At 69.2% G+C, this 55,734-nt stretch carries 50 protein-coding genes and 2 pseudogenes (2 of these 52 only partly in view); 23 read left to right on the top strand and 29 right to left on the bottom strand.

The window, feature by feature from the left end; all coding sequences use genetic code 11:
* Window positions 1-250 carry the end of a TonB-dependent receptor gene (locus KHF85_RS15925; protein WP_284567410.1) on the top strand. 2,636 nt of this gene lie to the left of the window's left edge, so 250 of the gene's 2,886 nt are visible here — the last part of the coding sequence; the start codon falls outside the window, past its left edge; its stop codon occupies window positions 248-250.
* Window positions 251-503: 253 nt separating this feature from the next.
* Window positions 504-1,898, top strand: a complete 1,395-nt coding sequence (locus KHF85_RS15920; RefSeq protein ID WP_284567409.1) for an F-box protein — start codon at window positions 504-506, stop codon at window positions 1,896-1,898.
* A gap of 309 nt (window positions 1,899-2,207) precedes the next feature.
* On the opposite strand, the pseudogene KHF85_RS15915 reads toward KHF85_RS15920, so the two are convergent.
* The 5 genes and pseudogenes from KHF85_RS15915 to KHF85_RS15895 all read right to left on the bottom strand — a co-directional run.
* Window positions 2,208-2,366 (bottom strand): annotated as a pseudogene (locus KHF85_RS15915) (DUF1868 domain-containing protein); the annotation flags it as partial.
* A 106-nt stretch (window positions 2,367-2,472) separates the two neighbouring features.
* Complete coding sequence (locus KHF85_RS15910; RefSeq protein WP_284567408.1) at window positions 2,473-3,240, bottom strand: endonuclease/exonuclease/phosphatase family protein; 768 nt, start codon at window positions 3,238-3,240, stop codon at window positions 2,473-2,475.
* 28 nt (window positions 3,241-3,268) lie between these two features.
* Complete coding sequence (locus tag KHF85_RS15905; protein ID WP_284567407.1) at window positions 3,269-4,099, bottom strand: thiol:disulfide interchange protein DsbA/DsbL; 831 nt, start codon at window positions 4,097-4,099, stop codon at window positions 3,269-3,271.
* Window positions 4,100-4,215: 116 nt separating this feature from the next.
* On the bottom strand, window positions 4,216-4,857 hold the full coding sequence (locus tag KHF85_RS15900) for a thiol:disulfide interchange protein DsbA/DsbL (protein ID WP_284567406.1): 642 nt from the start codon (window positions 4,855-4,857) through the stop codon (window positions 4,216-4,218).
* Window positions 4,858-4,942: 85 nt separating this feature from the next.
* Window positions 4,943-5,764 (bottom strand): c-type cytochrome, encoded by an 822-nt coding sequence (locus KHF85_RS15895; protein ID WP_284567405.1) that lies wholly within the window; start codon window positions 5,762-5,764, stop codon window positions 4,943-4,945.
* Window positions 5,765-5,893: 129 nt separating this feature from the next.
* On the opposite strand from KHF85_RS15895, the gene yihA reads away from it, so the two are divergent.
* Window positions 5,894-6,517 carry a ribosome biogenesis GTP-binding protein YihA/YsxC gene (yihA, locus tag KHF85_RS15890; protein ID WP_284567404.1) on the top strand — a complete coding sequence of 208 codons (624 nt, stop codon included), beginning with the start codon at window positions 5,894-5,896 and terminating at the stop codon, window positions 6,515-6,517.
* A gap of 278 nt (window positions 6,518-6,795) precedes the next feature.
* Here the strand turns inward: yihA and KHF85_RS15885 are convergent, their stop codons facing one another.
* From KHF85_RS15885 to KHF85_RS15875, 3 genes are all read right to left on the bottom strand, one after another.
* Window positions 6,796-7,788: an MBL fold metallo-hydrolase gene (locus KHF85_RS15885; protein ID WP_284567403.1), complete on the bottom strand. Its 993-nt coding sequence runs from the start codon at window positions 7,786-7,788 to the stop codon at window positions 6,796-6,798.
* 92 nt (window positions 7,789-7,880) lie between these two features.
* The gene (locus tag KHF85_RS15880; RefSeq protein ID WP_284567402.1) at window positions 7,881-8,717 is read right to left on the bottom strand and encodes a helix-turn-helix transcriptional regulator; all 837 of its coding nucleotides are present in this window, start codon (window positions 8,715-8,717) and stop codon (window positions 7,881-7,883) included.
* Between the two features lie 226 nt (window positions 8,718-8,943).
* Window positions 8,944-9,639 carry a VIT1/CCC1 transporter family protein gene (locus tag KHF85_RS15875; protein WP_284567401.1) on the bottom strand — a complete coding sequence of 232 codons (696 nt, stop codon included), beginning with the start codon at window positions 9,637-9,639 and terminating at the stop codon, window positions 8,944-8,946.
* A 223-nt stretch (window positions 9,640-9,862) separates the two neighbouring features.
* On the opposite strand from KHF85_RS15875, the gene KHF85_RS15870 reads away from it, so the two are divergent.
* The 3 genes from KHF85_RS15870 to KHF85_RS15860 all read left to right on the top strand — a co-directional run bounded on the left by KHF85_RS15870 (window position 9,863) and on the right by KHF85_RS15860 (window position 12,909).
* Window positions 9,863-11,227, top strand: coding sequence for a glutamate--cysteine ligase (locus KHF85_RS15870; RefSeq protein ID WP_284567400.1), 1,365 nt, complete (start codon window positions 9,863-9,865; stop codon window positions 11,225-11,227).
* Between the two features lie 138 nt (window positions 11,228-11,365).
* Window positions 11,366-11,926: a hypothetical protein gene (locus KHF85_RS15865; protein ID WP_284567399.1), complete on the top strand. Its 561-nt coding sequence runs from the start codon at window positions 11,366-11,368 to the stop codon at window positions 11,924-11,926.
* A complete protein-coding gene (locus tag KHF85_RS15860) occupies window positions 11,926-12,909 on the top strand; it encodes a hypothetical protein (protein ID WP_284567398.1) in 984 nt (327 codons plus the stop codon). Before KHF85_RS15865 ends, KHF85_RS15860 begins: the two co-directional genes overlap by 1 nt.
* Window positions 12,910-12,912: 3 nt before the next feature.
* Here KHF85_RS15860 and KHF85_RS15855 read toward each other — a convergent pair whose 3' ends face one another.
* On the bottom strand, window positions 12,913-14,472 hold the full coding sequence (locus KHF85_RS15855; RefSeq protein ID WP_284567397.1) for an ATP-binding protein: 1,560 nt from the start codon (window positions 14,470-14,472) through the stop codon (window positions 12,913-12,915).
* On the bottom strand, window positions 14,469-15,185 hold the full coding sequence (locus KHF85_RS15850; RefSeq protein ID WP_038237819.1) for a response regulator: 717 nt from the start codon (window positions 15,183-15,185) through the stop codon (window positions 14,469-14,471). The genes KHF85_RS15855 and KHF85_RS15850 overlap by 4 nt, the downstream gene beginning before the upstream one ends.
* A 416-nt stretch (window positions 15,186-15,601) precedes the next feature.
* Between KHF85_RS15850 and KHF85_RS15845 the strand changes: the two genes are divergently transcribed.
* From KHF85_RS15845 to KHF85_RS15825, 5 genes are all read left to right on the top strand, one after another.
* Entirely contained in the window at window positions 15,602-15,877 is a 276-nt protein-coding gene (locus KHF85_RS15845; protein WP_003477649.1) for a metal/formaldehyde-sensitive transcriptional repressor, read from the top strand.
* 42 nt (window positions 15,878-15,919) lie between these two features.
* Window positions 15,920-17,029 (top strand): S-(hydroxymethyl)glutathione dehydrogenase/class III alcohol dehydrogenase, encoded by a 1,110-nt coding sequence (locus KHF85_RS15840; RefSeq protein WP_284567396.1) that lies wholly within the window; start codon window positions 15,920-15,922, stop codon window positions 17,027-17,029.
* Between the two features lie 69 nt (window positions 17,030-17,098).
* Window positions 17,099-17,671 carry an S-(hydroxymethyl)glutathione synthase gene (gene gfa / locus KHF85_RS15835; RefSeq protein ID WP_053836665.1) on the top strand — a complete coding sequence of 191 codons (573 nt, stop codon included), beginning with the start codon at window positions 17,099-17,101 and terminating at the stop codon, window positions 17,669-17,671.
* A 103-nt stretch (window positions 17,672-17,774) separates the two neighbouring features.
* Window positions 17,775-18,605 (top strand): S-formylglutathione hydrolase, encoded by an 831-nt coding sequence (gene fghA, locus KHF85_RS15830; protein WP_284567395.1) that lies wholly within the window; start codon window positions 17,775-17,777, stop codon window positions 18,603-18,605.
* Between the two features lie 474 nt (window positions 18,606-19,079).
* Entirely contained in the window at window positions 19,080-19,214 is a 135-nt protein-coding gene (locus KHF85_RS15825) for a hypothetical protein (RefSeq protein WP_256703573.1), read from the top strand.
* 330 nt (window positions 19,215-19,544) lie between these two features.
* Here the strand turns inward: KHF85_RS15825 and KHF85_RS15820 are convergent, their stop codons facing one another.
* The gene (locus tag KHF85_RS15820; RefSeq protein ID WP_284567394.1) at window positions 19,545-20,954 is read right to left on the bottom strand and encodes an aminotransferase-like domain-containing protein; all 1,410 of its coding nucleotides are present in this window, start codon (window positions 20,952-20,954) and stop codon (window positions 19,545-19,547) included.
* 126 nt (window positions 20,955-21,080) lie between these two features.
* Here KHF85_RS15820 and KHF85_RS15815 point away from each other — a divergent pair, with 126 nt between their 5' ends.
* Window positions 21,081-21,872, top strand: a complete 792-nt coding sequence (locus KHF85_RS15815; RefSeq protein ID WP_284567393.1) for a PhzF family phenazine biosynthesis protein — start codon at window positions 21,081-21,083, stop codon at window positions 21,870-21,872.
* Entirely contained in the window at window positions 21,869-22,798 is a 930-nt protein-coding gene (locus KHF85_RS15810) for a DMT family transporter (RefSeq protein WP_284567392.1), read from the top strand. The genes KHF85_RS15815 and KHF85_RS15810 overlap by 4 nt, the downstream gene beginning before the upstream one ends.
* Before the next feature lie 162 nt (window positions 22,799-22,960).
* Here KHF85_RS15810 and KHF85_RS15805 read toward each other — a convergent pair whose 3' ends face one another.
* The 3 genes from KHF85_RS15805 to KHF85_RS15795 form a co-directional block, all read right to left on the bottom strand.
* Window positions 22,961-23,299, bottom strand: a complete 339-nt coding sequence (locus KHF85_RS15805; protein ID WP_064538668.1) for a hypothetical protein — start codon at window positions 23,297-23,299, stop codon at window positions 22,961-22,963.
* Between the two features lie 94 nt (window positions 23,300-23,393).
* Window positions 23,394-24,320: an IS110 family RNA-guided transposase gene (locus KHF85_RS15800; RefSeq protein ID WP_284566813.1), complete on the bottom strand. Its 927-nt coding sequence runs from the start codon at window positions 24,318-24,320 to the stop codon at window positions 23,394-23,396.
* Between the two features lie 291 nt (window positions 24,321-24,611).
* Window positions 24,612-25,553: a DegV family protein gene (locus KHF85_RS15795; protein ID WP_284567391.1), complete on the bottom strand. Its 942-nt coding sequence runs from the start codon at window positions 25,551-25,553 to the stop codon at window positions 24,612-24,614.
* A gap of 386 nt (window positions 25,554-25,939) precedes the next feature.
* Here KHF85_RS15795 and KHF85_RS15790 point away from each other — a divergent pair, with 386 nt between their 5' ends.
* Window positions 25,940-26,758, top strand: a complete 819-nt coding sequence (locus KHF85_RS15790; RefSeq protein ID WP_284567390.1) for a GH12 family glycosyl hydrolase domain-containing protein — start codon at window positions 25,940-25,942, stop codon at window positions 26,756-26,758.
* 89 nt (window positions 26,759-26,847) lie between these two features.
* On the opposite strand, the gene KHF85_RS15785 is transcribed toward KHF85_RS15790, so the two are convergent.
* From KHF85_RS15785 to KHF85_RS15775, 3 genes are all read right to left on the bottom strand, one after another.
* Window positions 26,848-28,452: a rhamnogalacturonan lyase B N-terminal domain-containing protein gene (locus KHF85_RS15785; protein ID WP_284567389.1), complete on the bottom strand. Its 1,605-nt coding sequence runs from the start codon at window positions 28,450-28,452 to the stop codon at window positions 26,848-26,850.
* Window positions 28,453-28,746: 294 nt separating this feature from the next.
* The gene (locus KHF85_RS15780) at window positions 28,747-30,036 is read right to left on the bottom strand and encodes an amidohydrolase family protein (protein ID WP_284567388.1); all 1,290 of its coding nucleotides are present in this window, start codon (window positions 30,034-30,036) and stop codon (window positions 28,747-28,749) included.
* Window positions 30,033-31,433, bottom strand: a complete 1,401-nt coding sequence (locus KHF85_RS15775) for an amidohydrolase (protein WP_284567387.1) — start codon at window positions 31,431-31,433, stop codon at window positions 30,033-30,035. Before KHF85_RS15775 ends, KHF85_RS15780 begins: the two co-directional genes overlap by 4 nt.
* Window positions 31,434-31,608: 175 nt before the next feature.
* Here KHF85_RS15775 and KHF85_RS15770 point away from each other — a divergent pair, with 175 nt between their 5' ends.
* Entirely contained in the window at window positions 31,609-32,154 is a 546-nt protein-coding gene (locus KHF85_RS15770) for a DUF924 family protein (RefSeq protein WP_284567386.1), read from the top strand.
* A 124-nt stretch (window positions 32,155-32,278) separates the two neighbouring features.
* On the opposite strand, the gene KHF85_RS15765 is transcribed toward KHF85_RS15770, so the two are convergent.
* Both KHF85_RS15765 and grxD read right to left on the bottom strand, forming a co-directional pair.
* Window positions 32,279-32,596, bottom strand: a complete 318-nt coding sequence (locus KHF85_RS15765) for a hypothetical protein (protein WP_284567385.1) — start codon at window positions 32,594-32,596, stop codon at window positions 32,279-32,281.
* A 98-nt stretch (window positions 32,597-32,694) separates the two neighbouring features.
* Window positions 32,695-33,621, bottom strand: coding sequence for a Grx4 family monothiol glutaredoxin (gene grxD / locus KHF85_RS15760; RefSeq protein WP_284567384.1), 927 nt, complete (start codon window positions 33,619-33,621; stop codon window positions 32,695-32,697).
* 45 nt (window positions 33,622-33,666) lie between these two features.
* Between grxD and KHF85_RS15755 the strand changes: the two genes are divergently transcribed.
* Entirely contained in the window at window positions 33,667-34,458 is a 792-nt protein-coding gene (locus tag KHF85_RS15755) for a polysaccharide deacetylase family protein (protein ID WP_186008229.1), read from the top strand.
* Between the two features lie 103 nt (window positions 34,459-34,561).
* On the opposite strand, the gene KHF85_RS15750 is transcribed toward KHF85_RS15755, so the two are convergent.
* The 4 genes from KHF85_RS15750 to KHF85_RS15735 form a co-directional block, all read right to left on the bottom strand.
* Complete coding sequence (locus KHF85_RS15750; protein ID WP_284567383.1) at window positions 34,562-34,903, bottom strand: hypothetical protein; 342 nt, start codon at window positions 34,901-34,903, stop codon at window positions 34,562-34,564.
* Window positions 34,904-35,316: 413 nt separating this feature from the next.
* A complete protein-coding gene (locus KHF85_RS15745) occupies window positions 35,317-35,988 on the bottom strand; it encodes a class I SAM-dependent methyltransferase (RefSeq protein WP_284569574.1) in 672 nt (223 codons plus the stop codon).
* A gap of 60 nt (window positions 35,989-36,048) precedes the next feature.
* Window positions 36,049-36,690 (bottom strand): SGNH/GDSL hydrolase family protein, encoded by a 642-nt coding sequence (locus KHF85_RS15740; protein ID WP_284567382.1) that lies wholly within the window; start codon window positions 36,688-36,690, stop codon window positions 36,049-36,051.
* 90 nt (window positions 36,691-36,780) lie between these two features.
* On the bottom strand, window positions 36,781-38,061 hold the full coding sequence (locus KHF85_RS15735) for a pyridoxal phosphate-dependent aminotransferase (protein WP_284569573.1): 1,281 nt from the start codon (window positions 38,059-38,061) through the stop codon (window positions 36,781-36,783).
* Between the two features lie 90 nt (window positions 38,062-38,151).
* Between KHF85_RS15735 and rsgA the strand changes: the two genes are divergently transcribed.
* The 3 genes from rsgA to KHF85_RS15720 all read left to right on the top strand — a co-directional run bounded on the left by rsgA (window position 38,152) and on the right by KHF85_RS15720 (window position 41,336).
* A complete protein-coding gene (gene rsgA / locus KHF85_RS15730; RefSeq protein WP_047325258.1) occupies window positions 38,152-39,267 on the top strand; it encodes a ribosome small subunit-dependent GTPase A in 1,116 nt (371 codons plus the stop codon).
* A gap of 28 nt (window positions 39,268-39,295) precedes the next feature.
* Window positions 39,296-40,549: a flavohemoglobin expression-modulating QEGLA motif protein gene (locus KHF85_RS15725; RefSeq protein ID WP_284567381.1), complete on the top strand. Its 1,254-nt coding sequence runs from the start codon at window positions 39,296-39,298 to the stop codon at window positions 40,547-40,549.
* A gap of 106 nt (window positions 40,550-40,655) precedes the next feature.
* A complete protein-coding gene (locus KHF85_RS15720) occupies window positions 40,656-41,336 on the top strand; it encodes a type 1 glutamine amidotransferase domain-containing protein (RefSeq protein WP_284569572.1) in 681 nt (226 codons plus the stop codon).
* Window positions 41,337-41,908: 572 nt separating this feature from the next.
* On the opposite strand, the gene KHF85_RS15715 is transcribed toward KHF85_RS15720, so the two are convergent.
* Both KHF85_RS15715 and KHF85_RS15710 read right to left on the bottom strand, forming a co-directional pair.
* Entirely contained in the window at window positions 41,909-43,807 is a 1,899-nt protein-coding gene (locus KHF85_RS15715; RefSeq protein ID WP_409976624.1) for an alpha-amylase family glycosyl hydrolase, read from the bottom strand.
* A 43-nt stretch (window positions 43,808-43,850) separates the two neighbouring features.
* Entirely contained in the window at window positions 43,851-46,292 is a 2,442-nt protein-coding gene (locus tag KHF85_RS15710) for a TonB-dependent receptor domain-containing protein (protein WP_284567380.1), read from the bottom strand.
* 307 nt (window positions 46,293-46,599) lie between these two features.
* Between KHF85_RS15710 and KHF85_RS15705 the strand changes: the two are divergent.
* Window positions 46,600-47,892: pseudogene (locus tag KHF85_RS15705) on the top strand (MFS transporter); the annotation flags it as partial.
* Window positions 47,893-47,999: 107 nt separating this feature from the next.
* Here KHF85_RS15705 and KHF85_RS15700 read toward each other — a convergent pair.
* The 4 genes from KHF85_RS15700 to KHF85_RS15685 form a co-directional block, all read right to left on the bottom strand.
* Entirely contained in the window at window positions 48,000-49,031 is a 1,032-nt protein-coding gene (locus tag KHF85_RS15700) for a LacI family DNA-binding transcriptional regulator (RefSeq protein WP_284567379.1), read from the bottom strand.
* Between the two features lie 87 nt (window positions 49,032-49,118).
* Window positions 49,119-49,859: an acetoacetyl-CoA reductase gene (gene phbB, locus KHF85_RS15695; RefSeq protein ID WP_064540680.1), complete on the bottom strand. Its 741-nt coding sequence runs from the start codon at window positions 49,857-49,859 to the stop codon at window positions 49,119-49,121.
* A 145-nt stretch (window positions 49,860-50,004) separates the two neighbouring features.
* Window positions 50,005-51,330, bottom strand: a complete 1,326-nt coding sequence (locus KHF85_RS15690) for a CitMHS family transporter (protein ID WP_284567378.1) — start codon at window positions 51,328-51,330, stop codon at window positions 50,005-50,007.
* 134 nt (window positions 51,331-51,464) lie between these two features.
* Window positions 51,465-52,661 (bottom strand): OprO/OprP family phosphate-selective porin, encoded by a 1,197-nt coding sequence (locus KHF85_RS15685; protein ID WP_284567377.1) that lies wholly within the window; start codon window positions 52,659-52,661, stop codon window positions 51,465-51,467.
* Window positions 52,662-52,863: 202 nt separating this feature from the next.
* Between KHF85_RS15685 and KHF85_RS15680 the strand changes: the two genes are divergently transcribed.
* The 3 genes in view from KHF85_RS15680 to KHF85_RS15670 are tightly spaced (each overlapping or abutting the next) and all read left to right on the top strand, a layout consistent with a single transcriptional unit that may run on beyond the window.
* Window positions 52,864-53,577 carry a response regulator transcription factor gene (locus KHF85_RS15680; protein ID WP_284567376.1) on the top strand — a complete coding sequence of 238 codons (714 nt, stop codon included), beginning with the start codon at window positions 52,864-52,866 and terminating at the stop codon, window positions 53,575-53,577.
* Complete coding sequence (locus tag KHF85_RS15675; protein ID WP_284567375.1) at window positions 53,570-54,958, top strand: sensor histidine kinase; 1,389 nt, start codon at window positions 53,570-53,572, stop codon at window positions 54,956-54,958. Before KHF85_RS15680 ends, KHF85_RS15675 begins: the two co-directional genes overlap by 8 nt.
* A protein-coding gene (locus KHF85_RS15670) for an ABC transporter substrate-binding protein (RefSeq protein ID WP_284567374.1) crosses the window boundary here: on the top strand, window positions 54,955-55,734 show its 5' portion. It continues 321 nt past the right edge of the window; the window shows 780 of its 1,101 coding nt (coding positions 1-780); its start codon is at window positions 54,955-54,957; the stop codon falls past the right edge of the window. The genes KHF85_RS15675 and KHF85_RS15670 overlap by 4 nt, the downstream gene beginning before the upstream one ends.

Raw genomic sequence — 55,734 nt, 5'->3', positions numbered from 1 at the left:
GGTGGCGTTTCCGGTGTGCAGCAACCAGACCGCCGGTACCAACACGCTGGACGCGATCACCTACCACGACGTGCAACTGGGCTACCGCTTCGACTGGATGAAAGGCCTGACCGTCAGCGGCGGCGTCAACAACGTCTTCGACAAGGATCCGCCGATCTGCCTGTCGTGCTCGCTCAACGGCTACGACGCGTCCACCTACGACATCCCCGGCGGCCGCTACCTGTATGTGCGTGCGGATCTGAAGTTCTAGGCCGTCGCGAGCCGAGCGTACCGTTGCGATCGGACGGCTGTGCCGGCCCGGTCTCCATCCCGGGCCGCACGGTGCGCTTACAGGGGCATCGACGACGGCCCCATGCCGGCCTGCCGAATGGGTATCGGCACCGACCACGTCGCGTTCGCGTACGCCACTTCGGACTGCGCCCGTAAAAGTAATTCCGCATTCGGGAAACTCCGCCTAGGAAACCCAATCGACGCTGTCGCCACGCGGATTTCAAGAGCACAAGATGCCTATCAACCGAACCGGTCTGCCGCCTGCGGCGTCGAGCCGCCAGACGGAGCAGGCGTCGACGTCCCAGGCACCGGCCAGCCAGCCACCGCCCGATCCGCCTGCCGTGCAAACCGGGCGGGCTGAGATCTTCGACGGTCTCTCCCAGTTGCCGCCCGATAGGCTCTCCCAGTTGCCGCGCGATTCGCGTCGCGAGATCGTGCGGTGCTTGGGGCCAAGGAGCCTTGCGCGCCTGGGACGCGTCTCGCGGCAGATGGCGGACGATGCCCGGGAGGGGATGCAGGCCTTCCTGACAGCGCGCCCGCGCTACGACCCGAGCGTGGAGTTCGACGCGGTGACCAGCGCCGAACGCATGGGCGCCGCCTTGCATGCGGCCACGCATTTCCCGTATCCGGACGATGAGGATCGCAGCGAACAGAGATTACGCGCATACGCCATGCTGGCGGCGCGTCTTCCATCGCTGCCGGAGGAGCAGCGCTTCGAGGCGTTCACCGCCGTGTTGGATCACGCCACCCGGTTTTCCGGGCCTCTGGCGTTCTCTGTGTTGGCGCGCTTGATGCATGAGTTGGGAAGCTTGCCCGAGCAGCCCGGGGACCTACGCGCGCTCGCCTTCCATGCGATCTTGCCTAGCTTGATTGCGACCCATCGCCAAGCGCAGGCGGCCGAGGGAGTTGCAGCGCCAGGGGCCGATGTGGGAGCCGCGCCAGTGGCCGATGCGGGCGCAGCCCAAGTGGCTGCTGCATGGGGAGCGCCAGCGCCGGCGGCGGGTCCCGCCCAAGAGGTCGCTGCCGCAGGTGGGCCTCAGGCGCTCCCGTTTGGGTTGCTGGCGCGGGCGATCAGCCAGCTGCCGGAGGCGGCCATCGCGCGCGCGGTGACAGAGGCTGCTGCACTGCAGACGGGCTCGCGTCTGCGAGCGGAGGTGACCCTGCGCTTTTCTCTTGTCAGGTTGGAGCCGATCCACCTGTTCCAGCAGGCGTACGCGCACGTTGCGGGGCAACTGGCGAGTTCCGACAATGGAGCGGAGGCCTTGACCCATCTGGCGGCCTTGTCGAACGGCTTGCCTGATCCGGGGATGCGCCAGGCCGCCTTCAGGGAATTGACGCGCGCCGTCTCTGCATTGGCCAGCACCGAAGATAGTGCTGCTGTGCTGGTGCGGTTGGCCGGTACATTGCACCACCAGCAGGCCGCAGCGCGCTATCTGTGTAGCCTGGATGTGCTTGGAGCGGCACAGAGCCTCTCCCCGGGCGAGCACATACGGGTCATCGTCGCCGTCCGTGCGCAGGCTCCAGCGATCCAGCACCACGCCGCTGAACTCATCGCCAGATGCGACCAGGCGATGGAACTGGTCAGCATGATGCTTGCGACGGCGTCGCGCAGGTATATGGACACGTGAGCACTGCTCGATGGACTGGGCATGCGCAGCGGGGCGGGGCGCGCAATGCCATCGCGCAGACGTACGCCTGTTGGCTGGGTTCAAGCCGAACGATGTGTTGGCCGACGAGGGCGAGGGCAGCCGGGTACGGGGTGCGTTGATCGATTGCAAGGGGCCATGGCGGCGATCCCATCACGCAGTTTCGGCGGCGCGGCGGATGCGCGCGTGGCGGAGACGCGCGCATCGCCCACGTCGCTCCGGTGCGCGTCCGCGGCATCTCACACTTCGCGCAGCGTCCGAAACGCGTACATGTCCATCAGCGTGCAAGACGATGTCCAGCACCCGGTCGAAGCTATGGTACCCGTCGCCCTGTTGCTCGAGATGACCGACGAAGGTGTTGCCGGCCAATGCCAGCGGCCGCCTGGAACGCAGGAACGTGCGGCTCACATCCGGCGGTGGTGGCGTTTCGGCCAGTTTTGTAGGAGCGGCTTCAGCCGCGACGCTTTACCGGTAGAACCCGGTCGCGGCTGAAGCCGCTCCTACAGGGAATGCCGCCGCAGCACAGCGAATGCATGCAGCATAGGAAATGCATTCGCTAGCGCAGCATCGCCTGAGGCACTTCGATCTCGGTCGCCACCGCCAGGTGGTCGGAGAACGCGGCCGGTAGCGCGCGCTGCTCGTTGCAGCGCAGCCCATCGCTGACCAGGATGTGGTCGATCGCGCGCTGCGGGCGCCAGCTGGGGAAGGTCGGCACCACGCAGCCCGGCGGCTGCAGCCGGGTGCGCTTGTACAGGGCCTGCATCTCGGGGCGGTCAGCGACGCAGTTGAAGTCGCCCATCAGCACCGCGTTGGGATGGTCGGACAGCAGTTCGGCGATGAACGCGAGTTGCGAGGTGCGCGAGTTGGCGCCCAGCGACAGGTGCGCCACCGCGATCGCCAATCCTTCCGCACCATCGCCGAACTTGGCCAGCAGCACGCCGCGCCCGCCGAGCCGGCCGGGCAGGGGATGGTCCTGCACTTCGACCGGCTCCAGCCGGCTGAGCAGGCCGTTGGCGCTGGAGGCCACGCCGCCCATGCGCCGGTTCGGCTGGTGGCTCCAGTAGTTGAAGCCGGCGCGCTCGGCCAGGTAGTGGGTCTGGTTGGTGAAGCCCGAGCGCAGGCTGCCCGGATCGCTTTCCTGCAGGCCGACGATGTCGTGCGCGCGGGCCAGCTGCGCGATCGCATCCAGGCTGCTGCGCTTGCTTCCCGCCGGCAGCGCATGCGACCAGCTGCGGGTCACGTAGTCGCTGTAGCGGCGCGTGCTGGAGCCGGCCTGGATATTGGCGGTGAGCACGCGCAGCGTGCGGGTGGCGGGGACGGTCACGGCAGAGCGGCCTGGTGGGGGCGGGAGCTTACTTGGCCAGCGCCGCGCGTTCGCGTGCGATCAGGTGATCGGCGATGCGCAGGATGTCGTCGTAGTTCTTGCCCTTGACCAGGTACTTGCCGTTGATGATCAGCGACGGCGTGCCTTTGACGTCGCTGCGCATGGCGAACTGCTTGGCGCGGTTGGTCTTGGTGCTGACCGCGAAGCTGCCCATGGTGTCGGCGAACTGCTTGGGATCCACGCCGTACTTGGCGTAGAAGCCGGCGATGTCCTGCACCGAGTCGCGGCCGCGCTCGCCCTTCAGCGTCTCGTCGACGTGGATCGCCTTGTACAGGGCTTCGTGGGTCTTTTCCTGCACGCCCATCGCCTCGGCGGCGTAGAACGCGCGGGCGTAGTCGTCCCAGGGGCCGCCGAACATCGCCGGCACATAGACGAAATGCACGTCCGAGGCCAGGCCGGCCTTCCACGGGCCGATCTGCGGCTGGAAGCGCGCGCAGGCCGGGCACACGTAGCCGAACACTTCGGCCACTTCGATCTTGCCATTGGTCGGCTGGAACGGCTGGCCGCCGGGGATGTCGATGTAGTCGGTGCCGGCGACCGGTTCGGCGCCGCTCGGGGTCCGCGCCGCGGACGGTGCGGCCGGTGCGTCGGCAGCAGGCGGTGCGGTGGCGTCGGTCGCGGGAGCGGCGTTCCCGGCAGCCGCAGCCGGAGCGGTGTCGCTGGCGCCGGTGGCGGGCGCCGCCGTGGCGGCAGGCGCGTCGGCGGCCGGGGCGACGGTATCGGTGGTGCCGTCCTGGGCCTTGCATGCGACCAGGATCGGCAACAGGGCCATCAGGGTCAGGGCGAAGCGGGTCTTCATCGGCGGCATCTCCAGCAAAATGGGGGGCGAACGCCAAGCGCGCCGGAAGCGCGGCTGGCAACCCCATCATGATGCCATGGCGTGGATGAAGCGCCGTGGTGCGGGTTCGCGCGGGATTACTTGCCCGCGCGCTCGCGGGCGACCAGCGCATCGGCGATGCGCAGCATGTCCTGGAAATTCTTGCCCTTGACCAGGTACTTGCCGTTGACCACCAGCGCCGGGGTGCCCGGGATCTCGCTGCGCGCGGCGAAGTCGCGCGCGGCCTTGACCTGCGCGGCCACCTGCGGGCTCTCGTAGGCGGCGACGAAGTCCTGCGGCTTGACCCCGTACGCGGCGTAGAACGCGGCCAGTTCCTCCGGCGCCACGTTCTGCACCGGCACGCTGTGCTTGTCGTGGATCGCCTCGAACAGGTCGTGGTGGCTGCGGGTCTGCACGCCCAGCTTCTGCGCGGCATAGAAGGCGCTGGCGAAGCTGTCCCAGAAACCGCCGAACGCAGCCGGCACCAGGGTCACCCGCACGTCCTTGCCCTGCTTGCGCGTCCATTCTTCCAGGAGCGGCTCGAAGTGCGCGCAGTGCGGGCAGGTGTAGCCGAACACCTCCACCACTTCGATCTTGCCGGCCAGCGGCGCGAACGGCTGCGGCTTGGCGATCAGCGCGTAGTCCTCGCCTTCGACCACGGTGGCGGTCTTGGGCTGCGCGCAGGCGCTCAGCGGCAACAGGGTGAGCAGGCACAGCAGCAGGCGGGGCAGACGGTTCATGCGATCTCCATGGCAAAAAACGAACGCCGGTCGTGACGACCGGCGCGAGGGGGAAGCGGTGCGGCGCCGCGGCGGCGGCGCGCGCTCAGGATTGTTGCGCAGGCGCCGCCGGTTGCGGCGCGGCCGGTGCCGGCACGGCCTGCGCCGCGGCCGCATCGTCGGCGCGATCGTGCAGGCCTTGCAGGTAGCTGCCCAGCGCCTTCATCTCCTGCTCGGTCAAGGGCTTGGCCACCTGCGCCATGATCTTGAACAGGGTCGGGTCGCGCTCCTGGGTGGTGCCGGACTGGTATTCCTGCAGGCGCCGCGCCACGTAGTCGGCGTGCTGGCCGCCCAGATGCGGATAGGCCGGACCGGGGTTGCCGGCGCCGGTGGGGCCGTGGCAGGCGATGCACGCCGGAATCCCGCGCGCCGGATCGCCACCGCGGTACAACTGCTGCCCGACCTCGTAGAACTTCATGCCGGCATACGGGCCTTCGCTGACCACCGCGTCGTCGGCGATGCCGGCGCCGGCTTTTTGCGTGGCGAAGTAGGCGCCGATGTCGCGCATGTCCTGTGCGCTCAGCGGCTGCACGAACGGCAGCATCGCCGCGACCGCGCCGGAGGTGCGTTCGCCGTGCGCGATCAAGGCCATCTGCCGCGCGCTGTAGCGCTCGCTCTGGCCGGCGATGCGCGGATACATCGCCAGCGCCGGGTTGCCGTCGGCGCCGTGGCAGGCGGCGCAGGCCGCGGCCTTGGCCTGGCCGGCCTTGGGATCGCCCCAGGCGAGCTTGCCGACGTCGCCTTCCAGCGGCGCGGTGCGCACCGGCGCGTTGTCGGGAATGGGAACCACCGAGGTCTGCGCGAACGCGACGGCGGCGGCGACGGAAACGGCTAGACCGGCAAAGGCAAGAACGCGAGCGTGGCGCATTAGCTGAAGCTCCGTGTGACCCAACCCGCGGCTGCCAGGCCGGCGACCGCACTCGCGCGATTATCCGCGCGTGGCGCCCTGGCGGTCAACGAACCCCGCCCGGGCCGGCGGACGTGCGATCCTAGCGCCATGTCGCTCCTCATCGAACGTGCCCACTACCTGCTTTCCGCCCACAACCCCCGGCAGTTGCCGGAGGACGGGGGCTGGGAGGTGGCCTTCGCCGGCCGCTCCAACGCCGGCAAATCCAGCGCGCTGAACGCGCTCACCCGGCAGAACGCGCTGGCCCGCGTGTCCAAGACCCCCGGCCGCACCCAGCAGCTGGTGTTCTTCCAGATCCAGCCCGAGCGCTATCTGGTGGACCTGCCCGGCTACGGTTACGCCAAGGTGCCGCTGGAGCTGCAGGCGCACTGGCAGTCGTTCATCGACAAGTATTTCCGCACCCGCGAGGCCCTGCGCGGCCTGGTGGTGGTGATGGACATCCGCCATCCGCTGAAGGACTACGACCGGCAGATGCTCGGCTACGCAGTGCAGCGCGGACTGCCGGCGCATGCGCTGCTGACCAAGGCCGACAAGCTCGGCCGCGGCCAGCAGGCGCAGGCGCTGCAGCAGGTGCGCAAGGACCTGTCCAGTTCCTTCGGCGACACGGTCAGCGTGCAGCTGTTTTCCGGCGAGACCCGCCAGGGCGTGGACGAGGCGCGTGCCATCGTCGGCGGCTGGCTGGGCCTGGACACGGAGCCGCCCGCGGCGCAGTGAGCGCGGCCGCGCCGGACCTCCGGCGTCTTCTGCGCAGGCGCAGCTTGCGATCGATCGCACGCTGCGGCCGCGGCCGTGCTGTGTGCGTTGGCTGCATCGCATGCGCGGTGCCGGGCGCCCGCAGCGGCGAATGCGGGTACGGGCGCAGCCTCGTGCACCCAAACTCTGCGAGACGCTTGGCGCCGGCCCCTCACCCCAACCCCTCTCTCCCACGTGACTTCCTTCGGTCGCGGTGGGAGAGGTGCTCAGGCGCGCCGCGGCTTGGGAGAAGGCCGCACTCAAGGCATGACCGGCAACGGCGCGAATTCGGTTGGGACCCAGGCGAACGCGTTGCCGTCGCGGCGCACATGGCCCAGGCCAGGGAACGGCAGGTGCGCGCCGGCCACCCACCAGCCGCCGTCGGCGGCCTGGGCCATGGTCCGCTTGCGCGCGGCGATCGCCGCCGCGCGGTCGCTGTCGGCCTCGTACGACGCCTGCGGCTGCGCGAACTGCACCGCGTGGTAGTGCACCAGATCGCCCCACACCAGCAACTGCTGGCCATCGCCGCCGTCGAAACGATAGGACACGTGGCCGGGCGTATGCCCGTGCGTCTCCAGCGCCACCGCGCCGCCGGGCAAGGCATCGCCGGGACCGAAGCGGCGCAGTCGGTGCTTGGCCTGGTACGGCGCTGCCGCCGCGCGCGCCAGCGGGAACGCGAACGTCAGCATCTGCGGGGCGCTCGCTTCGCTGGCCGGATCCAGCCAGTACGCGGCATCGGCCGCGCTCAGCCATACCGTGGCGTTGGGGTAGGCCGCCTGTCCCTGCGCATCGAGCAGGCCGCACAGGTGGTCCGGGTGGGCGTGGGTCAGCAGCACGTCGTCCACCTGCGCCGGCGCGTAGCCGGCCGCGCGCAGGTTCGCCAGCACCTGGCCCAGGCCGGGGCCGAAGCAGGTGGCGGTGCCGGTATCGACCAGGGTCAGGTGCGTGCCGTCCTGGATCAGGTAGGCGTTGACCGCGGTCTGCAGGCCCTTGGCGGTTTCCGGCACGTAGCGATGGTCGAGCAGGCGCGCGATCGCGTCGCTGTCCAGATTGGACAACTGCGCGCGCGGCAGCGGCACCGTGCCGTCGAACAGCGCGGTGACGCGCAGCCTGCCGATCGCCTGGCGGTACACGCCGGGGACTTGCTGGGTGGGGGCGGCCGGCGCGGCGGCATGGGCGGCCGGCGGCAGCGGCAGGGCGATGGCGGCGGCCAGCGCCAGCAGGGCCAGCGGACGCGAGACGGAAACAGGCATCGAGAGATTCCAGCGGAAGCGGCCTTCGCCGCGGTACCTGCATGCTGCGCGTGCGGCACGGCGCGATTCGCTCATTCGGCTGCGTGCGGCGCTCAATCGTGATTGCCGATGCGCGCCGGATCCAGGCCGTAGCGCTGCTGGAAGCGCTGGCTGAAGCTGCGCGTGGAACGGTAGCCGGCGCGCGCGGCCACCGTCTTCAGCGGCCAGCGCGTGGTGTAGAGCAGTTCCATCGCATGCGCCAGGCGCGCGTCGGTGATCAGTTCGCGCAACGACGTGCGCTCGCCGGCCAGATGCCGGCGCAAGGTCGCGCCGCTCAGGCCGAGGCTGTCTTCGAGATCGCGCGACCGCCATGCGCGTTGCGGCTGGGCCGCGATCAACTCACGCACCTGCGCGGCGATGCTGGGGGCCGGCGGCAGCAGCAAGCCGCCATGGCCGCGACGGCAGAACGCAACCACCAGCGCCGCCAGTGCCAGCCTGGCTTCGGTGTAGTGGCCGTCCTGCAGCGCCTGCCGCCATTGCAGCAAGGCGCTGCCGACCTCGACCGCACGCAGCTGCGCCAGTTCCGCGCCGGCCGCGGGCAGCGGTTCGTTCCACAGCGTGCGCGCGGCGCTCAGCGCTTCCTCGCACAGCGGGATCACCGCGGTCAGGTAGGTGCCGCTGTGCGGGTCGGGGGTATTGACCACGTCGATGCGGCAGCGCCGGGTGACCAGGAACAGGTCGCCCGCCACGCATTCCAGCGTCTGCGTCGCCGTGCGCACCTGCTTGCGGCCCTGCAGCAGGATCGCCAGCTGCGGCCGCAGAATGTCCACCGAGCGCGCCCCGTGTTCGCGGCGCGCGGCGATGCAGGCGTAGCCTTCGGCGCGTTCGCACTCCACCAGCGTCGCCAGTCGCGCGAGCAGCAGGAATTCGGAGTCGTGGGTGTCGGCCATCGCTGGCGATGCTACCGCAGTGCGTAGCGGCGCATGCGCGGCGTGGACGGATGATGCGGCCCGCGATCGGCGCATTTTCGATCCGAAGCGGGAACGGCCGAAGGCGATTCCAGTTGCGATGCTTGTGTCGCCCTGGTGGTACGCGTTGCCGCCGCTGGATCGAGACCAACGGGCGCGCTGCAGTGCCGGAAAGGAATCGCCTTGGTGCAGGCTGCGTAGCGTCGGATCAGACCTGCACGCCGAACAGACGGCCGACCGCGCCGGTGGCGAGCATCGCCGCCGCACCCCAGAACACCACGCGCATCGCGCCGCGCACCCCGGACGCGCCGCCTGCGCGTGCCGCCAAGGCGCCGGTCAGCGACAGCCCGAGCAGCGTCGCCGCACCGGTCACCCACACCTGTTTGCCGGCCGGCGCCAGCAGCGCGGCCAGGATCGGCAGTGCCGCACCGCAGCAGAACGCGGCCGCCGACGCCAGCGCGGCCTGCAGCGGCCGCGCGCGCAGGGTCTCGGTGATGCCCAGTTCGTCGCGCGCATGCGCGCCCAGCGCATCGTGCGCGGTCAACTGCTCGGCGACCTGGCGCGCCAGCGCCGCGTCCAGCCCGCGCTGGCGGTAGATGCCGGCCAGTTCGTCCAGCTCGCTTTGCGGATCCTCGTGCAGTTCGCGGCGCTCGATCGCCAGGTCGGCGCGTTCGGTATCCACCTGCGACTGCACCGAGACGTATTCGCCCGCGGCCATCGACATCGCGCCGGCGACCAGGCCGGCGATGCCGGTCGCCAGCACGGCGTGCGCCGGCGCGCCGCTGCTGGCCACGCCGACCACCAGCCCGGCCACCGACAGGATCCCGTCGTTGGCGCCGAGCACCGCCGCGCGCAGCCAGCCGGCGCGGTCGCCGCGATGCAGTTCGGAATGGGAGGGGCGCATCGGCTGCCTGCACGGTGGGGGAACAGGTCTGCAGCCTAGCCCAGCGCTGCGCGGCCGGCGCTGCTGCGTCTCACTCTCGCCGCTGCCAGGCACGCGGATCGTGGAATGCTGCAGCACCGCCGGTAGCGATGTGGGCTTCGCGCCGGTCACGCTATAGTGCGGCCCTTGCGATGCTGGCGGGCCATCCCCACATCGCCCCCCCCTCTTCCGTGCGAGCCTGCCCTTGTCGAGCCCCAGCCACGTTGCCGAGACGCCGATCACCGACCGCACCGAACTGGTCGAGGTGTTGGCCTCCGGAGAAAAGCCCGAAGCGCAGTGGCGCATCGGCACCGAACACGAGAAGTTCGGCTTCCGCCTGGACGACCTGCGCCCGCCGACCTTCGACGGCGAGCGCGGCATCGAGGCCCTGCTGACCGGCCTGACCCGCTTCGGCTGGGAGCCGGTACGCGAAGGCGGACACACCATCGCGCTGCTGCGCGACGGCGCCTCGGTGACGCTGGAACCGGCCGGGCAGCTGGAGCTGTCGGGCGCGCCGCTGGAGACCATCCACGACACCTGCGTGGAAGTGGGCAGCCACCTCAACGAGGTCAAGCAGGTCGCCGACGAACTGCGCCTGGGCTTCCTCGGGATGGGCTTCCAGCCGAAGTGGCGCCGCGACGAAATGCCGTGGATGCCCAAGGGCCGCTACCAGATCATGAAACACTACATGCCCAAGGTCGGCAAGCTCGGCCTGGACATGATGACCCGCACCTGCACGGTGCAGGTCAACCTGGATTACGCCAGCGAAGCGGACATGATCAAGAAGTTCCGCGTGTCGCTGGCGCTGCAGCCGATCGCCACCGCGCTGTTCGCCGACTCGCCCTTCACCGAGGGCAAGCCCAACGGCTACCTCAGCTACCGCTCGCACATCTGGACCGATACCGACGCCGACCGCACCGGCATGCTCGACTTCGTGTTCGAAGACGGTTTCGGCTACGAGCGCTACGTCGATTACCTGCTCGATGTGCCGATGTACTTCTCCTACCGCGATGGCACCTACGTCGACGCCAGCGGGCAGAGCTTCCGCGATTTCATGCAGGGCAAGTTGCCGGCGCTGCCGGGCGCGCTGCCGACGCTGCGCGACTGGTCCGATCACATGACCACCGCGTTCCCGGAAGTGCGGCTGAAGAAATACCTGGAAATGCGCGGCGCCGACGCCGGTCCCTGGGGCAGGCTGTGCGCGTTGTCGGCGTACTGGGTCGGCCTGCTGTACGACGATGCCGCGCTCGACGCGGCCTGGGACCTGGTCAAGGATTTCAGCCTGGTCGAACGCCACGCGCTGCGCGACGGCGTGCCGAAGCAGGCGCTGAAGCTGCCGTTCCGCAACGGCAGCGTGCAGGACCTGGCCGCCGAGTCGGTGAAGATCGCCCTGAACGGCCTGCGCCGCCGCGCCCGCCTGAACGGCGACGGCCAGGACGAATCGCGCTTCCTGGAACCGCTGGTGGAGATCCTGCACGCCGGCGAGACCGCGGCCGAGCGCAAGCTGGCGCTGTATCACGGTGCCTGGCAGGGCGATGTGGATCCGGTGTTCTCCGAGTTCGCGTATTGACGTGGGCGGATCTGCGCCGCTGCGGTGCGACGGTACGCGCAGCATCACGCTCCTGTTTCAGCGGTGAGAGTTGAAGCCAAAAAAATGGGGGGTAGAGTGTCCGTCACAGGGGGTAATTGAATTCGTAAAGGGGTACTTATGAGCCAGAAGATAAATGGGCTATTCGTGACCTTGTTGCTTTGCGCGGGATTTTTTCTGAGTCCTTGCGGCAAAGCCAAAGATCCTCCGCTTGATGCCGCTGCCGAACAGAGGGCTGCCGAGTTGACGGATGCGCAGGCCGAGCAAAAGGCGTTGCGGCTGAGAACCGCGCCGATCCATTCTGCCGCCCTGCTCAGGGAATACCTGGCGAAAGAGGATGCGTCCAGCCCGCTCAACCTGCTTTCTCCTGCTGCAAAGAAACGCTTCGTCGAATCGTTGAGGTTCAACGAGAAGGGCGTTACATCGTTCACTTACAGCGATATCGAAGCGGAACTTTCCGCAAGCCAGGCCTATCGTCTGCTGTCGCTATTCGGCCTGGAGAGCACGATTTCCTCCATGCACAAGATGCGTGTTGATGGGGAGGAGGATATGAAAGTGAATCTGGCCTACCCACCTTCGACTCCTGGCAGGGGACCAGATGATGATCACAACGATTACAAATGTGAAAGCCCGCACACCTGCGAGGAGAGTGTAGGCAAGATTTGCATGAGTGGTTGCTGATGCGCTTGTCGCGCCCCTTGGGGTGTCTTGTCGGCGCCGCCATCCTTGCGATGGTGGCGCCTTTGGTCTGTGCTGCAGCGGCACCGGAGGTGCCTGAGCATTCGCTCTATGATGCGCTGGCGGACTACGACGAGAGTCTGCGCGATCAGTCCGGTGCGCAGCGAGCCGAGGCGGTCGTGGCCAGGTACGAACGCATCGCCGGCGCCATCGATCCCTGCGGCAAGGCTGGCGCCCCTATCCACGATGACGATTTGTTCAGGGCGACAGTGCTTGCCGAGGGGTATTCGTTCGACCCCAGGCATGTACGCAAGATCGGTTGTCTGTACCGGCGGCTGCAAGCGCAACGGCGGATTACCCGCTGGCATGTCATCTCCTATGCCGAAGCCTTGGCCTCGATTAGCCGCTTCGACGAGGCGAACCGGATACTGGCGTCATTGCCCACTCGGCCGGTCGCGCCTTTGCCCGCGCTTTCGTTTGCGCAGAAGGCCGATTCCCGGCGCGTGATCGATATCGACTCGCCGACGCATGCCGTGGTGCGCTCTCTCGCAGCGCGCGAGCGTCGCCTGGCCGTGTTCGCGGTTGTCCATCCGGATTGCCATTTCTCGGTGAATGCGCTCGCTGAGATCGTCGCCAACGAGGACGACCGTTGGTTGCGGGAAGTGCTCGTGTTGCTTGTCGCGCCTGGCCCGACTCCGCCCGTCGATGGGATCCTGGCGTGGAATCGAGGCCAGCCGACCTTGCCGATGCATCTGATGTATCGACGCAACGACTGGACGTTTCTGAAAAGTATCGATACGCCGACGTTCTATCTGATGCGTGGCGACACCATTCTCGATACGTTCACAGGGTGGCCCAATCCCAACGGTCTTGCCCGGCTGAAGGCCGCGCTGCAGCGGGAAAGGCACGCGCAGCGCAGCCGGCCTGGGGCCGTGCCAGAGCGCCACGGTCGGCGTTACGCGGCGCTTGCAGGCCATTTGCCCTGAATGTCACGCCACCGCCTGGCACGGCAACTCCACACACACCCGCAACCCACCCTCGGGGCGGTTGGTCAGGGTGATCTCGCCGCCGTGGGCGAGCGCGATGCTGTGCGCGACCGACAGGCCCAGGCCGATGCCGCCGGTGTCGCGGTTGCGCGAGTTCTCGCCGCGGAAGAACGGCAGGAACAGTTGCTCGTGCTGGGCCGGGTCGATGCCGGGGCCATCGTCGTCGATCCACAGCACGCAGTCGGCGCCGTCGCGGTGCAGTTGCAGGCGCGCGCGCTTGCCGTACTTCAGTGCGTTCTCGAGCAGGTTCATCACCATCCGCCGCAGCGACAACGGATCGCCATCGAGGGTGATGGCCTGGCCGGCGACGAAGCTCGCTTCGGCGCCGGTGTCGCTGGCGTCGTCGACCACGCTCTCCACCAATAGGCGGAAATCCAGCGGTGCGCGGGTGCTGCGGCGGCTGTCGTTGTGGATGAAGTCCAGCGCTGCGGAGATCATCGCCTTCATTTCGTCGATGTCGGCGATGGTCTTGTCGCGCAATGGCGGCTGCAGGCCTTCCAGGCGGAATGCCAGGCGCGCCAGCGGGGTGCGCAGGTCGTGGGCGATCGCCGCGACCATGTGCGTGCGCTCGTTGATCAGGCGGTTCAGGCGCGCCTGCATGGCGTTGAACGAGTCGGCCGCCTGCACGATTTCGCTGGGGCCGCTGCGTTGCAGCGGCTGCGCATCGGGATTGCGGCCTAGCCGGTCGGCGGCTTCGGCGAAGCGGCGGATCGGCGCGGCCAGCGCGCGCGAGAACCACCACGCCAGCGGCAGCATCGCCAGCAGGCCGGCCACGAACAGCAGCGCGACCTGGGTCTTGAACGCGGTGGAGAAACGCCGCGGCGGCGACACCACGCTGCGCCAGCGGCCGTCGGGTTGCTGCAATGCGGCGGTGAAGCCGCCGAGCAACGGCGATGCAGGGGCCAGGCCGCGCTCGCGCCAGCGCGAACCGGCTGCGCGCAGCGCGGTACCGAGTTCGCCGGTGGTGGCGTCGCTTGTTGGCGGCGGAGCCGGCTGCAGTGCGTTTGCGTTGGGGTCTGTGCCGGCGTCGAACGGCGCCTGCGGCGGTGCGTCCGCATCGGCGAACGATGGCGCTGCATCGTGCAGGAAGCGCGCGTCGCCGGGCGGGCCGGACCGCGGTCGCAGGCGGATCCGTTCTTCCTGCGTGAAGTTCGGGTTGGGGAGCTTGTCGTCGCTGCTGCGATAGAAGCGCACCTGTTCCGGCGCCACGTCCAGCCAGTTGGTCAGCATGAATTCGGCGAAGCGGTCGCGGACCTGCCCCGGCGCCGGCAGCGGCGCCTGCCTGGAGGCATGCACCTTCAAGGTCTGCGTGCCGGCCGGCATCTTGGTGGTCAGCAGCGCGATCACTTCCGGCGGATGCACCGGCATTTCGTAGACCGGCGTGCGCAGCACCAGCAAGGCGATGCCGATCAGCTGCGCGGTCAGCAGGGCCGCCAGCAGCAGCAGGAAGGTGCGGGCGAAGATCGAGACGCCGCGACGACCCCGCTGCTTGGGCGCGCTCACAGCCGGGCGACGCTCGGCAGCAGCATGTAGCCCTCGTTGCGCACGGTGCGGATCAGTTCGGTCTGCACGCGTTCGTTGATCTTGCGCCGCAGGCGGCTGATCTGGCTGTCGATCGCGCGGTCGTAGACCTCGGTGTCGCGGCCGCGCGCGTAGTCGAGCAACTGGTCGCGGCTGAGCACCCGCTGCGGATGTTCGACGAAGGTGCGCAGCAGGGCGAACTCGCCGTCGGAGAGGTTGATGAAGATGCCGGTGGGGTCGCGCAGGTCGCGGCGGATCACGTCCAGGCGCCAGCCGGCGAATTCGTAGACGTTGCCGCGCGCCTCGGGCGGCAGCGTCGCCGCCTGGCTGCGACGCAGCAGTGCGCGCACGCGCGCCAGCAGCTCGCGCGGATTGCACGGCTTGGCCAGGTAGTCGTCGGCGCCCACTTCCAGGCCGATGATGCGGTCGGTGTCGCTGCCCAGCGCGCTGAGCATGATCACCGCCGGCGCGCCGCGCTCGCTGGCCAGCTGCCGCGCGGCGCTGAGCCCGTCTTCGCCGGGCATCATCACGTCCAGGATCACCAGGTCGGGTTGGCGTATCGCCATCAGCCGGCGCATGTCGGCGACGTTCTCGGCGGCTTCCACCTGGTAGCCGTGCTCTTGCAGGAACTCGCTGATGAGCCGGCGCAGATCGGGGTCGTCGTCGACCACCAGAATGAAGGATTGCATATCCATGATCTTGAAGGGCGGCCGCTCGGAATACGGCCAGTCTAGACGCGGCCGCTACCGTCTGAAACTGGTGCGCGCAGAGGCCATCGCTGCTGGGTGCAAGGCGGGCGTGTGATCGCCGGATCATGATAGGCAGGGGCGGCGGTGGGCTCATGGCGGGTTTGTGTCGTATTCAGACATCCATGGACACAAAGCGCTGACGCTCCATCGCTGCGGCGCGACCGCGCGTGCGCCATGGCGCGCGTTGGCCGCGACGCCGGGCGAACCGCCAGGGTGGCGCCGTGCCGGCCGCGCGTTGCTGCCCCCGCTCCATGCCTAACGGTTCCAGCCGCCTGTGCCATTTCCGATCCGGGATGACGCGGGCGTTTTCTTTTGCGCGCGGAGGAATATACTGTCCCCCAGTATAGTTTTCAGGTTGCCGCATGCCGCACACGCCCCACGAGAAGAAACGCGTCCTGGCCCGCATCCGCCGCGTGCGCGGACAGGCCGAGGCGCTGGAGCGCGCGCTGGAAGGCGGCGCCGATTGCGCGGCGGTGCTGCAGCAGATCGCCGCGATCCGCGGTGCGGTCAACGGCCTGATGTCGGAAGTGATGCAGGCGCATATCCGCGAAGAATTCGGCCACGCCGCCGCCTCGGAGACGCAGCGTGCCGCGCGCGTGCGCGAGATGGGCATGCTGGTGCGCTCCTACCTCAAGTGACCCGAACCCCACGACCCAACCCGTCCTTCCAGGAGAAACCTCATGAAATCCCGTGCCGCCGTCGCTTTCGAAGCCGGCCAGCCGCTGCAGATCGTGGAGATCGACGTCGAACCGCCGCGCCAGGGCGAGGTGCTGGTCCGCATCACCCACACCGGCGTCTGCCATACCGATGCGTTCACCCTGTCCGGCGACGATCCGGAAGGCATCTTCCCCGCCGTGCTCGGCCATGAAGGCGGCGGCATCGTCGAGGCGATCGGCGAGGGCGTCACCAGCGTCAAGGTCGGCGATCACGTGATCCCGCTGTACACGGCCGAATGCCGCAAGTGCAAGTTCTGCCTGTCGGGCAAGACCAACCTGTGCCAGGCGGTGCGCGCCACCCAGGGCAAGGGCCTGATGCCCGATGGCACCACCCGTTTCTCCTACAACGGCCAGCCGATCTTCCACTACATGGGCTGCAGCACTTTCAGCGAATACACCGTGGTGCCGGAGATCTCGCTGGCGGTGGTGAACCCGGAGGCGCCGCTGGAGAAGGTGTGCCTGCTCGGCTGCGGCGTCACCACCGGCATCGGCGCGGTGCACAACACCGCCAAGGTCAAGCCGGGCGATTCGGTGGCCGTGTTCGGCCTGGGCGGCATCGGCCTGGCGGTGATCCAGGGCGCGGTGCAGGCCAAGGCCGGGCGCATCCTGGCCATCGACACCAATCCGGGCAAGTTCGACCTGGCGCGCAGCATGGGCGCCACCGATTGCATCAACCCGAAGGACTATGACAAGCCGATCCAGGAGGTCATCGTCGAGCTGACCGACGGTGGCGTGGACTTCAGCTTCGAGTGCATCGGCAACGTGCACGTGATGCGCTCGGCGCTGGAGTGCTGCCACAAGGGCTGGGGCGAGAGCGTCATCATCGGCGTGGCCGGCGCCGGCCAGGAGATCAGCACGCGTCCGTTCCAGCTGGTCACCGGCCGCGTGTGGCGTGGCAGCGCGTTCGGCGGCGTCAAGGGCCGTACCCAATTGCCGGGCATGGTGGAGCAGGCGATGCATGGCGAGATCGATCTGGATCCGTTCATCACCCACACCTTGCCGCTGGAAGAGATCAACGAGGCCTTCCATCTGATGCACGAAGGCAAGTCGATCCGCACCGTGATCCATTTCTGACCTGACGGTCAGTCCGGCGCGCGGCCGCTTCCGCGCATGCAGGTACGCAACGAACCCGGGAGGGGCATGATGAGTACCGTAACGATTCATCCGTCGGTGGACGGTGGAGTACACGCGGGTGCGGAGAATTTCCAGGGCGGGACCCTGGAATGCCACTGCGCCAGCGACAAGGTGACCGTGCACGTGGCAGCGCAGACCGCGCACAACCACGCCTGCGGTTGCACCAAGTGCTGGAAGCCGAAAGGCGCGACGTTCTCGGTGGTGGCGGTGGTCGGCCGCGACAAGGTCAAGGTCACCGCGCACGAGGAGAAACTGAAGGTGGTCGACGAGAGCGCGACCATCCGGCGCCACGCCTGCACCGGCTGCGGCGTGCATATGTACGGGCGCATCGAGAACACCGAGCATCCGTTCCATGGGCTGGACTTCATCCATACCGAGCTGTCGCCGCAGCAGGGCTGGTCGGCGCCGGGCTTTGCGGCGTTCGTGTCCTCGATCATCGAAAGCGGCACCCGTCCGGAAGCGATGGACGGCGTGCGCAGCCGGCTGCGCGAACTGAAGCTGGAACCGTACGACTGCCTGTCGCCGCCGTTGATGGACGCGATCGCCACCCACGTCGCGCGCAAGAGCGGCGTGCTGCACTGAAACCTGCCGCCCGCCGCGTGCCGCCGTGGCGGTGCGTTGCGGCGGCGTCTTCGGATGCGGCCGGCACCCGTCCGTCCGCATCCCCTATCCGGGATCCCATTCCATGGAACGCATCGAACACCATGCCTGCTGCGGCGGCTGGCAGGACGTCTATCGCCACGACTCGGCCGTGCTCGGCTGCACGATGAACGTGGCCGTGTACCTGCCGCCGCAGGCCGAGCACGCCGCGCTGCCTGTGCTGTACTGGCTCAGCGGACTCACCTGCACCGAGCAGAACTTCATCAGCAAGGCCGGCGCGCAGCGCTATGCCGCCGAGCACGGGGTGATCCTGGTCGCGCCGGACACCAGCCCGCGCGGCGACGACGTTGCCGACGCCGACGGCTACGACCTGGGCAAGGGCGCCGGGTTCTACGTCAACGCCACCCGCGAGCCGTGGGCCAGGCACTACCGCATGTACGATTACGTGGTGCAGGAACTGCCCGCGTTGATCGAAGCGCAGTTCCCGCACAACGGCCGGCGCGCGATCAGCGGCCACTCGATGGGCGGCCACGGCGCGCTGGTGATCGCATTGAAGAATCCGGGCCGCTATCGCAGCGTGTCGGCGTTCTCGCCGATCGTGGCGCCGAGCCAGGTGCCGTGGGGCGAGAAGGCGTTCGCTGCCTACCTGGGCGAGGATCGCGCCAGCTGGAAGGCCTACGACGCCACCGCGCTGATCGCCGCGGCCAGCGAGCGCCTGCCGCTGCTGATCGACCAGGGCGGCGGCGACGAGTTCCTAGACAAGCAATTGCAGCCGCAGTTGCTGCAGGCCGCCGCCGATGCCGCCGGCTATCCGCTGACGATGCGTCTGCAGCCCGGCTACGACCACAGCTACTACTTCATCGGCAGCTTCATCGGCGAGCACATCGCCCACCACGCGCGCGCGCTGCAGGAGTGAGTGCGCGTTGCGGCGGTGTCCCCAGTCATGCCGAGTGCCGGCAGTTGCATACGCGAGCGCAGCGTGCTCCGCGTGGAGGTGGTGGCGAGGTACATGCTGGGACATCGTTGTAGGAGCGACTTCAGTCGCGACGGGCTCCACCGGTAAGGCCCGTCGCGACTGAAGTCGCTCCTACAAGGTTACGTTGTCTGTAAGTAGACAGAGAGAACCGCGCTGGCACCGTGTTGTGGCGGCGTTTTTATGGCGGCCGCGGCCAGTTCCCGCCGCCACCTGGCCATCGCGATGGCTGCTGCACGATGACGCTGCAGTGGCAGTTGCATGACGATTCCGCTCGCCCGCCGACGCTACGCGTAAACAACCCCACGGCGCATCGTCCAATGCGCGATTGTGCGATTACGGTCGCGTCGGCTGAGACGGCGTGCCGCTAGATTCCTCGGCCTTCGCCATCGTGTCTTCCCGGACTGGAGTCGCGCCATGCTCGCTTGCCGCAAACCCGCATCGTCGTTGTCGCGGCAGCGTTGGCGCAGCCCGCTCAGCGCGCTGGCCATGCTCGCCTGTACCTTGTTCGGCGCTTGCGCGGCGCTGGCGATCGGCGCGGCGACGCCGTAAACAGGGCAGGGATTGGCGGCCTACAGCAGCGCTTTTCTCTTGGCGCGCGACATGTGTGGGCGCGGTGTCTGTGGCGACTGATGGGCCGGAGGCCGCCTGGCGCCGTCCCCTGGCAGGGCGGATTGTCTGCAACTGGATGCCCCCCGGCGTTGACGCTTCGTCGCTGGTCTACCGCAGAGGCGCGCAATGGCGTCCATTCGGTGGTGGCCGCATCGAGTGAACCGTGTTCGGCGCGCAGCGGGATCTTCGGCGGCGGACCGCGCGTGCAGTAGGCAGCCATGGCCGCATCCTATCGTGACGCCCGACGCCCGACGCCCGACGCCCGACGCCTCAGCGCGGCAGCCGCGTGGTCAGTTTGCCCAGCCGGCGCATGGCGTTTTCCAGCGTTTCGCTCCACGGCTGGCCGCAGCTCAGGCGCAGGTGGTCGGCGTAGTCGCCGCGGCTGGAATACAGGTGCCCGGGCGAGGTGCCGATGCCTGCGGCCAGCGCCGCTTCGAACAAGGCCTGGCCGCTGCCGCCGTCGGCCAGCTGCAGCCATAGCGACAATCCGCCGGCCGGATCGCCGATCCGGGTGCCGGCCGGCCAGTGCCGCACGATCGCTTCGCGCAGGCGCTGGCCGTTGTCGGCGAGGGTGCGGCGTAGCTTGCGCAGATGCCGTTCCAGGTCGTGCCGTTCCAGGTAGTCGGCCAGCGCCAGCTGCGACAGGCTGGCGCCGCCGACGGTGGAAAAATACTTGGCGCGGACCAGCGCGTCGCTCCATTCGCCGCCGAGCAGCCAGCCCACGCGCAGGCCCGGCGCCAGCACCTTGGAGAACGAACCGCAGGTGATCACGTTGCCGTGGGTGTCGAAGTGGCGCAGTGGGCGCGGCCGTTGCCCGGACCAATCCAGCTCGCCGTAGATGTCGTCCTCGATCACCACGGTGCCGTGGCGCGCGCAGCTGTCGAGCAGGGCGCGCTTGGCGCTGTCGGGGGTGAGGCTGCCGAGCGGGTTGTTGAAGTTGGGCACCAGCACCGCCGCGCGCGCCGGGATGCGTTGCAGCAGCGCGTCCAGGCGCGCGGCGTCGATGCCGTGGCCGGCGCGGGTGGGCACTTCCAGCACCTTCAGCCGCAGCGCCGCGACCGCCTGCAGGATGCCGTGGTAGGTCGGCGTTTCCACCAGCACCACGTCGCCGGGTGCGGTGAGCGTGCGCAGCGCCAGGCTGATCGCCTCCATCGCGCCGGCGGTCACCACCACTTCGTCCGCCGCCACCGTGGTCGCGCAGTGCGCGTAGCGCTGCGCGATCTGCCGGCGCAGCGCGGCGTGGCCTTGCGGCGGTGCGTAGTCGAGTGCGACGGCGCGATGGCGGCGCAGCTGTCGTGCCAGTGCGGCGGCGAGGTGCGCAGCCGGCAGCAGCGCCAGCGCCGGGGTGGCGGTGTGCAGCGGCACCAGGTCCGAGCGCGCGAGCATGTCGAGCACGCCCTGCAGCGCCGGGTTGTCGACCACGCCCGGCGTGCGCCGCCGCGCCGGCGCGGTGGCCGCCGGCAGCGGCGCCGCGGCCGCGCGCACGAAATAGCCCGAACGCGGCCGTGCCTGCACCCGTCCTTCGCGTTCCAGCTGCAGGCAGGCCTGCACCGCGGTGGCGGTGCTGATGCCGTGGTTCGCGGCCAGTTGCCGGATCGACGGCAGGCGCTCGCCGGCACGCAGCGTGCCGCGCTCGATCTGCTGGCGCAGCTGCGTGGCGAGCGCTTCGTACAGGAGCATGCGGGTGCCTTATCTGTATTGGTCAATTTCCAGCGTATCTGAATCTGTACCGGTCGGGTACCGCATTGCAGACTGCTGCTGTGCCGGCCGCTGCGCCGGCGTTGCCGCAACCGCTGCGAGGCCGCCATGCCGCTTTCCGTGTTCATCGTCGATGCCTTCACCGCGGTCCCGTTCAAGGGCAATCCGGCCGCCGTGGTGCCATTGCAGGCCTGGTTGCCGGATGCGCTGATGCAGGCCATCGCCGGCGAGAACAATCTGTCGGAGACCGCATTCTTCGTGCGCGACGCGGACGGCGTGTTCGATATCCGCTGGTTCTCGCCGCTGAAGGAAGTCGCCTTCTGCGGCCATGCGACGCTGGCCAGCGCGCATGTGATCGCCAGCCAGCGACTGGCGCCGTTCCCGCTGCGCTTGCGTACGGCGGCGGTTGGCGAACTGGGGGTGGAGAGGCTGGACGACGGCAGCTTCGAGATGCGCTTTCCGAATCAGGCGCCGGCGTTGCTGGCGTCGGTACCGCAGGCCTTGCTCGATGCCTTGTCGATCGCGCCGCAGGCGGTGTATGCGAACCAGCAGGCGTACATCGCGGTGTACGCGGACGAGCGCCAGGTGCGCACGCTGGTGCCGGATCTGGCGCGGATGCTGGCATTGGCGCCGCGCGATGTGTCGGTGACCGCGCCCGGCAGCAGCCACGATTTCGTGTCGCGCTATTTCTGGCCGGCCAACGGCGGCGCCGAGGATCCGGTGACCGGCTCCATCCACGCCGCGCTGGCGCCGCTGTGGGCGCAGGCGCTGGGCAAGACGCAGCTGACCGCGCTGCAGGCGTCGGCGCGTGGCGGCGAGCTTGGGTGCCGGGTCGAAGCGCACCACGTCCATGTGCGCGGCAGCGCGGTGCAGTATCTGCATGGGACGATCGCGCTGTGAGCGCGGCCGTCGCCGTTCCCGCCGGCGCCACCCGGCGCGCGCTGTGGCAGCTGTTGCTGGCCGAAGTGCTGATCGGCTCGGTCGGCGTGTTCGTGCACGAGAGCGGGCAGGACCCGGTGACCGCGGTGTTCTACCGCTGCCTGTTCGGCGCGTTGTTCCTCACCGTGTGCGGTCTGCTCGGCGGCCAGCTGCGCGGGCTGTGGCGCGAGCGCACGCTGCTGCGCGACGCCGTGGTCAGCGGGGTGCTGCTGGTGTTGAACTGGGTGGCGCTGTTCGCCGGCATGGCGCGCTCGTCGATCGGCGTGGCGACGATGGTCTACCACGTGTTCCCGTTCGTGATGCTGATCCTGGCGGCGTTGTTGCAGGGCGAGCGCACGCGCCGCAGCGACCTGGGCTGGACGCTGCTGGCCTTCGTCGGCGTGGCCTGTTCGGCGGATCCGGCACGGCTGTGGCAGACGGCCGATCGCGGCTATCTGCTCGGCATCGCGCTGACCTTGCTGGCGGCGCTGCTGTGCGGCGCGTCGCTGCTGATGTCGCGGCGCATCGGCCGCGAGCGGCCGCTGGCGGTGGTGACGGTGCAGTGCTGGGTAGGCACGCTGTTGCTGGCGGGATTTTCCAGCGGCAGCGCACTGCATCCGGGCATGCATTGGCTATGGCTGGCCGGGCTGGGGGTGATCCACAGCGGCATCGTCTACGTGTTGTTCTATTCGTCGTACCGGCATCTGCACGTGGCGACGATCGCGATCCTGGCGTTCGTGTACCCGCTGGTCACGCTGCTGCTGGATTACCTGCTGTACGGCCACCGGCTGGTGCCGGTGCAATGGCTGGGCCTGGCGCTGATCGTGCTCGGCACGCTGGCGGTGAACCTGAAATGGCGCTGGCCGCGGCGTGCTGCAGGCGCGGCGGCGCGCGGCGTAGTGCCTTAGATGCTCATTGCAGTCTGCGAAGCACTGCAGGAGCGGCTTCAGCCGCGACAGACTTCTCCAGCAAGGCCTGTCGTGATCGAAGTCGCTCCCACAGGTGTCATCGCCTGTACCAAGAATGCTCTAGCCGATCCACATCGTCGCGGACACGCGGCGGCGGCACGCTCAACGCACGTTGCGCAGTTCCCAGCCGCTGCCGGCGAGCAGGCGCAGGCGTTGCTTGAGGATGTCGCCGGGAATGCTGGTGGTGGCGACCAGGTCGATACGCAGGTCGTCCTGCTTGCCGCTGACCGTGGCGGCCGGATCGACCACGCCCAACGATGGATCCACGTCGTCCGGCTCCGGCTGCAGCGCGCGCCAGCGCTCGAACCAGGCGGGGCTGCTCAAGGCCTGCTGCAACTGCTCGGCGAAGGCGTCGGCGCCGTTGGCGCTGAAGCTGAGCGTGGGTTCGCTGCCGCGTGCGCGGGCGGGGTCGGGCAAGCTGATCGAATAGGTCACGGCCATGGCGGTCTCTGTGTGGAACGGTGCGGCGCAGCCTAGCAGGCGGCGTCGTGAGTGGGCTGTCTACGCCGTTGACGTTGTAGGAGCAACTGTCTTCTCATCCGATAACCTCACGCCATGGTGTGCGATCTCGTGCCATGGCGTTGAGTCGGATAAGCAGCACGCGCATGCATGCGGTGATGGCGACCTTGGCGGGCTTGCCGCGTGCCCGTAACTGTTGATAACGCTCCTTGAAGGAGGCTTGAGTGCGCACAACGCTCCAACAGGCCATGTACAGCACTCGTCGGATCGTGGCACGCCCGCCGCGGATGCGGCGTTTGCCGCAGTGCTGCCCGCTGTCCACGTTGTAGGGAGCCAGGCCGACCAGGGCCGCGATCTGGCGACGATCCAGCGTCCCCAGTTCGGGCAGATAGGCCATCAGGCTGGCGGTGGTGACCTCGCCGATGCCCGGGACCGTGCCCAGGGCGTGCGCCAGCGCATCGTCGAGCTGGCACCGCACCTGCTTGATCGCCTGGTTCATCCGCTGGATACGGCGGCGCACGTCGCCGATCTGCTCGATCAGGCACGCGCGCACCATGGCCAGGGTCGCCTGATGCAAGCGACGGCGCTCGTCGTCACGTTGCTGGACCAGTTGCTCGCGGCGCTGGACCAGCATGCGCAGTTGCTCACGCAAGGGATCGGGAGCCGGCGCGGGCGCTTGCACCAGGTGAGCCATGCGCGCCAGCAAGGCCGCATCCAGCGGATCGGTCTTGGCGGTTGTGCCCAAGGCCGTGGCGAAAGCGCGTGCCCGGCGCGGATTGATCCGGGTCACCGGGATCCCTGCCGTGGCCAGTGCCGTCATCACCGCCCGTTCGTAGCCGCCGGTGGCCTCCAGCAGCGCGTTGCCGACGCAGTGCCCGGCAAGGTGGTCGCACAGGCGCTGGTGGCCCTGGGCGGTATTGGGAAAGGACAGCAACTGGTCCAGGGGAAGCACGTGGACGGCCAAGGTGTCCTTGGCCACATCGATACCGATCCAAAGAGGCATAAGCGTTAGGTAGACTGGGGGACAGGAGAGAGCCACCTCGTCGCTGCCCACGCTTGTGAAGTTCGAGCGAACGCTCGTTCAACTGTTCGGGCTAGGCAACGAGGTCGATGTGCGGCCGCCCTGGCTCCTACACGTGCTTGAACACTACGGCCTGTCGGCGTGCCGCACATCGCTCTCCACTCAAACTGTAGAGCAATCTCCAGACACAAGCGGCTTCAGCCGCGACAGATGCTATCGGTAGTTTGTCGCGGCTGAAGTTGCTCCTACAACAACAGGGCTCGCCCGCGTCGGCTAGGCAAACGCATGCGGCCCATCGGCGAAGCCCAGGGTGATCGCGCCCTTGCCGACGTTGACCATGCCGGTCAGGCTCATCACGCTTTCCAGCACCTCCACCGCGTGCGTCGCGCAGGCCTGGCGCAACGCCGCGTAGCCGGGCAGGGCGCGCAGTTCGCTCAGTTCGCCGCCGTAGCTCAGGCACAGCGTCGGCGTCATCAGCCCGGCCGCGACGCGCTTGCCGACGAACGCGAACAGCTTCTGCACCGCGGCATCGAAGCCCTTGATCTTGGCCACCGCTGCGGTCTCGCCGCGATAGCCGTGCAGTACGGGTTTGATGTCCAGCGCGGTGCCGAGCGCGGCGCTGATCAGGCCGACGCTGCGGTCGCCCTTGCTGCGCGCGCGGGCACGCATGTAGTACAGGTCGCGGGTGACCATGTAGCCGTGCACGTTGCCGGCCAGCGCCTCCAGCCGTTCGCGGATCGCCTGCACGCTGGCCCCGGCCGCGCGCAGCTGCACCGCCTCCACCGCGGTCACCGCCTGCGCGGCGAACAGGTTCTGCGTGTCGATCACCCGCAGCGCGAACGGCGAGGTGTGTCCGGCGGCCTGCCGGATCGGCTTGTAGTCGTTGAGGATGGCGAAGCTGGCCTGCAGCGCATGCTGGTGGATCGGGCTGCGGGTCTTGGTGATGGTCATGCAGAACACGTGGTCGTAGTCGATCACCAGCCGGCCCAGGAACAGCTCGCGGATCTGCGCCACGCTGAACGGAATGGTCTCCGCTTCGGCGCCGTGCTCGGCCACGTGCGCATGCAGGAAGCTGAGCGTGGCTTCCTCGTCGCGATGGTCGGCCAGCACCGCCTCGCCGATGCGCACGCTGATCGGCAGCAACACGATGTTGTTGTTTGCGATGTAGTCCTGCGGCAAGTCGCAGGCAGAATCCACCACGATCCCGATACGCATCTGGCCCCCTCCGGCGTTGCGCTTCGTCAGTACCGGCCAGGTTAGCGCAGACGCCGGGGGGAACGTCGCGATTGGACGTGCCCAGCTTACGCGTCGGCCTGCATGGATGCGGCGCGTCGTGCTGCATTGCAGTGCATGCGCCCGTGGCGCGGGGCGCCGCCGCCGGTGCGCTGGGCGCCGCGGTAGACAATGCCTTGTCGTCCATCTCGGCGGCGGCTGGGAACTGTGGTCGATCGCACGCTGCAGGCGTCGATCGCGTAGCGCTATTGCCGCAGCGCATGCCGCGACGTTTTCTTCGCATAGCTCGCGCCGCGACGGTCTTGCTAGAGTCCGCCGCGGCAGCACCTTTGCTGCCGTGCCTGCCGACCTCCTGGGAGAAACCGAACATGCATGATGTCCAGATCGCTCCAATCGCCGCATTGCACCCGCGCGCCGCCGCGCCGCGGGTGCCGTTGCGCCGGCGCCTGTTGCAGGCGTTGTTCGCGGTATCGTGCCTGGCGGCCGCGCCGTTGGCCTTGGCCGGGCCTTACAAGGTCTTCGGCAACCATTACGCATGGGTCAATAATTTCAACGACCCCAACAACGGGATCCAGGGCACGTTCGGCACCGGCAGCACGCCGGAACTGACGGTGACCTTCAATTTCGCCAATTCCAGCCTGTACGGGTATCCGGCGATCGTGCGCGGCTGGCACTACGACTGGAACCCGACCAGCGATACCTTGTTCCCGCGGCAGGTGGCGTCGCTGAGCACGATCCCGGTGAAGTTCACCTACAGTGCCGGCGGCAGCAACCTGGACGGCGATTTCGCCTACGACCTGTTCTTCCGCCGCGACACCAGCAAGGGCGTGCCGCAGCTGGAAGTGATGATCTGGGGCGGAAACAACTCCTATCCGGTCGGGTTGCCCAGCGCCAGCAACGTGCTCACCGCCGGCGGCTATACCTTCGACCTGTGGGAAGGCGACAACAGCGCCGCCGGCTACTACGTCTACACTTTCATCCCGCACGGCACCGCCGGGCAACCCAATCTGCCCACCAGCGGCAAGCTCAACGTCGACGTCAAGCCATTCCTGAACTGGCTGCAGGCCAACCGCAGCAAGGACGGCCGCTACAGCAACGCGCTGTATCTGCATGTGGTCGAGGCCGGCTTCGAGGTGGTGCGCGGCAATGGCTGGGCCAAGGTCAGCGCGGCCATCAACGCGCATTGAGCGGGCGATGCCGCGCGGACACTCGCCATGTCCGTGCGGCGTAGCGAAAACGGCGCTGATGATCTCTACGCGATGAGTCGCCGCGCGGCCTACATCGCCAGCAATTGCACGCTGTCGAAGACCAGGGCCGGGGCGAGGAATCCGTTGTCGGGCCAGCCGGAGGCGATGTCGATCTGCAGCGCATTGACGCCGGCCTGCAGCGCCGTGGCCGGGATGTCGATGTCGTACACGGTGTTGTTGCCGCGGTAGGTGCCGCGGGTGATGCCGCGGGTGTCCGGCTGCACGGGGACCGATGGCAGCGGCCCGTTCCAGCGCCCGTTCACCCGCACCTGCGGGCGGCCGTCGGCCTGCGCCAGCGGGATGTACAGGCGCAGCCGGTAGTCGCGGACGTCGTTGGCGGCCAACACGAATTCGATGCGGGTGGGCGTATTGACTCCGCGCCACTGCACGGCCGGGAAATCGCCGATGGCGCTGCTGCCGACCCGGTACACCAGCGGACCCCAGGGCGCCATGCGCGTGTCGGAAGGATGCGCGCTGGCGAGCAGGGCGGCATTGCGGAAACCGCCCGGCGTGCCGTCGGGTACGCCGATCTGCCACTGCACCTGGCCTGGTTGCGGCGCTGCCTGCAAGGCCGCCTGCGCGGTCGCGCCGGCATACACCTCGAGCGTGTTCTGCGCCACCTCCAGCTCGTTCTGGTACAGGGTGATGCGATAGCGTCCCGGCCGCACGCCGTCGATCCGGAACATGCCGTTGGCCGCGGCCGCGGCCCAGTACTGCGCGTCGCCGTTGCTCAGGCCGACCCGCGCCGGTTGCCCGGCGGCGACGCCGGACACGCGGCCGGCTACCGCGCCGCGGCCGCTTTCGTCCAGGAAGTCCTGCAGCCCCAGCGTCGCATCGACGAAGCCCAGATCGGTGGCTGCGGCCGAGGGCGCGCCGCCATCGGTGAACAGCAGCGCGTACACGCCATGCAGGCCGCCGCGGTAGGGTTCGGTCTGGGTGTGGTTGGAAAACATGTAGTTGTACAGTTCGTGGGTCGCCGCGGTCTTCTGCGTGGCGATGTCCTTGAAGAACGGGCCGCCGGAACTGCGTTCGCGATCGCCCATCAGCATGTAGACCGCCACGCCGGGGCCGCTGACGCCATGCATGGCGTCGTCGATCGCGCGCCGCGCCGAGTAGAACTTGGAACTGGTGCGGCCATCGGGGAGCAGGAACACGTCGTTGCTCTCGATCGCCTCGCCGACGTTGCAGTCGGGTTCGCGCTCGGCGTTCGGCAGCTTGGCGACATCGAGCCGGGTGACGAAGCGCAGTTCGCCGATCGGCAGCAGCGTGGGCGCATAGGTCGCCATGTACAGCGCGTCGCGTCCCTTGCGCGCCATGTAGTACTGAGTCAGGTCGCCGGCCTTGGCCGAGACCACGATGGTGTCGCCGATGGTGCGTGCCGTGACTTCGGCCGTGCCGAGGCCGGAGGCGATCTGCGAACCTTTGCCGTGGGGACTCTGCAGCTCGCTGCCGTCGTAACGCATCGACACGATGTCGCCGTCGCCGGCGTCCACGCTGAACACCAGGTGGGCGCCGCTATCGACGACGATGCGCTTGCCGCTGCGGGTGACACCGAAGTTTCCGCTTTGCGCCGCGGCGGGCAGGGGGCCGCAGAAAACACAGCAGCACAGGAGCAGGGAGAGCAGGCGTTGCATGCAGGCGTTCGCATCGAGACGGGGAGGGCGTGCGCAAGGCTAGCGCCGTTCATGGCGTTTGGATGTGGCGCGGTGCACGTGTTCAGCGCTCGGCAGGCGACCCTGCACGCGTCCGCCAAGACGTTCACCTTCGCGCTGTGGCGATGGCCGTTCGCCGCGCGCGGCAGGGTTCACGCTGGCGGCATCGGCGCGCGGCGTTTGCGCAGCGCGGCCTGCGCTGCGGCCGCTGTGGTGCGCGGCATGGCGCTGCCCGAATCGGCAGCGCCATGCAGCGCGCGCAGGCTCGGCGCCGCGTTACTGCGTGTATGCCCGCGGCAGCGCGCCGGCCGGCTGCATGTAGCGGTCGCGCAGTTCGGTCTGGCGCGAACGCATCGGCATTGCGCGGCCGCCCAGCCAGACCTGTTCGGCGTAGTGGGCCACGTCCAGCGGATCGCCTTCCCACAGCACCAGGTCGGCGAGCTTGCCGGGGGCGATGCTGCCCAGCCTGTCGCCCACGCCCAGCGCTTCGGCCGGGACCCGGGTCAGGCCGGCCAGGCCGTCGTCCCAGGGCAGGCCGTGCGCGACCGCGTTGCCGGCCAGTTGGCGCTGCTTGCGCGCGTTGGGCGAGCCGTCGCCGCCCTGGGTGAAGCTCACCGCGACGCCGGCCGCGTGCAGGCGTGCGGCGTTCTCCAGGGTGGCGCCGATCTGGTCGAAGCTGGCCGGCAGGTCGTCCAGCGCGTTGACGAACACCGGCACCTGCGCCCTGGCCAGTTCCGGCGCCAATTTCCACGCCTCGTCGCCGCCGGCGATGGCGATGCGCAGCTTCTCGCGTTGCGCCCAGCGCAGCAGCTGGCGGATGTCGGCGGCGCGGTTCACCGCCACCACGATGCGGCCCTGGCCGGCCAGGTACCTGGCCAGCACGGTGCGCCCGGCCGGGGTCAGCAAGGCATGCGGCGAGTCGGCCGGCATGCGTCCGCGCGCTTCGGCCACCAGCTGGTCGAGCAGCATCCACTGCGCGGCGCGCGACTTGCCGCTCAGTTCCAGCGCGTCGCTGCCCAGGCGCAGGTACAGCGCGCGCGGGCCGATCGGGTCGGCGCCGCCGTCCAGGCGCATCACCGCGCCCTGGCCGGCGATGAAGGCGCCGCCGCTGTTGGCGCCGAGCGCGGTGAAGCCGATGCCCTCCACGCGCGCGACCGGGATCAGCACCGAGTCGGGGTTGTAGGCCAGGGTCACGTCGAACTCCGGGCGCATCGGCTGGTCGTGCGGCAGGCTCAGTGCGCTGTCCACGGTGGAGGACTCGCCGGACACTTCCTCGATGCCGATTTCGGTGATGCCGCCGAACAGCGCCGGGGTCAGCGGGCGGCCCCTGGCCTCGACCACGGCGACGCCGGCCGGTGCCGACAAGCCGCTGCCGACCGCGCGGATGGTGCCGCCCTGGACCAGCACGTCGGCGTTCTGCAGGGTGCCGCGGGCGCTGGCGGTATGCACGGTGGCGCCGCGGATCAGCACGTCCTGGGCCAAGGCGGGCGCGCTGCCCAGGAGCAGGCAGGCGGCGATGAGCAGGCGTTGCGCCAGGCGGCGCGGACGCGGAGCGGAGCGGCTCATCGGGCAGCCTCCTGGCCGAGCATGAAGTCGGAGGTGGGTTGCAGGCGGCGGTCGGTGCGGTCGTAGACCTGCGCGCCGTCGATGTAGACCTTCTCGGCCAGCGCATAGGAACTGAACGGGCTGCCGTTCCACACCACCACGTCGGCCATCTTGCCCGGCTCCAGCGAGCCGGTCTGCTTCTCGATGCCCAGCGCCTTGGCCGGGTTGCTGGTCAGCCAGCGGATCGCGCGCTCGGGCGCGATGGCGATGCCGGCGCGGCGCCCGGCGGCCATCGCCTTGGCCGCTTCCTGGTTGAGCCGCTGGATGCCTTCCTCCGAATCCGAATGCACGATGGCGCAGCCGTTGGCCGGGCGATCGACCAGCGCAATGTTCTCCTGGATGCCGTCGAAGGCCTCCATCTTGAAGCCCCACCAGTCCGCCCACAGCGCGCCGCAGACGTTTTCCTTGGCCAACCGGTCGGCGATCTTGTAGGCCTCCACGCCGTGGTGGAAGGCGGCGATCTTGAAGCCGAATTCCTTGGCCAGGTCGAGCATGGTGGTCATCTCGTCGGCGCGGTAGCAGTGGATGTGCACGCGGATGTCGCCGTTGATCGCGCCGGCCAGGGTGTCCAGTTTCAGGTCGCGCTTGCCGCCGCTGTCGCCGGAGCTGTCGTTGTCGCCGGCGCCGCGGCTCCACCAATGGCGCTTTTCCGGCACCTTCTTCTTCGGCGTGTTCTTGCGCAGGTATTCGCTGGCGTCGATGAACGCGGCGCGGTAGCCGGCGACGTTGCCCATGCGCGTGGCCGGGCCGCCCTTCTCGCCGTACACGCGCTTGGGGTTTTCGCCACAGGCCATCTTCAGGCCCCACGGCGCGCCGGGGAACTTCATCGCCTGGTAGGTGGTGGCCGGCACGTTCTTCAGGGTCACGCCGCGGCCGCCGACCAGGTTGGCCGACCCCGGCAGCACCTGCAGGGAGGTGACGCCACCGGCCAGTGCGGTGCCGAAGCCCGGATCCTGGGGCCAGATCGAATGTTCGGCCCAGACGTTGGGCGTCACCGGCGCGGTCATCTCGTTGCCGTCGCTGTGCGCGCTGACGCCGGGACTGGCGTACACGCCCAGGTGCGAGTGCACGTCGATGATGCCGGGCGTGACCCACTTGCCGTGGCCGTCGATGCGGGTGGCGTTGGCCGGGGCGGCGAGCGCGCGGCCCACCGCCTGCACGCGGCCGTCCTGCAGCAGCACGTCGGCATCGTCCAGGCGCTCGCCGGTTCCGGTGAGCACGGTGGCGTGCTCGATCAGCACCGGCGTGGACGCCAGCGGCCGGTAGGTGCTGGGATACGGGTCTTCGACGAAGCGCGAGGCGGCCGCGGCAGGGCCGCACAGCGCCACGCCCAGGCAGGCGAGCAACAGATGACGCATCAGATTTTCCCCGGATGATGAATGCAGCGTTGGCGCCGCCTGCGCACGCTAGCTCGAGCCGGCGCGCTTGCCAAGTGCGTGGCGGCCGCCGCCGCGCGCCGGCCGCGCTGCAACGCACACCGCATGCCGACGCCGGATCGGGTATAGAGGCCGATTGCCGATCGATGGAACTGCAATGACCGAGACCCTGCCGTGCGATGTCGTGGAGTTCTGGCGCAGCGCCGGCCGCGAGCGCTGGTTCGCCGCCAACGAATCGTTCGACGCGAACGTGCGCCAGCATTTCCTCGACGCGCATCACGTTGCGGCGCGCGACGAATACGCGGCGTGGATGGACAGCGCCGAGGGCGCGCTGGCGCTGTTGCTGCTGCTCGACCAGGTGCCGCGCAATGCCTTCCGCGGCAGCGCGCATGCCTACGCCACCGATGGCCTGGCCCGGCACTACACGCATCGGGCGCTGGCGTCCGGCTACGACCAGCAGGTCGAGCCGGCGTTGCGCATGTTCTTCTACCTGCCGTACGAGCACGCCGAAGACGCGGCATTGCAGCGCGAGGCGGTGGAGCTGTTCAGTGCGCTCGGCGATGCCGACAGCCTGCAGTGGGCCACGCAGCACGAGGACATCATCCAGCGCTTCGGCCGCTTCCCGCATCGCAATGCGGCGCTGGGGCGGGACAGCACGCAGGACGAGCAGCGGTTTCTGGACGAGGGCGGTTTCGCCGGTTGAGTAGCGCCGGCGCCCACGCTCTTGTAGGAGCGGCTTCAGCCGCGACAGACGCTACGGGCAGAACCTGTCGCGGCTGAAGCCGCTCCTACAGGGTGCGGCCTAGCGTTGCTGCGGCCGACGGCGCTCAGCCGCCGCCGACCAGGTCGTCGCTGCGCCATTGGCCATCGACCAGGTGCACCGAGAACGCCAGCGGCGTCGCCACGCCGTTCTCGGTGCCGTCGGCGAACACCCGCAGTGGCTTTTTCAGCCCGCGCCAGGCGCCCAGTTCGGTTTCTTCCGACGGCGCGTTGCGCGCCGGGATGTAGCGCATCGCCTTCGCCTCGTCCGAGACCGGGGCGACGTAGAGCATCGTCTGCGGCGTCGGTGCGTTCGGCGCGGTGGCGGCAGGCCGGGCAGTGAGGCCGATCAGGACCACGCTCCAGCGTTTCACTGTGCGCGCCACGGCTTGCTTCCTCCCCGGAGGCGCAAAAACCGGATCGAAAAAAATGGGCGACCCTCTGGATCGCCCACGGTGATGCCGCTGCGCCGCGGGCCGCTGGCTCAGTATTTCGCCACGCTGTTGTCCACCTCATCGGCCCAGGCATCGATGCCGCCGACCACGTTGTGCACGCGGCTGAAGCCGAGCGCGCGGAACTGCTCGGCGGCCTGCGCGCTGCGCCCGCCGTGGTGGCACAGGAACGCCAGCGCGGTGTCCTTCGGCAGCGCTTCCAGCTGCGCGCGCTGGTCGCCGTCCAGGGTGCGGAACGGCACGTTCAGCGACGCGATCGCGCGCTCTTCCGGCGGGCGCACGTCCACCAGGATCAGGCCGCCGGCGCGCACCTGGTCGTCGGCGTCGCGCACGCTCAGCTCTTGCACCGGCTTGGGCGCGTTCGGGTTGTCGATCGCCAGGCCGCGGCCGCGCAGGTCGTCGACCCAGTCGATGGTGATGCCGTCGGCGCGGCGCGCGCTGGCCAGGTCGAACTGCACGCGCAGGCCGTTGGACTCGGCGGCGATGGCGTTGGGGTCGGTCGGCGCCAGCTGGAAGTTCGGCTGGAACTGCGCATCGATCGCCAGCGCCAGGGTCGCGCCGGGGGCGTCGGCCAGCGCGCCGCGCAGCATTTCCGCGGCGGCGTCGGTGATGGTGATCGAGGGCGGGGTGCGGTCCGGCGCCTGCACGCCGAGCAGTTCGCTCAGCTCGCCGCTGCCAGCCATCTGCAGGATGATGTCGCTGCCGCCGACCAGTTCGCCGTCCACGTACAGCTGCGGGATCGTCGGCCAGTCGCCATAGGCCTTGATGCCTTCGCGGATGTCCTGGTCGGCCAGCACGTTGACGTGGGCGAAATCCACGCCCAGTTCGTTCAGCGCCCCCACCGCCTTGGCCGAGAAGCCGCACTGCGGCATGCTCGGCTGGCCTTTCATGAACAGCACGACGCGGTTGGAACTGAGCAAGGTTTCGATGCGGGAACGCAGGGCGGGATCGAGGGACATGGCAGTGATTTCGGTCGCTGAGTCGGACCGGACATTCTACGCCGCATGGCATCATGGGGCATGACAGTTCCGGAAACGCTGCAGCGTGTCCCCCGCCACCCGTACCGCTGGCTGCCTCTGGCGCTGGCCTCGCAGGCGCTGGTCGCGGCGATCTGGTGGAACTGGGGCTGGCGGATCGGGCTGCCGGCGCTGCTGGCCTCGCATGCGGCCCTGCTGTTGCCGGTGTTCCTGCCGCGGGCCTGGCTGTACGCGCCGGTGCTCAGCCGCCTGCCCGGCACCGCGCCGCAGGTGTGGCTGACCATCGACGACGGCCCTTCCGACGACACCGCGCCGCTGCTGGAGGTGCTCGACCGCTACCAGGCCAAGGCCACCTTCTTCCTGGTCGGCGCCCGCGCCGCCGCGCGCCCGGCGCTGGTGCGCGAGATCCTGCGTCGCGGCCACGGCATCGGCAACCACAGCCACAGCCACCCGCAGGCCTGGTTCTGGGCGCTGGGGCCGCGGCGCATGGCGCGCGAGATCGGCCAGGCGCAGCAGGCGCTGGCCGCCATCGCCGGCACCGCGCCGCGCTGGTACCGCTCGGTGGTGGGCATGACCAATCCGTTCGTCGCCGCGCCGCTGCGCGCGCATGGCCTGACCCGGGTCGCCTGGAGCGCGCGCGGCTTCGACGGCGTGCACTGCGATCCCGCCGCGACCGTGGCGCGCATCGTGCGCGACCTGACGCCCGGCGCGATCGTGCTGCTACACGAGGGCGCGGCGCATGGGCATAACGTGGCGATCGTGGAAGGTGTGTTGCAGGCGATGCGCCAGAAGGGCCTGGTCGGCATCCTGCCGCACTGATTCCCGCCAAGTGCCCTTGCCGGACCCACCGCGCGCGCGATGGCAGCATGGCGGCAGCTGTGCAATCTCGGTGCGAGGCCGTGGCGTAGCTTCCCGCCAGGGCTCAGCCGCCTTGCATGAGTCCAAACACGATCAGCGCGGCGCCGCCGAGCAGGGTCGCGATCGCAAAGATCAGGCCGAGCACGCCGTACAGTTTCCTGCGGTCGCGCTGGAACAGGCTGCCGATGCCGAGCGCCGCGGCGGCCAGCTCGGCGACGATGCCGATCAGCATCGCCATGCCGACCAGCATCGCCAGCGGCGAGTCGTCGTCCAGGCTACCGGGCTGGGAATAGACCAGTGCCGCGCAGATGCCGACCAGGACAAGCGTCAGCACCGCGGCGATCAGGCTGACCGCGAACGAGGCGATGCCGAGGCCGGAATAGGGCGGGAGCGTTGGGGCGGTCATGGGAACTCCGAGGGGGCAGGATGGTGTCGTCGCCGCTGGGCGCAGGACCGGGGCGATGTGGCTTGCATGCGTTGCGCTGGCCGCGTCGGCAGGCAGTGCCGCGGCAGTGGTCGCAGCGGCGGATGGGGTCAGGTAGGTCGGCGCATTCGCGCTGCATGAGAGGGACGCGACACATCGCCGAGTCCTGTATTTCCATCCGTGGACTGCGCTCGGTGCTGCCGCTGCGCCAGCGACGGCGCGGCAGTATAAACGTCGTACGCATCTGCCACCGGCATTGGTCCTGGAATGCGGCGCGTGGATGCACGGCGTTTTTGCGTCGCCGGGTAGCCGGCGTCTGGCGACGGCATTGCGTGTGCGGTCCAGGTGGCGCTGTCCTGGTTGTTGCGGGCGAGAGCGGCGCGTGGCCGGCTGCGTCAACGCGGTTCGGCCACGATCAGCCAGTTGTTGAACGGGGTGTTGCCGTACAGCGGCGCGAACGTGGCGCGCAACCCGGCGTCGCCGAGCTGGCGTTCCAGGCTGTCGCGGGTGGGATAGCACTTGGGCACTTCCTGCATCCAGCCGGCCAGGTGCGCGAGCACGTCGGTGATGCGGCTGGTGCGGCTGCGGCCGCTGCTGTCGCCCAGGCCGCTGCGGATCACCAGCCTGGCGCCGGGCGTGAGCATCTTCGCCGCGCTGCGCAGCAGGCTGGTCTGCATGCTGGCGTTGAGGTATTGCAGCACGTCCAGGATCGCGACGCTGCCGCTGTGCTCGGGCCAGGTCAGGCCCAGATCGACCACCTCGAAGCGGGTGTCGTGCAGTGCGCTGCGCGTGGCGATGCGGATCGCGCGGCGGATCTTCGCCGCGTCGATGTCCACGCCGTGGTAGCGCTGGCGCTGGCCGTCGGCGCGTAGCGCATGCGCGAGCAGGCCCAGGCCGCAGCCCAGGTCCAGCACCGGCGCGTCGGTGCCGCGCAGCGCGGCGAGCACGCCGGGGTAGAGCGGATCGGTGCGCAGCTTGGTGCGGGTGTAGTAGTAGTCGTAGCGATTGCCGAGCGGATGCGTCGGCAGGAAGGCGCGCGCGATGGCCAGTGCCTGCGGGCGGGTCATGGGCTGGATGGTGCTGGCGTCGCGCAATGTCGGTCCTTGGCAGCGGGGCGTCGTACCCGGCTAGGCTAACGCATCGCGCGCCGCAGGCAACAGCAGGCCGGTCCAGCGCGCATACATCGCCGCGGAGGGATGCAGGCCGTCGGCGGCCTGCATCGCGACGCTGCCGCCGCCTTCGCGGCTGGCCGCGGTGATATCCACGAAGCGCACCGCACGCGCCTGGCAGCAGGCCTGCGCGGCGGCATTGAACGCATCGATCTGCTTGCCGATCAGTGCCGGATCGTGTTCGGGCGTCTGCGCGAACGCGGTCACGCCCCAGTCCGGGATCGACACCGCCAGCACCCGCCGCGGCTGGCCGTCGGCAAAGCTGATCGCGCGGTGCAGCAGCGCGGCGAATTGTTCGCGGTAGGCGTCGAGCGCGCGCCCGCGGTACTGGTTGTTGACCCCGATCAGCAGCGTTACCAGCGCGAACGGGCCTTGCGGGGCGGCGGCATCGATGCCGGCAGCCAGTTCGTCGGTGGTCCAGCCGGTGGTGGCGACGATCTGCGGATCGGCGATGGCGATGCCGTCCCGGCGCAGCGCTGCGGCCAGTTGCAGCGGCCAGCGCCCGGCGTCGGCCACGCCTTCGCCGATCGTGTAGGAATCGCCCAGCGCCAGGTAGCGCAGCGGGGCATGGTGGAGCGTGGCGAAGCTGGCCTGGCTCATCGCGACGGCACCGAAGACGGCCGGGTCACCGGCATCGGAAATCGCAGCAACGCCTCAACGCTTACCCATTCTCGATTCCCCATTCCCGATTCACCGCCCCCCAGCCACGCTGCGCGGCTTCAGCGGCACCACCTTGGTCGCCGCCTCGGCGCGGCGCGCCAGCACCCGGTCGATGCGCGCGAATACCTCGCGCATCACCGCCGCTTCCGGCAACAGGGTCACCCGGAAATGGTGGCGGTAGGGCACGTTGAAGCTGGAACCGGGCACCACCAGCACGCCTTCGTCGTTCATCAGCTCCAGCGCGAAATCGTGGTCGTCGAAGCTGCGCGCGGCCGCGCCGACCACCGCCGGGAACGCGTATAGCGCGCCGGCCGGCTGCACCAGCGCCAGGTGCTCGCTGGCCGCGCAGGCGTCGACCACCGCGCGGCGGGTCTCGTACAGGCGCCCGCCCGGCGCGCACAGCGGCGAGATCGTATCCGGGCCGTTGACCGCGGCGTCGATCGCGAACTGGCCCGGCACGTTCGCGCACAGGCGCAGCGCGCCGAGCAGGTCCATCGCGTTGCGGAATTCGGTGACGCGCTCGGCGGCGCCGGACAGCAGCGCCCAGCCCACCCGCCAGCCGCAGGCGCGGTGCACCTTGCTCAGGCCGCCGAAACTGATGCACGGGTGCTCGCCGGCCAGCGGCGCGACCGGCACGAAGTCGGCGCCGTCGTACAGCACCTGATCGTAGATCTCGTCGACCATCAGCAGCAGGTTGTGCTTGGCCGCGATCGCCACGATCTTCTCCAGCAGTTCGCGCGAATAGCTGGCGCCGCTGGGGTTGTTCGGATTGATCAGCACGATGGCGCGGGTGCGCGAGGACACCAGCGTCTCGATCTCCACTGGATCGGGCTGGAAACCGTTCTCCGGCGCGCAGCGGTAATACACCGGGCGGCCGTCGTTGAGGATGGTGGCGGCCGACCACAGCGGGTAGTCGGGCGAGGGCACCAGCACTTCGTCGCCGGGATTGAGCAGCGCGCGCAGCGACAGGTCGATCAGCTCGCTGACCCCGTTGCCGATGAAGATGCGGTCCGGATGCGCGTCCGGGTGCTGGCGCCGCGCATAGGCCGCGGCGATCGCCTCGCGCGCCTCCGGCAGGCCCTGCTGATGGGTATAGGGATCGGTGCGGCCCATGTCGTCGGCGATCGCGCGCTGCAGATGCTCCGGCGCGCGGAACCCGAACGCGCCGGGATTGCCGATGTTGAGCTTGATCAGCTTGCGCCCCTGCGCCTCCAGCTCCCGGGCTCGCCGCGCCAGCTCGCCGCGGATTTCGTAGCGGACTTCGGACAGGCGTTCGCGGATCGCGAGCGGCTTGATCGGCAGGTTGGGCATCGCATAGGCCGGTGGGGGCGTGGAACCGGCATGGTAACGGAAATGTGACACGGCGGCCGGGCCGGGGCCCGCACCGTCTAGAATCCGCCCATGACTTCCCCCCAGATCGACTTCGACGCGCTGCGCCCCATCGGCTGGCCCTGGCCCGGCATGCCGGAAGAACCAACTTGGCTGGCGGCGATGGCCGCGCACCCGCTGGCGCGGCCGGCGCGGGTCAGCGAGCAGCACCGCACCGGCTATGTGGTGGCCGATGCGGTGGACGCCGGCTTCAAGGTCGAGTCGCTGCCGGAATGGCAGCGGCCGCGCTTCCCCAGCCACGAGCGCGCCGCGGTCGGCGACTGGGTGCTGCTGGAGGACGACAAGCGCATCGTGGCGCTGCTGCCGCGGCGCACCGCGATCAAGCGCGGCGCGGCCGGCGAGCACTATCACCAGCAGGTGATCGCGGCCAACATCGATACGGTGTTCATCGTCTGCGGCCTGGATGCGGACTTCAATCCGCGGCGCATTGAGCGCTACCTGCTGCTGGTCGGCGGCGGCGGCGCCGAGCCGGTGGTGATCCTGACCAAGGCCGATCTCACCGAGTACGCCGACGATGCGCTGGCGGTGCTGGAGGAGTTGGCCGCGCAGTCGATCCCGCTGCTGACGGTCAATGCCAAGGACGCCGACAGCGTGGCGGCGCTGCGGCCGTGGCTGGGGGCCGGGCGCACGGCGGTGCTGGTTGGCTCGTCCGGCGCCGGCAAGTCCACCTTGACCAACACCTTGCTCGGGGTGGAGAAGATGCGCACCGCGGCGGTGCGCGAGAACGATTCGCGCGGCCGCCACACCACTACGCACCGGGCGCTGCTGCCGCTGCCGTCCGGCGCCTGCCTGATCGACACGCCGGGCATGCGCGAGCTCAAGCCCACCGGCGAGGAAGACCTGGCCGAAGGCGGGTTCGCCGACATCGAGGCGCTGGCCGCGCAGTGCCGCTTCAACGATTGCGCGCACCAGGCCGAGCCGGGCTGTGCGGTGCAGGCGGCGATCGAGCGCGGCGACATCGAGGAGGCGCGGCTGGCCAACTACATGAAGCTGCGCGACGAAGTCGCCGGCGCCGCCACCAAATTGGCGCAGCGCCAGGCGCAGAACGCGGACGCGGCCAGGTCGGGCAGGCCCGGCGCGGGCAAGCCGGGCGGCAAGCGGCCGACGCCGCGCAACCAGCGCCGCTGACCGGCCGCGTCCGCCCGCCACGCTCGCGATGACCACGCTGCCTGCCGAGATCCTGCACCACGCCGCGCTGGATGCGCGCCTGGTCAAGGCGGTGCGCGGCATCCGCCTGCTGGCGCTGGCGAGCTGGCCGGCGGCAGTGCAGGCGCCGTTCCTGGATAGCGTGGCGCGCGGCCAGCCGCAGCTGCCGCAGGTGCAGTACCCGCGGCTGGATTTCGCCGACACGCGCCGCGAGCTGGCGGCGATCGCGCAGGCGGCCGATCCGGCGCATCCGCTGGGTGCCTATCTGCAGGCTTCGGTGCACAGCTGGGATCTGGCCGCGGCCTTGCTGGAGTCGCTGGGCACGCCTGCGGTCGGCACGTATTCGGCGCAGTTGTTCGGCGTGCCGGAAGATCCGATGCCCGGGCATGGGCCGACCACCCGCGACGCCGCGCGCCATTTCATCCATATCGCGCAGGACCTGGATCGCGAACTGCTGTCGGCCGAAGAGCAGGTACCGGTGTCGGCCAGCGCGCTGCGCCTGCTGCTGCAGCGCGACCTGGACGAATTCTTCGGTGCGCGGGTGATCGCGGTCGAGCTGGATCCGGAGCTGTTGGCCAAGGCCGCGGCCGGCGCGCACCGCATCCGCCTGCGCTCCGGCGCCTCGTTCAGCGACTACGACCGCGCCCAGCTGTTCCACCACGAGGCGCTGGTGCATTCGCTGACCGCGCTCAACGGCCGCGAGCAGGCGCAGCTGCCGAGTCTGGCCTTGTCGTCGCCGCGGGTCACCGCGACCCAGGAGGGACTGGCGACCTTCGCCGAGCAGATCACCGGCAGCATCGACATCGCGCGGATGAAGCGGATCAGCCTGCGCATCGAGGCGATCGCGTTGGCGCGCGACGGTGCCGATTTCGTCGAGGTGTTTCGTTATTTCGATGCGGCCGGGCAGTCGCCGGCGGAGAGCTTCTCTTCGGCGCAGCGCGTGTTCCGCGGCGTGCCGACTGGCGGCGGTGCCGCCTTCACCAAGGACACCGTGTATCTGCGCGGGCTGGTGTCGGTGCACACGTTCTTCCGCCAGGCCTTGCAGCGCGATCGCCTGCCGCTGTGCCGCTGGCTGTTTGCCGGCAAGATGGCGCTGGAGGACGTGGCCGCGTTCGCGCCGCTGTTCGAGGCCGGCGTGCTGGCGCCGCCGCGCTGGCTGCCGACGTGGGTCGCGCGCGCCAGCGGCCTGGCCGGCATGCTGGCGTTCTCGCTGTTTGCCAATCGCATTCGCATGGATCAGCTGGACAGCGCCGAAGGCGCCTGAACGCCACCGCGTCGCGCTCACTTGTCGCGAATGCGCGCGTGCCGATACTGCGCGCCTGGCCTGCCTGCGCATGGCCACCGTTTCCACGCAAAAGAAGGACATCCGCATGAAGATCCTGATGGTGCTGACCTCGCACGACCGCCTCGGCGACAGCGGCCACAAGACCGGCTTCTGGCTGGAGGAGTTTGCCGCGCCGTACTACGTGTTCAAGGACGCCGGCGCCGAGATCACGTTGGCCTCGCCCAAGGGCGGGCAGCCGCCGCTGGACCCGAAGAGCGATGCGGCCGACGCGCAGACCGCCGCCACGCAGCGCTTCAAGGGCGATGCGGATACGCAGCGGCAGCTGGCGAGCACGCGGCCGCTGGCCGAGGTGCAGATGGCCGACTACGACAGCGTGTTCTATCCCGGCGGCCACGGCCCGCTGTGGGATCTGGCCGAAGACCGCACGTCGATCGCGCTGATCGAGGCGTTCGCGCGCGCCGGCAAGCCGATCGGCTTCGTCTGCCACGCGCCGGGCGCGCTGCGCCGGGTCAGCGCCGCCGATGGCGCGCCGCTGATCAAGGGCCGCCGCGTCACCGGTTTCACCAACGGCGAGGAAGCGGCGGTCGGGTTGACCGATGTGGTGCCGTTCCTGATCGAGGACGAGTTCCAGCGGCTCGGCGGCCTGTACGAGAAGGGCGCCGATTGGGGCGTGCACGTTGTGGTGGACGGCCACTTGGTCACCGGCCAGAACCCGGCTTCGTCCGAGGCGGCGGCGAAGGCATTGCTGGGGTTGTTGGGCAAGTGAAGGGTTTGCGGTGGGCGTTTGTCGGCTGATGCTGGACGCGCGTCGCGATGCTGGCTCGATGGCGAGGCAAGGCGCCTGCCTGCCTTCTGTGGGAGGGACTTCAGTCCCGACTGCTTTCGGGATCGGTCGGGTTGCGGATTCGTTTGTCGCGGCTGAAGCCGCTCCTACACGGGCAATGGGTGATGCATGCCATGGCTGTCTTTTGTAGGAGGGACTTCAGTCCCAACCGTTTCCCGGATTGGCCAGGTTGCGGCTTCGTTTGTCGCGGCTGAAGCCGCTCCTACACGGGCAATGGGTGATGCATGCCATGGCTGTCTTTGTAGGAGGGACTTCAGTCCCGACCGTTTCCCGGATCGGCTAGGTTGCGGCTTCGTTTGTCGTGGCTGAAGCCGCTCCTACAAGGGCAATGGGTGATGCATGCCATGGCTGTCTTTTGTAGGAGGGACTTCAGTCCCGACCGTTTCCCGGATTGGCCAGGTTGCGGCTTCGTTTGTCGCGGTCGAATCCTCGAAAGAACCGCTCCCGTGCAGATCTTTCGCCAATCCACGATGCCGGCAGGACGCGCTCCGCGCTCAGCCGCGGCGCCACCAGCGCAGGCCGTAGGCCGGCAATAGGCCATCCCATCCCTGCAGTGTGGCGTCGTCGCGTCCGCCGTCGGCGATGGCCTGCCAGTCGCCATCGCCCACTGCGGCACGCTCCACCGCCACCGCTTGCGCACTGAAGTTGTAGGCCGCGACGAAGTCCGTGCCGCGGGCGATCCCGAGCAGGGCCGGATCGCCCAGCGGCAACGCCCGCAGCGGTTGCCCGGCGCCCAGCGCGGCGGTCGCCGCACGCGCGGCGATCAGCCGCCGCAGGCGGGTGTAGACCTGGCCGGGAACGCTGTCCGGGTCGCCGCGGCGCGCGGCGCGCTCCCAGTCCATGGCCGGACGCTGCAGCCAGCGCCCTTCGTGGCGGCGCAGCGGGTCGCGGCGATAGTCTGCGTCGTTGCCCAGCGCCAGTTCGTCGCCCATGTACAGCAGCGGGACGCCGGGCATCGCCAGCGCCACGCCATACAGCAACAACAGGCGCCGGATCGCCAGTTCCAGCGCTTCGGCATCGCCGTCGGCCAGCGCCGCTTCGATGCCGACCAGCGCGGCGCTCATGCCGTTGCTGCCGTGCACGCCGTCGCCGCTGCTCTGGAACGCTTCGCCGCGCGCGTAGCTGCCCGCCACGTCGCCGGCGAAGAAGTGTGCGGCCTGGGCAAGGTCGAACGGCGCGCTGCCGTTGCCGCCGGCCGCTTCGTGCTGCAGTACGTTCCAGCCGATGTCGTCGTGGCAGCGCACGTAGCTCAGCCACGCGCAGGCCGGCGGCAGCGCCGGCGTCTGCGCGATCACGCCGTGCACGATGTCACCGCGCTGTGCGGCCAGCGCCACCCAGCTGGCCGCCATCAGCGTGCTGTGGTAAGCCAGGTGGCATTCGTGGCCGCGCGCCTGGCCGCTACCGAAGTACGGCGGCAGCTGCGCCATCGGCACGATCGCCTCGGCCTTCAGCAGCACCGCGGGCACTGCGATGTCGGTGAGCGCGCGCAGCGCCTCCAGGATGGTGTGCGCCTCGGGCTGGTTCATGCAGTCGCTGCCTTCGCGCTTCCACAGGTAGGCGGTGGAATCCAGCCGGAACACTTCCACGCCCAGGTTGGCCAGGTGCAGCAGGGCCAATGCCATCTCGCCGAACACCGCCGGGTTGCTCCAGTCCAGATCCCACTGATAGGGATAGAACGTGGTCCACAGCCAGGCCTGGGCGTCCTCGACCCAGGTGAAGTTGCCCGGCGCGGTGTGCGGGAACACTTCGCCCAGGGTGCGTTCGTAGCGGTCCGGCAGGTCGCGGTCGGCGAAGTGGTGGTAGTAGTCCAGGTAGCGCGCGTCGCCGCGCTTGGCGGCCAGCGCCCAAGGATGGTCGTCGGCGGTGTGGTTGAGCACGAAGTCGGCGCACAGGCTGATGCCGGCGTCGCGCAGGCGTGCGGTCAGGGCGACCAGGTCGGCGTTGTCGCCGAGCCGCGGCTCGACCTGGCCGTAGTCGCTGACCGCGAAGCCGCCGTCGTTGTCGCCGTCGCGCATGCGCAGGAACGGCAGCAGGTGCAGGTAGCGCACGCCCAGTTCCTGCAGGTAGGGCACGCGTTCGCCGACCCCGGCCAGGGTGCCGGCGAAGCGGTCGGCGTAGGCGCTGTAGCCGAGCATCGACGGATCGCCGAACCAGTCCGGCGCGCGCGCCGCATCCAGTTCGGCCAGTGCCGGCGGGCGCGCGCGGATCGCGGCGGCGACCGCGTCGAGCCAGCGCGGCAGCCAGTGTGCGTAGTGCGGATGCGCGCCGTACAGGGCATGCAGGGCGGCGAACAGGCGTGCGCCATGGGCGCGGTAACGCGCGTGCGCGCCGGGCTGGGCGGCCAGGGCCGCCTGCATGCCGGCGTGATCGAGGAGGGGAGAAGCGGCGTTCATGATGGGCCACGCCCGGGGATCGGGCGCGGCGGGCTCCTTGGGATCAGAAATCGTAGCGCACGCTGACGCTGGTGGTGCGGCCGGGGATGGAGCGGGCGCGGATGATGGCGTTGTCCGGAATGCTCGCGTCCTCGGCTTCGGTCAGGCCGAAAGTGTCGAACACGTTGTTGACGTTCAGCGACAGGGTCAGCGCATCGGTGACGCGGTAGTTGCCGAACAGGTTCACCTGCGTGTAGCCGGGCATCTTCAACTGATTGCTGTCCTGGGTGTAGGCCGAACTGGTGCCGATCGCGTTGACCCCGACCTCGTAGCGATCGCCGCGGTAGCTGGGGGTCAGCTGCCAGACGAACCTGGCCTGGCGGCGCGGCGTGTTGCCGGCGTTGGCCGGGGTGATCTGGTCCTTGTCGATGGTCGCATCGGTCCAGGTCGCGCCGCCGTTGATACCGAAGCCGCCGGCGCGGTAGGCCGCTTCCAGTTCCAGCCCGTGCGCCTTGTAGGTGCGGTTGAAGAAGCGCTGGCTGGTGGCCTCGTAGTTCTGTTCCTGGGTGCGCGCGGCGAAGGCGGTGGCGAACACGCTCAGGCCGCCAGCGCGCCATTTCAGGCCCCCCTCGAGCTGCTTGACGAAGTTCACTGCTTCGTCCGAGGACACCGAGCCGTCGTCGCGCACCACGCCGAACAGCAGGCGGTCGGCGTTGGCGCGCGCGCCGCGGCTGTAGCGGGCGAACGCGGCCAGATCGTCGTTGAGCATGTAGTTGCCGCCGAGCGAGTACGACAGGTAGTTCCAGTCGTAGTCCACCGGCTTGCGGTTGGCGTAGTCGATCGTCGCCACGCTGCGCTCCGGTGCCTGGATGATGCCGTCGCCATCGACGTCGAGATTGTCGACCAGCAGCCCGCCGGCGGTGTCGCCGCGCGCCTTGCCCATGTCGTAGCGCACGCTGGCGTCCACGCTCAGCGGACCCTGGTCCCAGCCCAGCGCCACGTACGGCGCGTTGATGGTGTAACGCACGTCGTAGTGGCGGGTGTTGTCGATTCCCCAGTAGGGCACGCCGTAGGCATACAGGCCGTTCTGCGAGAGCAGGCTGCCGTCGGCCGCGACCACGTCGAGCAGGCGCGAACGGCTGGACACCGACTGCACGTAGGAATTCCAGGTCCAGTCCATGTCGATGACCTGGCGCGAGCTGTACAGGCCGGCCTTGAGATTGACGTTGCCGCCATCGCCGTTGCCGAAGTCGCGCGCCAGGCTCAGGTCGTTGACCGCGTTGCCGAGGTCGTTGATGCGGGTGTTGAACAGGTGGGTGCGCACCGCCTGGCCGCTGTAAGTCTGGCCGTCGGCATTGCGCAGGCTCGCGCCGGCGCCGCCGATCTCCGCGGCCAGGCTGGCGGCGTCGGCCACTTCGGCCGGGAACGGCGAGACGAAGCGGCCGGAGGTGTCGGCGATGCGGAACTTGTCGGTCAGGGTCCAGCCGCTGCCGATGTCGAACTGCGCCTCGGCGCCGATCGCGCGCGACACCGGGTGCATGCCGTCGCCGAGCTCGACGCGGGTCAGGCGGTTGCTGCCGTCCAGGCTGTTGCTGCTGCGGAAATACGGGCTGTACAGGGTGTCGCGGCCCGGGTCGAAGCTGCCCACGTCGTGGAAGTGCGGCGTGCCGTCGCTGCCGCTGACCAGGGTCGGCACGGGGGTATAGGCGGCGGCGCGGTCGTTGAGGTACTTGGCGTAGACGCGCACGTAGCCGTTGTCGAACAGCCGGGTCAGGTTGGCCTTGAGCTGGCCGCCCTTGTCGGTGGCGTAGCCGGCGTCGCGCACGCCGTCGCCGCGGCGGTAGTAGCCGCCGACGTTGAACTGCCAGTGCTCGGCGAACGGCGCGCCGTAGTCGAAGTCCAGGCGCGTGTTGTCGAAGCGGCCGAGGCCGCGGGTGAGGCCGACGCTGCCGCCGGCGCTGTCGCCGGTCTTGCTGATGAAGTTGATGATGCCGCCGGGCGAATTGCTGGCGAAGGTCGAGGCCGAGCCGCCGCGGATCGCCTCGATGCGCTCCAGGCTGTAGTCGGCGCGCAGGAAGATGTCGGAATTTCCGAAGGCGATGTCGCCGAATTCCAGCACCGGCAGCCCGTCTTCCTGCAGCTGCAGGAACTTGGCGCCGCCGGAGGCCACAGGCAGGCCGCGCACCGCGATGTTGGCGTTGCCTTCGCCGCCGCTGGATTCGGAGCGGATGCCGGGGATGTTGCGGAAGATCTCGGCGGTCGAGCGCGGCGTGGATTGCTCGATCGCTTCGGCGCCGACGGTGCTGACCGACACGCTGGACTTGAGCTTGCTCTTGGCGTTGGCGGTGCCGGTCACGAACACCGAATCCAGGCTGACCACGTCGCCTTGCGCGGGAGTGGACGGGGCGGCGGGCGCGGCGGCGTCCTGCGCGAAGGCGGCGGGGGCGGCCAGTGCCGCAGCGACGGCCCAGGTCAAGGTATGCAGGCGGATCGAATGGGGGTGCATCGCTATCTCTCCCGAAGCGAGGGGTGACGCGGATAGGCCATGCATGCAGCGTGCGACGGCATCGACCGGCGCGGCGCCCATGCCGGACAGAAGGTGGGTGGCGCAGTGATACGGCGTTCTGCAATCGATTGCAATTTGCATTGCAGCAAATTGCTGCTTTCGCTGTAGACAAAGCGAAATCTGGTTTTTCACCGATCGATTTATGGTGCAGCGCAGCGTTACAAACGATTGCATTACTCTGAACATCCGCTCCGCCGCCGTGGCGCGCCGCCTGCGGCGCCGTTGGCTTCCTGTCAGGCTTATGTCCATGCGTTCCGATCGCCCCTTGCTTCCGCTGTCGCGCGTGCTGGCGCTCAACGCCGGCTTTTTCGGCGTGCAGTACAGCTTCGGCCTGCAGCAGAGCAACATGAGCCCGATCTACAACTACCTGGGCGCCGATCACGCCAGCCTGCCGTATCTGTGGCTGGCCGGGCCGATCACCGGGCTGGCGCTGCAGCCGGTGGTCGGGGTGTTGAGCGATCGCACCGTCACCCGCTGGGGCCGGCGCATGCCGTACATGGTGATCGGCGCGCTGGTGTGCAGCCTGTGCCTGCTGCTGATGCCCTTCAGCGTGGCGCTATGGATGGCGGTGAGCCTGCTGTGGATGCTGGATGCAGCCAACAACGTGGCGATGGAACCGTATCGCGCCCTGGTCAGCGACGTGCTGGCGCCGCCTCAGCGCCCGCTGGGCTACCTCACCCAGAGCGCGTTCACCGGGCTGGGCCAGACCCTGGCCTACGTGACCCCGCCGTTGCTGGTGTGGTTCGGCATGAACCAGGATGCGGCCAATGCGCACCACATTCCCTACGTCACCATCGCCGCGTTCGCGATCGGCGCGGGATTCTCCGCGGCCTCGATCCTGCTGACCGCACGCAGCGTGCGCGAGCCGGTGCTGCCGCCGCTGGAGCTGGAGCGCCTGCGCGCCGCGCCGGTCGGGCCGTTGGCCACACTGCGCGAGATCGCCGATGCGGTGCGGCACATGCCGCCGACGATGAAGCAGATGGCGCCGGTGATGCTGTTCCAGTGGTATGCGATGTTCTGCTACTGGCAGTACATCGTGCTGTCCCTGTCGACCACGCTGTTCGGCACCACCGCGCCCGATTCGCACGGCTTCCGCGAAGCCGGCCTGGTCAACGGCCAGATCGGCGGCTTCTACAACTTCGTCGCCTTCATCGCCGCGTTCGCGATGGTGCCGGTGGCGCGCCGCTTCGGCCCCAAGGCCACCCACGCGGCGTGCCTGCTCGCCGCCGGCATCGGCATGTGCCTGTTGCCGGCGATCCACGACCGCTGGCTGCTGCTGTTGCCGATGATCGGCATCGGCCTGGCCTGGGCGAGCATGATGGGCAATCCGTACCTGATGCTGGCCGACAGCATCCCGCCCGAGCGCACCGGCGTGTACATGGGCCTGTTCAACCTGTTCATCGTGCTGCCGATGCTGATCCAGATCGTGACCCTGCCGTTGTACTTCGACTCCTGGCTGCACGGCGACCCGCGCAACGTGATCCGCCTGGCCGGCGCGTTGATGGTGATGGCGGCGGGGGCGATGTTGTTTGTGCGGCTTGGGCGGGACTCGGGACTCGGGACTCGAAGAACGGAAGTCGGTAACGCTTCAGTTCGCGCCGCCGCGCTTTTCCGGGTCCCGAGTCCCCGGTCCCGAGTCCCGGCCTCTTACGCCGAATCGCGTACCACCAGGCGCACCGGCAGTTCCACCGATTGCAGCGGTTGCCCGGAGATCAGGCCGAGCACGCCATCCACCAGCAGCGTCGCCGCCTGCGCCAGGTCCTGGCGCACCGTGGTCAGCGGCGGCTGGCTGTAGGCGGCCAGCGCGATGTCGTCGAAGCCCACCAGCGAGATGTCCTGCGGCACGCGGTGGCCGGCGTCGGTCAGCGCGCGGATCGCGCCCAGCGCAATCACGTCGGAGGCGGCGAACACCGCGTCGGGCGGATTGGCCTTCTTCAGCATCGCCCGCGTCAACCGGTAGGCGTCCTCGCTGAGGAAGCGGCTGCGCGCGTGCAGCCGCGGATCGAATGCCAGGCCGTGGCGCTCGAGCATGCGCCGGTAGCCGGCGAAGCGCGGCGCCACCTCCGGCAGCTGCTCGTCGCCGAGGAAGGCGATGCGGCGGCGGCCGATCTCGATCAGGTGCGCGGTGGCCAGCTCGCCGCCGCGCAGGTTGTCGCTGCCGACGCTGACGTAGGCTTGGCCGTCGATGCGGCTGCCCCAGACCACCATCGGCAGGCCGCCGCGTGCGGCGGCGTCCAGTGCGGCGTGCTCGGAACTCTGCCCGAGCATGATCACGCCGTCGGCGCGGCTGCCGCGCGCCAGGTCTTCGACCCAGTGGTCCTGGTGCCGGTCCAGCTTGGACAGCAACATGCTGTAACCGCGCGCGGTCAGCGCGTCGGCGAGCAGCGCCAACATGGTCATCATGAACGGGTCCGACAGCGGCTGCTCGTGCGCGTGCATCAGCGGCACCGCCACGCAGACGATGTTGGAGCGCCGCGAACGCAGGCTGCGCGCGACCGGATCGACGCGGTAGCCGGCCTCGCTGGCCAGCTGCTTGATGTAGGCGCGGGTACGTTTGGCGACCACCGGGTTGTCGGACAGCGCGCGCGAGACGGTGGATTCGGACACGCCTGCCATACGCGCGATGTCGGCCATCTGCAGGCGCGCGCCGGGCGCGGTGCGGTCGGGTTTTTCGGACATGCGGTGTGGGCGCTGGCGCAGGGAGCGGAGTCGGCAGTGTATGCCAGCCGCTGCCACGCGAGCGCCAACACCTGAGGCAGTGCTGGCCTAGCCCATGTGCAGGCCACCGTTGACCGCGTAGTCGGCGCCGGTGACGTAGGCCGCTTCGTCGGAAGTCAGCCAGCCGCACAGCGCGGCCACTTCCTCGGGCTTGCCGAGCCGGCGCAGCGGCACCGAGGTGGCCAGGCGGTCGAGCACGTCGGGCGGGAAGCTGCTGATCGCGGCGCTGGCGATGTAGCCGGGCGACACCGTGTTGACGGTGACCCCGCGCGAGGCCACTTCCTGCGCCAGCGCGCGGCTGAAGCCCTGCATCGCCGCCTTGGCGGTGGCGTAGTTGATCTGCCCGATCTGGCCCTTCTGCGCGCTGACCGCGCCGATGTTGACGATGCGGCCCCAGCCGCGCGCGGTCATGCCGTCCACCACCTGCTTGGTGATGTTGAACAGCGAGTTGAGATTGCCGGCGATCACCGACTGCCAGTCCTCGCGGCTCATCTGCCGGAACAAGGTGTCGCGGCTGCCGCCGGCATTGTTGACCAGCACGTCGATCTCGCCGACCTCGGCCTTGACCTTGGCGAACGCGGCCACGGTGGAGTCCCAGTCGGTGGCATTGCCTTCGGAGGCGATGAAGTCGAAGCCCAGTTCGCGCTGCTCGCGCAGCCATGCCGACTTGCGCGGCGAATTGGGGCCGCAGCCGGCGACCACGGTATGCCCGTTGCGCGCCAGCTTCTGGCAGATCGCGGTACCGATGCTGCCCATGCCGCTGGTGACGTAGGCGATTCTTAGAGTCATCTGGAACCTCTGTGGTTTGGTTGGAGGCGGGGCTGGGGATCCGGGACCAGGGACCGGGGACCCGAAGAACGCAAGTCGGTAAAGCTTCAGATCGCTGCGCTGCGCTTTTCCGGGTCCCTGGTCCCCGGTCCCCGGTCCCGACTTATCAAGCGGCCAACGGATACAGCGCAAACACAAGGCTGCCGCCCATCAACAACAACGACACCAGCACCGCCCACTTCATGGTGAAGCGCTGGTGGTCGGCGAAATCGACCTTGGCCAGGCCGACCAGCAGATAGGTCGATGGCACCAGCGGGCTGAGCAGGTGCACCGGCTGCCCGGCCAGCGAGGCGCGGGCCATTTCCACCGGGGTGATGCCGTAGTGGCTGGCCGCTTCGGACAGGATCGGCAGCACGCCGAAGTAGAACGCGTCGTTGGACATGAAGAAGGTGAACGGCATGCTGGCCAGCGCGGTGATCACCGCCAGGTGCGGACCCCAGGCGTCGGGAATCACCGCCAGGAAGCTGCGCGACATCGCTTCGACCATGCCGGTGTTGGAGAGGATGCCGGTGAACACGCCGGCGGCGAAGATCAGCGATACCACCGACAGCACGTTGCCGGCATGGTTGACCAGGCGCCGGCGCTGTTCGGCCAAGTTCGGGTAGTTGATCAGCAGCGCCAGCGCGAAGCCGATCATGAACAGCACCGGCATCGGCAGCACGCCGACCACCAGCGCCGCCATCAGCGCCAGGGTCAGGGCCAGGTTCACCCACAGCAGCTTCGGCCGCTTGATGTCATCGGCGTCCTCCACGGTCGGCAGCGCATCGCCGTCGTCGGCCATGCTGCTGTCCAGCCAGGCGTTGCCCGGCAGCGTGGCCACGCCCAGCCGGCGCCGCTCCTTCATGCCCAGATGCCAGGCCAGCAGCAGGATGCCGGCGATCGCCAGCGCCATCGCCGGCACCAGCGGCACGAACACGTCGGCCGGGTCCACGTGCAGCGCGGTGGCCGCGCGCGCGGTCGGCCCGCCCCACGGGGTCATGTTCATCACCCCGCCGGCGAGGATGGTCACGCAGGTCAGGTTCAGCGCGTTCATGCCGATGCGCCGGTACAGCGGCAGCATCGCCGACACGGTGATCATGTAGGTGGTGGAGCCGTCGCCGTCGAGCGAGATCAGCAGCGCCAGCACCGCGGTGCCGACCACGATCTTCATCGGGTCGCCCTTGACCAGGCGCAGGATGCGCCGCACCAGCGGGTCGAACAGGCCGGCGTCGATCATCACCCCGAAGTACAGGATCGCGAACATCAGCATCACGCCGGTCGGCGCGATCTTCTTGATCCCTTCCAGCATCATGTCGTTGATGCCGGTGCCGAAGCCGCCGGCCAGCGCGAAGGTGATCGGCACGATGATCAGCGCGACCAGCGGCGACAGCCGCTTGCTCATGATCAGGTACATGAAGGTGATGACCATTCCGAAACCGAGCGCGGTCAGCATGGGAGTTCCTTGGGTGGTGCGGGAAAAGGGGCCGGGACTCGGGACTCGGGACCCGGAAAGCGCGATAGCGCGATCTGAAGCGTTACCGACTTCCGTTCTTCGGGTCCCAAGTCCCGGGTCCCGGGTCCCGCAAATCAGAAGTCATACTGAAAACGCCCAGTAACCGCACGCGTGTGATCAAGCGTAATGCCGGCCAAATGATCCCGGTTGCGGCTGTCGATCAGGTTCAGCATCAGCCGCAGGTTCGGCTTGAGATACCAGTTGCCGGCCAGCGTCCATGACGCGGTGGAGGCTTCGAGGAAGTCCGCCTGCCCGTCCAGGTGCTGCGTGCCCCACATGCGGTCGTAGCGCAGCGCCAGTTCGAACGCGCCGTGCGGGTTGTTGACCTGCTTGATGCGGTTGAAGCGCCCGGTCTTGCTGTCGTAGCGGCGCGATTCGCCAGTCACGAACCAGCTGACGAAGCCATAGGCGGACATCACGTCGGCACGCTGCGCGCCGTCGTCGAACAGGCCGCCGCTGAACTCGCTCTGCCACGACAGCGGGCCGCGCACCTGCGCGTATTCCAGCGACCACTTGTCCACGTCGGTATCGCGGCCATTGGCGAAGCGCGCCAGGGTGATGCGGCTGTCGTTGGATAGATGCCCGGCCGGGCGCGGGCTGATGCTCAAGGCCGGTGCGCCGTTGGCGCCGGGATGGTCGTAGCGCTCGTGCGCCAGCGACAGGCCCAAGTGCAGCACGTCGCCATCGCGCGCGCCCGGCGCCCAGGTGCCGCGGCCGCCGAACGCATCGCCCTTGATGTTGGACACGTCGATGCTTTCCAGGCTGTAGACGCTGGCGGCCCAGGTGTAGTCCTTGCTGGCCGCCTGCCACGACACCGCCTTGCGGTATAGCGGCGCCAGCGTGCTGGCCGCGCCGCTGCGCTCCAGGAACTGGCCGAAGTTGGAGCCGGTGCGGTCGTCCAGCGTGAAATACTGCTTGAACTGGCCGACGCTGAGCGTGCCGGCGTCGAAGGTGCGGGTCAGGTACACGTCCTTGGCCTCGATGCCCTTGCCATTGAAATCATCCTGCAAGCCGGCGAAATCGCCTTCGACCTTGTAGCCGAAGCCGAAGAACTTGCCGGATACGTCGATCCACAGCCGGCGGATCTCGGTATCGTCGGGATTGGGCGTGCCGCGATTGTCGTTGTCGAACTGGGCGAAGTCCCAGTGCAGGCGGCCGCCGATCTTGGCGGTGACCGGGCCTGCGTCGTCGTCGCCGTCGGCGGCCTGCGCCAGCGCAGGCAGGGACAGCAGCGCGCAGGCGCCGCACAGGCTCAATTTCTTCAGGTTCACGTACCCTCCCAGGTGCGCGTAGCGCGTCGATGAATCGTTGGCCCGCAGCGGAAGGCCAGGGCCGGCGTGGCTGCAGCCTAGTGCGGCGTAGCTGTCATCGACCTGTCGGTGCGGGGGCCGGGAATGGGGAATCGGGAATGGGCAAGATGCGCTAGGCTTGCTCTTACACTTCCCGATTCTCCATTCCCGATTCCCGGCCCCAATGCGTCTCTTGTTAGTCGAGGACAACGCCGATCTGGCCGATGCGATCGTGCGGCGCATGCGCCGCAGCGGGCATGCGGTGGATTGGCAGAGCGATGGGCTGGGCGCGGCCAGCGTGCTGCGCTACCAGAGCTTCGATCTGGTAGTGCTGGACATCGGCCTGCCCGGACTGGATGGACTGCGCGTGCTGGCCGGGCTGCGCGAGCGCGGCGACACCACGCCGGTGCTGATGCTGACCGCGCGCGACGGCATCGAGGACCGGGTGCAGGCGCTGGACGTGGGCGCCGACGATTACCTGGGCAAGCCGTTCGATTTCCGCGAGTTCGAGGCGCGTTGCCGGGTGCTGCTGCGGCGCAACCGCGGCAACGCCAGCGAGGTGGTGCAACTGGGGGGGTTCGCCTTCGACAACGCCGCGCATACCGTCAGCCTGGATGGGACGCGGATCGAATTGCCCAATCGCGAATACCGCCTGCTGGAGATCCTGATCGGGCGGCTCGGCCAGGTGGTGGGCAAGGACGAGATCGGCAACGGGCTGTTCGGTTTCGACGACGAGGCCGGGCCGAATGCGATCGAGCTGTACGTCGGGCGCCTGCGCAAGAAGCTGGCCGGTGCGCCGCTGCGTATCGTCACCGTGCGCGGGGTCGGCTACAAACTGGAAGCGGCCGGGATCGCCCCCCCGCCAGCGACGCCGCAGGACGCAGGCGGCGATGGCTGAGGCCGCGCTGCCGGCGCCGTCGATCCGGCGCACGCTGCTGCTGTATCTGGGGGGGCTGTCGCTGCTCGGCGCGGTGGCGCTGTTCTTCGCCGCGCGCGACTACGGCCAACGCGCCGCCAACCGTTCCTACGACCACCTGCTGGTGTCCTCGGCGCTATCGATCGTCGATTCGGTGGCGCTGGCCGGGGGGCAATGGCAGGTGGACCTGCCGTACGCGGCGCTGGACCTGCTGGCGATGGCGCCGGAAGACCGGGTGTTCTACCGCGTGTTCGATGCGCGCGGGCGCACCATCACCGGCTACGGCGACCTGCCGAAGGCGCCGTCGCTGCCGCGCGCCAGCGCGCCGCCGCGGCTGTTCGATGCGCCCTACAGCGGCGAGCAGGTGCGCTTCGCGGTGGTGGCGCGGCGGGTGTCCTCGGCCGCGGCGCAGGACGAGGTGTGGGTGCAGGTCGGGCAAACCCGGCGCGCGCGCGAAGCGCTGGCGCAGGATGTGGTGCTGCACGCGCTGGTCGCGATCGCGGTGTTGTCGCTGCTGTCGCTGGCCCTGGTCTGGCTGGGGGTGTATCGCGCGTTGCGCCCGCTGCACCGGATCGAGCACGATCTGTCGCGGCGGGAGCCGTCGGAACTGAAGCCGCTGGCGGTGGCCGCACCGCAGGAAATGCACCAGATGGTGGCGGCGTTGAACCGCTTCATGGCGCGCCTGGCGAGCAGCAACGAGACCTTGCGCGCATTCATGGCCGAGGCCGCGCACCAGATGCGCACGCCGCTGGCGGCATTGCGCGCGCAGGCGCAACTGGCGCTGGACGACGAGGACCCGCGCGATATGCGCCGCAGCCTGGAGGCGATCGAGCGCAACGCCACGCACATGAGCCGCTTGCTCAACCAGCTGCTCAGCGACGCCAGCGTGATCCACCGCGCCAACCTGCAGCGCTACGCCAGCGTGGATCTGGCCGAAGTCGTGCACCAGGCCTTGCATGAGACGCTGCCGCAGTCGCAACCGCGTCCGCGCGTGCAGCTGGCCATGGCCAGCGAGTCGGCGCTGGTGCACGGCGATGCGCTGCTGCTGCGCGAGGCGATCAAGAACCTGATCGACAACGCCTGCAAGTACGGCGGCGACGGCGCGCTGCAGGTGGCGCTGACCTGCACCGCGCGCGAGTGCGTGGTGACCGTGGCCGACCATGGCCCGGGCATCGCTGCCGCCGATGCCGAGCGCGTGTTCGAGCGCTTCGCGCGCGGCGAGGGCGCGGCCGCCGGCGGTGCCGGACTCGGCCTGGCGATCGTCAAGCGCGTGGTCGACAGCCACGGCGGGCGCATCGATCTGTCCAACCGCGTCGGCGGCGGCCTGATCGCCAGCCTGCGCCTGCCCAGGTTGCATCCATGACTTCGCTCCGATCGCTGCGCGCCGCGCTCCTGGTGCTGGGCTGCATCCTGTTCCACGACGCGCAGGCCGCGCCCGGCGACATCCGCCGCTTCCCGGCGCAGGGCGTCGCCGAGGCGCAGCTGTGCATCCAGGGGTCGACCGACATCGAGGTGTTCGCCGCGGTGATCGGCGACTACCAGCGGCTGCACCCGCGCACCGAGGTGGTGTATCAGGACGTGATCGCCTGGGACATGTACCAGCGCTACCTGCATCCGCTGCCCGGCGCGCGCTGCGCCGACCTGCTGATCAGCGCCAGCATGGACCTGCAGACCAAGCTGGTGAACGACGGCCACGCGCTCGCGCACCGTTCGCCGCAGACCGAAGCGCTGCCGGCCTGGGCGCAATGGCGGCACGAGGCGTTCGGAATCAGCTACGAGCCGGTGGCGATCGTCTACAACAAGGCGCGACTGCCGGCGGCGCAAGTGCCGCACACGCGCCGCCAGTTGCTGGAATTGCTGCGCGCGCCTGGCCTGCCGCTGCGCGGCAGGATCGGCACCTACGACGTGGAGCGCAGCGGCGTGGGCTATTTGTTCGCGACCCAGGACGGCCAGATCGGCAGCATGTCCGGCGCGTTGCTGGCGGCGATGGGCGACAACCAGGTGGTGCTGGAAGAACGCACCGGCGTGCTGCTGGACCGGGTCAGCCGCGGCGAACTGCTGCTGGCCTATAACGTGCTCGGCTCCTACGCGCAGGCGCGGATCGACGCCGGTGCGCCGTTGGCGATCGTGCAGCCGGAG

This window comes from Xanthomonas graminis pv. graminis, assembly GCF_030168915.1.
Taxonomy (GTDB): Bacteria; Pseudomonadota; Gammaproteobacteria; order Xanthomonadales; family Xanthomonadaceae; genus Xanthomonas_A; species Xanthomonas_A translucens.
The sequence above is the reverse complement of the archived record's forward strand: the minus strand, read 5'-3'. Positions and strand labels throughout refer to the sequence as shown.

Excerpts from the sequence above, each read along its gene's own strand:
- KHF85_RS15715 (WP_409976624.1), bottom strand. The coding sequence starts at position 43,807 with ATGAACGCCGCTTCTCCCCTCCTCGATCACGCCGGCATGCAGGCGGCC.
- KHF85_RS15825 (WP_256703573.1), top strand. The coding sequence starts at position 19,080 with ATGCTCGCTTGCCGCAAACCCGCATCGTCGTTGTCGCGGCAGCGTTGG.
- gfa (WP_053836665.1), top strand. The coding sequence starts at position 17,099 with ATGAGTACCGTAACGATTCATCCGTCGGTGGACGGTGGAGTACACGCG.
- KHF85_RS15815 (WP_284567393.1), top strand. The coding sequence starts at position 21,081 with ATGCCGCTTTCCGTGTTCATCGTCGATGCCTTCACCGCGGTCCCGTTC.
- KHF85_RS15885 (WP_284567403.1), bottom strand. The coding sequence starts at position 7,788 with ATGCCTGTTTCCGTCTCGCGTCCGCTGGCCCTGCTGGCGCTGGCCGCC.
- KHF85_RS15850 (WP_038237819.1), bottom strand. The coding sequence starts at position 15,185 with ATGGATATGCAATCCTTCATTCTGGTGGTCGACGACGACCCCGATCTG.
- yihA (WP_284567404.1), top strand. The coding sequence starts at position 5,894 with ATGTCGCTCCTCATCGAACGTGCCCACTACCTGCTTTCCGCCCACAAC.
- KHF85_RS15770 (WP_284567386.1), top strand. The coding sequence starts at position 31,609 with ATGACCGAGACCCTGCCGTGCGATGTCGTGGAGTTCTGGCGCAGCGCC.
- KHF85_RS15780 (WP_284567388.1), bottom strand. The coding sequence starts at position 30,036 with ATGAGCCGCTCCGCTCCGCGTCCGCGCCGCCTGGCGCAACGCCTGCTC.
- KHF85_RS15680 (WP_284567376.1), top strand. The coding sequence starts at position 52,864 with ATGCGTCTCTTGTTAGTCGAGGACAACGCCGATCTGGCCGATGCGATC.
- KHF85_RS15790 (WP_284567390.1), top strand. The coding sequence starts at position 25,940 with ATGCATGATGTCCAGATCGCTCCAATCGCCGCATTGCACCCGCGCGCC.
- KHF85_RS15710 (WP_284567380.1), bottom strand. The coding sequence starts at position 46,292 with ATGCACCCCCATTCGATCCGCCTGCATACCTTGACCTGGGCCGTCGCT.
- KHF85_RS15840 (WP_284567396.1), top strand. The coding sequence starts at position 15,920 with ATGAAATCCCGTGCCGCCGTCGCTTTCGAAGCCGGCCAGCCGCTGCAG.
- KHF85_RS15755 (WP_186008229.1), top strand. The coding sequence starts at position 33,667 with ATGGCATCATGGGGCATGACAGTTCCGGAAACGCTGCAGCGTGTCCCC.
- KHF85_RS15845 (WP_003477649.1), top strand. The coding sequence starts at position 15,602 with ATGCCGCACACGCCCCACGAGAAGAAACGCGTCCTGGCCCGCATCCGC.
- KHF85_RS15860 (WP_284567398.1), top strand. The coding sequence starts at position 11,926 with ATGCGCTTGTCGCGCCCCTTGGGGTGTCTTGTCGGCGCCGCCATCCTT.
- KHF85_RS15805 (WP_064538668.1), bottom strand. The coding sequence starts at position 23,299 with ATGGCCGTGACCTATTCGATCAGCTTGCCCGACCCCGCCCGCGCACGC.
- KHF85_RS15865 (WP_284567399.1), top strand. The coding sequence starts at position 11,366 with ATGAGCCAGAAGATAAATGGGCTATTCGTGACCTTGTTGCTTTGCGCG.
- KHF85_RS15820 (WP_284567394.1), bottom strand. The coding sequence starts at position 20,954 with ATGCTCCTGTACGAAGCGCTCGCCACGCAGCTGCGCCAGCAGATCGAG.
- KHF85_RS15740 (WP_284567382.1), bottom strand. The coding sequence starts at position 36,690 with ATGAGCCAGGCCAGCTTCGCCACGCTCCACCATGCCCCGCTGCGCTAC.
- KHF85_RS15875 (WP_284567401.1), bottom strand. The coding sequence starts at position 9,639 with ATGCGCCCCTCCCATTCCGAACTGCATCGCGGCGACCGCGCCGGCTGG.
- KHF85_RS15720 (WP_284569572.1), top strand. The coding sequence starts at position 40,656 with ATGAAGATCCTGATGGTGCTGACCTCGCACGACCGCCTCGGCGACAGC.
- KHF85_RS15895 (WP_284567405.1), bottom strand. The coding sequence starts at position 5,764 with ATGCGCCACGCTCGCGTTCTTGCCTTTGCCGGTCTAGCCGTTTCCGTC.
- KHF85_RS15900 (WP_284567406.1), bottom strand. The coding sequence starts at position 4,857 with ATGAACCGTCTGCCCCGCCTGCTGCTGTGCCTGCTCACCCTGTTGCCG.
- KHF85_RS15795 (WP_284567391.1), bottom strand. The coding sequence starts at position 25,553 with ATGCGTATCGGGATCGTGGTGGATTCTGCCTGCGACTTGCCGCAGGAC.
- KHF85_RS15675 (WP_284567375.1), top strand. The coding sequence starts at position 53,570 with ATGGCTGAGGCCGCGCTGCCGGCGCCGTCGATCCGGCGCACGCTGCTG.
- KHF85_RS15745 (WP_284569574.1), bottom strand. The coding sequence starts at position 35,988 with ATGACCCGCCCGCAGGCACTGGCCATCGCGCGCGCCTTCCTGCCGACG.
- phbB (WP_064540680.1), bottom strand. The coding sequence starts at position 49,859 with ATGACTCTAAGAATCGCCTACGTCACCAGCGGCATGGGCAGCATCGGT.
- KHF85_RS15725 (WP_284567381.1), top strand. The coding sequence starts at position 39,296 with ATGACCACGCTGCCTGCCGAGATCCTGCACCACGCCGCGCTGGATGCG.
- KHF85_RS15750 (WP_284567383.1), bottom strand. The coding sequence starts at position 34,903 with ATGACCGCCCCAACGCTCCCGCCCTATTCCGGCCTCGGCATCGCCTCG.
- KHF85_RS15690 (WP_284567378.1), bottom strand. The coding sequence starts at position 51,330 with ATGCTGACCGCGCTCGGTTTCGGAATGGTCATCACCTTCATGTACCTG.
- KHF85_RS15700 (WP_284567379.1), bottom strand. The coding sequence starts at position 49,031 with ATGTCCGAAAAACCCGACCGCACCGCGCCCGGCGCGCGCCTGCAGATG.
- rsgA (WP_047325258.1), top strand. The coding sequence starts at position 38,152 with ATGACTTCCCCCCAGATCGACTTCGACGCGCTGCGCCCCATCGGCTGG.
- grxD (WP_284567384.1), bottom strand. The coding sequence starts at position 33,621 with ATGTCCCTCGATCCCGCCCTGCGTTCCCGCATCGAAACCTTGCTCAGT.
- KHF85_RS15800 (WP_284566813.1), bottom strand. The coding sequence starts at position 24,320 with ATGCCTCTTTGGATCGGTATCGATGTGGCCAAGGACACCTTGGCCGTC.
- KHF85_RS15905 (WP_284567407.1), bottom strand. The coding sequence starts at position 4,099 with ATGAAGACCCGCTTCGCCCTGACCCTGATGGCCCTGTTGCCGATCCTG.
- fghA (WP_284567395.1), top strand. The coding sequence starts at position 17,775 with ATGGAACGCATCGAACACCATGCCTGCTGCGGCGGCTGGCAGGACGTC.
- KHF85_RS15920 (WP_284567409.1), top strand. The coding sequence starts at position 504 with ATGCCTATCAACCGAACCGGTCTGCCGCCTGCGGCGTCGAGCCGCCAG.
- KHF85_RS15785 (WP_284567389.1), bottom strand. The coding sequence starts at position 28,452 with ATGCAACGCCTGCTCTCCCTGCTCCTGTGCTGCTGTGTTTTCTGCGGC.
- KHF85_RS15775 (WP_284567387.1), bottom strand. The coding sequence starts at position 31,433 with ATGCGTCATCTGTTGCTCGCCTGCCTGGGCGTGGCGCTGTGCGGCCCT.
- KHF85_RS15735 (WP_284569573.1), bottom strand. The coding sequence starts at position 38,061 with ATGCCCAACCTGCCGATCAAGCCGCTCGCGATCCGCGAACGCCTGTCC.
- KHF85_RS15880 (WP_284567402.1), bottom strand. The coding sequence starts at position 8,717 with ATGGCCGACACCCACGACTCCGAATTCCTGCTGCTCGCGCGACTGGCG.